Annotated in this window: 39 protein-coding genes and 17 pseudogenes (2 of these 56 only partly in view); 21 read left to right on the forward strand and 35 right to left on the reverse strand. The window is 40.1% G+C overall.

The window, feature by feature from the left end:
- The 5 genes and pseudogenes from BTN49_RS13760 to BTN49_RS20180 form a co-directional block, all read right to left on the reverse strand.
- Positions 1-51, reverse strand: the 5' portion of a protein-coding gene (locus tag BTN49_RS13760) for a hypothetical protein (RefSeq protein ID WP_158523585.1). The gene continues 120 nt to the left of window position 1, outside the view; only the first 51 of its 171 coding nucleotides appear in the window; its start codon is at positions 49-51; the stop codon falls past the left edge of the window.
- Between the two features lie 624 nt (positions 52-675).
- Positions 676-1,587, reverse strand: coding sequence for a recombination-associated protein RdgC (rdgC, locus tag BTN49_RS02970; RefSeq protein WP_190319192.1), 912 nt, complete (start codon positions 1,585-1,587; stop codon positions 676-678).
- A gap of 416 nt (positions 1,588-2,003) precedes the next feature.
- Positions 2,004-2,099, reverse strand: a pseudogene (locus BTN49_RS12720) (IS5/IS1182 family transposase); the annotation flags it as partial.
- Between the two features lie 4 nt (positions 2,100-2,103).
- Positions 2,104-2,987, reverse strand: a pseudogene (locus tag BTN49_RS21800) (IS982 family transposase).
- Positions 2,988-3,111: 124 nt separating this feature from the next.
- A pseudogene (locus BTN49_RS20180) lies at positions 3,112-3,210 on the reverse strand (hypothetical protein); the annotation flags it as partial.
- A gap of 878 nt (positions 3,211-4,088) precedes the next feature.
- Between BTN49_RS20180 and phoB the strand changes: the two are divergent.
- Positions 4,089-4,778 carry a phosphate regulon transcriptional regulator PhoB gene (gene phoB / locus BTN49_RS02985; RefSeq protein WP_097355941.1) on the forward strand — a complete coding sequence of 230 codons (690 nt, stop codon included), beginning with the start codon at positions 4,089-4,091 and terminating at the stop codon, positions 4,776-4,778.
- A gap of 63 nt (positions 4,779-4,841) precedes the next feature.
- Positions 4,842-6,137: a phosphate regulon sensor histidine kinase PhoR gene (gene phoR, locus BTN49_RS02990; protein WP_097355942.1), complete on the forward strand. Its 1,296-nt coding sequence runs from the start codon at positions 4,842-4,844 to the stop codon at positions 6,135-6,137.
- Between the two features lie 268 nt (positions 6,138-6,405).
- Here the strand turns inward: phoR and BTN49_RS21805 are convergent.
- The 4 genes and pseudogenes from BTN49_RS21805 to BTN49_RS03010 form a co-directional block, all read right to left on the reverse strand.
- Positions 6,406-7,208 (reverse strand): annotated as a pseudogene (locus BTN49_RS21805) (IS982 family transposase).
- 628 nt (positions 7,209-7,836) lie between these two features.
- On the reverse strand, positions 7,837-8,193 hold the full coding sequence (gene bamE / locus BTN49_RS03000) for an outer membrane protein assembly factor BamE (protein ID WP_097355943.1): 357 nt from the start codon (positions 8,191-8,193) through the stop codon (positions 7,837-7,839).
- 344 nt (positions 8,194-8,537) lie between these two features.
- Positions 8,538-9,113: pseudogene (locus BTN49_RS20190) on the reverse strand (transposase); the annotation flags it as partial.
- Positions 9,114-9,276: 163 nt separating this feature from the next.
- A pseudogene (locus tag BTN49_RS03010) lies at positions 9,277-10,176 on the reverse strand (IS5 family transposase).
- 388 nt (positions 10,177-10,564) lie between these two features.
- Between BTN49_RS03010 and metK the strand changes: the two are divergent.
- Positions 10,565-11,710 carry a methionine adenosyltransferase gene (gene metK / locus BTN49_RS03015; RefSeq protein WP_097355944.1) on the forward strand — a complete coding sequence of 382 codons (1,146 nt, stop codon included), beginning with the start codon at positions 10,565-10,567 and terminating at the stop codon, positions 11,708-11,710.
- 92 nt (positions 11,711-11,802) lie between these two features.
- Positions 11,803-12,592 (forward strand): annotated as a pseudogene (locus BTN49_RS03020) (IS982 family transposase).
- 12 nt (positions 12,593-12,604) lie between these two features.
- Here BTN49_RS03020 and tolC read toward each other — a convergent pair.
- Complete coding sequence (gene tolC, locus BTN49_RS03025; protein WP_097355945.1) at positions 12,605-13,933, reverse strand: outer membrane channel protein TolC; 1,329 nt, start codon at positions 13,931-13,933, stop codon at positions 12,605-12,607.
- 255 nt (positions 13,934-14,188) lie between these two features.
- Between tolC and nudF the strand changes: the two genes are divergently transcribed.
- A complete protein-coding gene (gene nudF / locus BTN49_RS03030) occupies positions 14,189-14,800 on the forward strand; it encodes an ADP-ribose diphosphatase (protein ID WP_394336625.1) in 612 nt (203 codons plus the stop codon).
- Between the two features lie 123 nt (positions 14,801-14,923).
- Here the strand turns inward: nudF and BTN49_RS17165 are convergent.
- Together BTN49_RS17165 and BTN49_RS21810 are read right to left on the reverse strand one after the other, a co-directional pair.
- Positions 14,924-15,513: pseudogene (locus BTN49_RS17165) on the reverse strand (IS982 family transposase); the annotation flags it as partial.
- Between the two features lie 3 nt (positions 15,514-15,516).
- Positions 15,517-15,713: pseudogene (locus tag BTN49_RS21810) on the reverse strand (IS982 family transposase); the annotation flags it as partial.
- A 558-nt stretch (positions 15,714-16,271) separates the two neighbouring features.
- On the opposite strand from BTN49_RS21810, the gene cpdA reads away from it, so the two are divergent.
- From cpdA to BTN49_RS03065, 5 genes are all read left to right on the forward strand, one after another.
- The gene (gene cpdA / locus BTN49_RS03040; protein WP_097355947.1) at positions 16,272-17,096 is read left to right on the forward strand and encodes a 3',5'-cyclic-AMP phosphodiesterase; all 825 of its coding nucleotides are present in this window, start codon (positions 16,272-16,274) and stop codon (positions 17,094-17,096) included.
- A gap of 301 nt (positions 17,097-17,397) precedes the next feature.
- Positions 17,398-17,676 (forward strand): YqiA/YcfP family alpha/beta fold hydrolase, encoded by a 279-nt coding sequence (locus BTN49_RS03045; RefSeq protein WP_158523586.1) that lies wholly within the window; start codon positions 17,398-17,400, stop codon positions 17,674-17,676.
- 97 nt (positions 17,677-17,773) lie between these two features.
- Complete coding sequence (gene parE, locus BTN49_RS03050) at positions 17,774-19,666, forward strand: DNA topoisomerase IV subunit B (protein ID WP_097355949.1); 1,893 nt, start codon at positions 17,774-17,776, stop codon at positions 19,664-19,666.
- A 27-nt stretch (positions 19,667-19,693) separates the two neighbouring features.
- Positions 19,694-21,955, forward strand: a complete 2,262-nt coding sequence (gene parC / locus BTN49_RS03055; protein WP_097355950.1) for a DNA topoisomerase IV subunit A — start codon at positions 19,694-19,696, stop codon at positions 21,953-21,955.
- Positions 21,956-23,409: 1,454 nt separating this feature from the next.
- Complete coding sequence (locus BTN49_RS03065) at positions 23,410-24,186, forward strand: 1-acylglycerol-3-phosphate O-acyltransferase (RefSeq protein ID WP_097356064.1); 777 nt, start codon at positions 23,410-23,412, stop codon at positions 24,184-24,186.
- Here the strand turns inward: BTN49_RS03065 and BTN49_RS03070 are convergent.
- The 4 genes and pseudogenes from BTN49_RS03070 to BTN49_RS13765 all read right to left on the reverse strand — a co-directional run bounded on the left by BTN49_RS03070 (position 24,143) and on the right by BTN49_RS13765 (position 28,042).
- Positions 24,143-25,256, reverse strand: a pseudogene (locus BTN49_RS03070) (transposase). The gene BTN49_RS03065 and the pseudogene BTN49_RS03070 overlap by 44 nt on opposite strands.
- A 613-nt stretch (positions 25,257-25,869) precedes the next feature.
- Positions 25,870-26,337 (reverse strand): aspartate carbamoyltransferase regulatory subunit, encoded by a 468-nt coding sequence (pyrI, locus tag BTN49_RS03075; protein ID WP_097355952.1) that lies wholly within the window; start codon positions 26,335-26,337, stop codon positions 25,870-25,872.
- An 18-nt stretch (positions 26,338-26,355) separates the two neighbouring features.
- Positions 26,356-27,285 carry an aspartate carbamoyltransferase gene (pyrB, locus tag BTN49_RS03080; protein ID WP_097355953.1) on the reverse strand — a complete coding sequence of 310 codons (930 nt, stop codon included), beginning with the start codon at positions 27,283-27,285 and terminating at the stop codon, positions 26,356-26,358.
- 607 nt (positions 27,286-27,892) lie between these two features.
- Positions 27,893-28,042, reverse strand: a complete 150-nt coding sequence (locus BTN49_RS13765; protein ID WP_158523587.1) for a hypothetical protein — start codon at positions 28,040-28,042, stop codon at positions 27,893-27,895.
- A 618-nt stretch (positions 28,043-28,660) separates the two neighbouring features.
- Here BTN49_RS13765 and BTN49_RS20195 point away from each other — a divergent pair.
- Positions 28,661-29,338 (forward strand): annotated as a pseudogene (locus tag BTN49_RS20195) (transposase).
- 23 nt (positions 29,339-29,361) lie between these two features.
- Here BTN49_RS20195 and BTN49_RS03090 read toward each other — a convergent pair.
- Positions 29,362-30,192, reverse strand: a complete 831-nt coding sequence (locus BTN49_RS03090) for a CPBP family intramembrane glutamic endopeptidase (protein ID WP_097355954.1) — start codon at positions 30,190-30,192, stop codon at positions 29,362-29,364.
- 798 nt (positions 30,193-30,990) lie between these two features.
- A complete protein-coding gene (locus BTN49_RS03095; RefSeq protein ID WP_241896423.1) occupies positions 30,991-33,183 on the reverse strand; it encodes a methyl-accepting chemotaxis protein in 2,193 nt (730 codons plus the stop codon).
- Positions 33,184-33,742: 559 nt separating this feature from the next.
- Between BTN49_RS03095 and BTN49_RS03100 the strand changes: the two genes are divergently transcribed.
- Both BTN49_RS03100 and BTN49_RS03105 read left to right on the forward strand, forming a co-directional pair.
- The gene (locus BTN49_RS03100; RefSeq protein WP_097355956.1) at positions 33,743-33,982 is read left to right on the forward strand and encodes a hypothetical protein; all 240 of its coding nucleotides are present in this window, start codon (positions 33,743-33,745) and stop codon (positions 33,980-33,982) included.
- Positions 33,983-34,022: 40 nt separating this feature from the next.
- Positions 34,023-34,286: a hypothetical protein gene (locus BTN49_RS03105; RefSeq protein ID WP_241896424.1), complete on the forward strand. Its 264-nt coding sequence runs from the start codon at positions 34,023-34,025 to the stop codon at positions 34,284-34,286.
- A 599-nt stretch (positions 34,287-34,885) separates the two neighbouring features.
- Here the strand turns inward: BTN49_RS03105 and BTN49_RS17175 are convergent.
- Positions 34,886-35,479: pseudogene (locus BTN49_RS17175) on the reverse strand (IS256 family transposase); the annotation flags it as partial.
- A gap of 370 nt (positions 35,480-35,849) precedes the next feature.
- Between BTN49_RS17175 and epd the strand changes: the two are divergent.
- From epd to BTN49_RS17180, 4 genes and pseudogenes are all read left to right on the forward strand, one after another.
- Complete coding sequence (epd, locus tag BTN49_RS03115) at positions 35,850-36,893, forward strand: erythrose-4-phosphate dehydrogenase (RefSeq protein ID WP_097355959.1); 1,044 nt, start codon at positions 35,850-35,852, stop codon at positions 36,891-36,893.
- A gap of 29 nt (positions 36,894-36,922) precedes the next feature.
- Positions 36,923-38,086, forward strand: a complete 1,164-nt coding sequence (locus tag BTN49_RS03120) for a phosphoglycerate kinase (RefSeq protein WP_097355960.1) — start codon at positions 36,923-36,925, stop codon at positions 38,084-38,086.
- A 207-nt stretch (positions 38,087-38,293) separates the two neighbouring features.
- A complete protein-coding gene (gene fbaA / locus BTN49_RS03125; RefSeq protein ID WP_097355961.1) occupies positions 38,294-39,370 on the forward strand; it encodes a class II fructose-bisphosphate aldolase in 1,077 nt (358 codons plus the stop codon).
- A 243-nt stretch (positions 39,371-39,613) separates the two neighbouring features.
- Positions 39,614-40,209, forward strand: a pseudogene (locus tag BTN49_RS17180) (transposase); the annotation flags it as partial.
- 94 nt (positions 40,210-40,303) lie between these two features.
- On the opposite strand, the gene BTN49_RS03135 reads toward BTN49_RS17180, so the two are convergent.
- Positions 40,304-40,579, reverse strand: coding sequence for a transposase (locus tag BTN49_RS03135; protein ID WP_199399304.1), 276 nt, complete (start codon positions 40,577-40,579; stop codon positions 40,304-40,306).
- Positions 40,580-40,767: 188 nt separating this feature from the next.
- On the opposite strand from BTN49_RS03135, the pseudogene BTN49_RS03140 reads away from it, so the two are divergent.
- Positions 40,768-41,650: pseudogene (locus BTN49_RS03140) on the forward strand (IS982 family transposase).
- A 151-nt stretch (positions 41,651-41,801) separates the two neighbouring features.
- Here BTN49_RS03140 and BTN49_RS20200 read toward each other — a convergent pair.
- The 13 genes and pseudogenes from BTN49_RS20200 to BTN49_RS03200 form a co-directional block, all read right to left on the reverse strand.
- The gene (locus tag BTN49_RS20200; RefSeq protein WP_146679081.1) at positions 41,802-41,981 is read right to left on the reverse strand and encodes a transposase; all 180 of its coding nucleotides are present in this window, start codon (positions 41,979-41,981) and stop codon (positions 41,802-41,804) included.
- A 948-nt stretch (positions 41,982-42,929) separates the two neighbouring features.
- Positions 42,930-43,303, reverse strand: a pseudogene (gene acpS, locus BTN49_RS03145) (holo-ACP synthase).
- The gene (gene pdxJ / locus BTN49_RS03150; protein ID WP_097355963.1) at positions 43,300-44,034 is read right to left on the reverse strand and encodes a pyridoxine 5'-phosphate synthase; all 735 of its coding nucleotides are present in this window, start codon (positions 44,032-44,034) and stop codon (positions 43,300-43,302) included. Before pdxJ ends, acpS begins: the two are co-directional and overlap by 4 nt.
- Positions 44,035-44,425: 391 nt before the next feature.
- A complete protein-coding gene (locus BTN49_RS17185; protein WP_223823844.1) occupies positions 44,426-44,563 on the reverse strand; it encodes a hypothetical protein in 138 nt (45 codons plus the stop codon).
- A 229-nt stretch (positions 44,564-44,792) separates the two neighbouring features.
- Positions 44,793-45,707, reverse strand: coding sequence for a GTPase Era (era, locus tag BTN49_RS03160; protein ID WP_097355964.1), 915 nt, complete (start codon positions 45,705-45,707; stop codon positions 44,793-44,795).
- Positions 45,704-46,378 (reverse strand): ribonuclease III, encoded by a 675-nt coding sequence (gene rnc / locus BTN49_RS03165; RefSeq protein ID WP_097355965.1) that lies wholly within the window; start codon positions 46,376-46,378, stop codon positions 45,704-45,706. The genes era and rnc overlap by 4 nt, the downstream gene beginning before the upstream one ends.
- A gap of 11 nt (positions 46,379-46,389) precedes the next feature.
- The gene (gene lepB, locus BTN49_RS03170; protein ID WP_097355966.1) at positions 46,390-47,277 is read right to left on the reverse strand and encodes a signal peptidase I; all 888 of its coding nucleotides are present in this window, start codon (positions 47,275-47,277) and stop codon (positions 46,390-46,392) included.
- Between the two features lie 31 nt (positions 47,278-47,308).
- A complete protein-coding gene (gene lepA, locus BTN49_RS03175) occupies positions 47,309-49,111 on the reverse strand; it encodes a translation elongation factor 4 (protein WP_097355967.1) in 1,803 nt (600 codons plus the stop codon).
- 76 nt (positions 49,112-49,187) lie between these two features.
- Positions 49,188-49,676, reverse strand: a complete 489-nt coding sequence (locus tag BTN49_RS03180) for a SoxR reducing system RseC family protein (protein ID WP_097355968.1) — start codon at positions 49,674-49,676, stop codon at positions 49,188-49,190.
- Positions 49,676-50,662, reverse strand: a complete 987-nt coding sequence (gene rseB, locus BTN49_RS03185) for a sigma-E factor regulatory protein RseB (protein WP_097355969.1) — start codon at positions 50,660-50,662, stop codon at positions 49,676-49,678. Before rseB ends, BTN49_RS03180 begins: the two co-directional genes overlap by 1 nt.
- Positions 50,662-51,288: an RseA family anti-sigma factor gene (locus tag BTN49_RS03190; RefSeq protein WP_097355970.1), complete on the reverse strand. Its 627-nt coding sequence runs from the start codon at positions 51,286-51,288 to the stop codon at positions 50,662-50,664. Before BTN49_RS03190 ends, rseB begins: the two co-directional genes overlap by 1 nt.
- Before the next feature lie 30 nt (positions 51,289-51,318).
- On the reverse strand, positions 51,319-51,897 hold the full coding sequence (gene rpoE, locus BTN49_RS03195; RefSeq protein WP_097355971.1) for an RNA polymerase sigma factor RpoE: 579 nt from the start codon (positions 51,895-51,897) through the stop codon (positions 51,319-51,321).
- A gap of 1,202 nt (positions 51,898-53,099) precedes the next feature.
- Positions 53,100-53,447 carry an IS66 family transposase gene (locus BTN49_RS03200; protein ID WP_146679056.1) on the reverse strand — a complete coding sequence of 116 codons (348 nt, stop codon included), beginning with the start codon at positions 53,445-53,447 and terminating at the stop codon, positions 53,100-53,102.
- Between the two features lie 462 nt (positions 53,448-53,909).
- On the opposite strand from BTN49_RS03200, the pseudogene BTN49_RS21815 reads away from it, so the two are divergent.
- Positions 53,910-54,790, forward strand: a pseudogene (locus BTN49_RS21815) (IS982 family transposase).
- Between the two features lie 94 nt (positions 54,791-54,884).
- Here the strand turns inward: BTN49_RS21815 and ygfZ are convergent.
- On the reverse strand, positions 54,885-55,856 hold the full coding sequence (gene ygfZ, locus BTN49_RS03210) for a tRNA-modifying protein YgfZ (RefSeq protein ID WP_097355973.1): 972 nt from the start codon (positions 55,854-55,856) through the stop codon (positions 54,885-54,887).
- Positions 55,857-56,053: 197 nt separating this feature from the next.
- On the opposite strand from ygfZ, the gene BTN49_RS03215 reads away from it, so the two are divergent.
- Entirely contained in the window at positions 56,054-56,314 is a 261-nt protein-coding gene (locus tag BTN49_RS03215; RefSeq protein ID WP_097356065.1) for an FAD assembly factor SdhE, read from the forward strand.
- 219 nt (positions 56,315-56,533) lie between these two features.
- Positions 56,534-56,680, forward strand: a complete 147-nt coding sequence (locus BTN49_RS13775; protein WP_158523591.1) for a hypothetical protein — start codon at positions 56,534-56,536, stop codon at positions 56,678-56,680.
- Positions 56,681-56,860: 180 nt separating this feature from the next.
- Here BTN49_RS13775 and BTN49_RS03220 read toward each other — a convergent pair.
- Positions 56,861-57,671: pseudogene (locus BTN49_RS03220) on the reverse strand (IS5 family transposase); it runs 40 nt beyond the window's last position.

A 57,671-nucleotide genomic window follows, 5' to 3' on the forward strand; every position in this document is an offset into this window, starting at 1 on the left:
TGTAAAATTATCGAGCAAGGATTGAACCTCTTCTTTTATAGCTTGAACCAACAACTGCTGTGCGCCTTATTTCAGCAGTTAATTAAGCGGGTTTTCTAGTTTATGAAGCTCGGTAACGTTATGATTATTGTCCATGCGGTTATTCCTTGTTGGTTGTTGATCTGGCGAGATTAATCAACAGGTTATACCGCACTATTTCCTACCCATACACCAGAAATTACTATAGCTCTAAACATCCGAGTATAGCCAACCAAATTAGGAAATGTACCTGTTAAGTAACGGCAAATAAATTGCGTGTGATATATTTTAAAATCACAAAACTAAGATTTCTGAAAAGATACAATAATCATTATTACTTCACTGATTGAAAGGTGAGAAGGTTGATTTTTATTTCGGAATCTGGTCCACTTTACAAGTGGAAAGGAAAACCTGACAAAAATCGGCGATATCGGTAAAAACAGAGTCTGAATTATTCACGCCAAAGTCCTTATGCATCTGATGATTTGATTCAAACGATCTGGTCGTGACCTTGAGCACTTAGTTCATTGTTTATAAGTAGTTCAGGTTATATTAGTATATCATCAGAAAACAGGTGCCTTACACGAGTACGTGTATATATTTATTACATAACATAGATTATCGCGAAAAACAGAAAAACATTAGTTGCCAAAAACATTAGTTGCCCGTGTCGATACCACCTAGCTCTTCATACAGATTTGACAGGAAAACAGCCAGTTCACCACACATGAGTGATAAATCAGCATCCAAACGTTTGACGATGTCCTCACAAACGATATCAGCATTCTGATCTATCAATTCTTCAGAAAATTTTATGCGTTTAACAGACATGTCATCGCAAAGCGTTAGGTCAATGCGGTTTTGCCAATTTAACGTCAACTTCGTAACCAACTTATTTGCTTTGATATGTGCGCGGATTTCGTTACTAGACAAATCTTGTTGTGTACAACGGATAACTCCTCCTTGATCCAAGGAGTCTTTTAGCTCTGCTTCCTCACCAATAGTGAAGCCCTTAGGTGCTTGGTTTAAACGAACCCACTTTGTCATCGCTAGTTCTATCGAATTTCTGGTTTTTATTGGTTCAACGAGAAGGCTACCGAGTGATTTTCTTAATAATGAGAGAATATCTATTACTCTCTTCACACTGCTTGCATCGATAATGAGAAGTCCCGTTTTTGGGATGAACAAGGCACGGGTTTTACTATGACGGCTAAAGGCGTGCGGTAGTAAGTCCAGAATGATGTTGGTTTTCAAACTGTCTTTTTCTTTCTTCCTAAGCATCCGACCTTGCTCTTGTTCCATCGCATCAACTTTTACGTCTAAAGAGTCTTTAATCACCGATGCAGGTAATATTTTTTCTTCTTTGCATGCACATAGTAGAATGTTATTCTCGCACACATGCGTCAACGTGTCGCCATGTTTGCCAAACGCCGTCGTCCACCCAAATTTATGGAAGTCTCGACTTCCACAAGGAGTGAAGAGGAACTCAGATAATTGTTTTTCAATGAGTTTAGGATCGAGGTCAATATCACGCGTAAGACGGTAGACAAAAATATTCTTAAACCAAATCATAAAAAGGTTTTATCTCTCCAGTAATGACGAAGCCCGTAATAGTATTGTATTCAATGAATAATGTCGCTACAATTGGGGCTAAATGTGGCACAGCTCTAAAACAATAGTCATGCATCGTGCGATGAAAAAATTTCATATACCTACCTAGTATCCTAGTATCCTAGTATTTAGATGAAATTTTTTTAACTCTGCATTCAGATAATAACTGCAACACTTATGGTCCAGTGTAGAAAATGAGGACAATTACCAAAATAGATCCGTTATTCTCTCCAAGTAAACAGGGAGTACTTACGATGAATTATAAGCAACTGGTTATAAAAAGAAGATACTAAATCACAGCCATTTTGGAATTGGAAATGGCGTTGTTGATTAAATCAGGCTTACAACGCACTGCTCCCAATCTTTTTACAGTCTTAATTTGTCTGCTGTCGCACAGGCATATCTAGTCTTACAACTTTGTTCATCTCTTTCACATTTGCCAGCACTTCACCAACTTGAGCATTGTAATTAACCTCAGATCTGCATAAGTGATTGCTTATCAAGCCGAGTCATCTTGATATTTAGCTTTTTTAGTTGAAATGAATACGCGATGAGCCCTGCCATAAAGTTGATACAATTACGGTGCCGAAAATGCTCGAGTTAGGGTATGTTTTTAGTTGGCAAAAACGGTTTCGATAATACATCGTTTCCGGAGCATTAGGCGGTTCCAAAGTCTCATCACTTTGGGTTCCTATTTTTTCATACCCGTTATCAGTGTCACTCCCTTCTCTGCAAATTCCCGCTCTAATAGACCAAAGATATAACCCTTATTTTAGTATAAACACCCTCAAAGATCGTCAGAGATTTCCGACACAGATTTTTTATCATCCACGTTAATTGTCGTCACTTTGACTGAGAAAATACCACCTTGGTCATTGATAATAAGGTGTAATTTGAAGCCGTAGAACCACCCCATCGTTCCTTTTCCTCAGTTCGCGGTACTTTTAAAACCTGATGTCTAAGAATGCGTAGGTTGTGATAAACCTGTAACTGGAACGAATCAACGAAGGAAATCCTTGTTAGCCTTGCCTGACGGCGAATGAGATAAGAGCAAAATGGAACCAAAACACCTTGCATGAGCTTAAGCATTCGCGTGTAGCTGACTAATTCAGGAAATTTATTGGTGAGGTAATAGCAAAAAAAGTGGATATAATAGGTTTTGAAGTCTCTTCACTCCGATTGATGGAAAGCTATCACTATCGTGATTACTTCGCTAACTGAGACATGAGAAGGTTTGTTTCTTTGTTTGACACCGGAAAAAATTAGGGTTTTTCCCATGCAGGGAGGAAAGTTTGGAAGAAGTCGTCGACATCGATGAAAATAGCGTCTAAGTTATTCTTGCCAAAGTCCTTACGCAGTCAATAGTTTATTTCAACCGATCAAATCGCGATTTTGGCATTTAGTTCATTTCTTATCCGCAGCTCAGGTTATAGTTATTATCTGAATTTAGGCCTTTGAATCATGATCTACTCATTGGATACATTACTTAAAATAGCGTTTGTTATTAAAGTAAACGTTATTCCTAAATCTTTCATTCATCACCTTCCAAAGCTGTTTTATTGGGTTCTGATTCGGACTGTACGTCGGTAGATAGTCAAATTAGATATTGGAGGATGAATATGGTATTTTTAAACAAAAACTAGATCACCTCGGTGATCTCCTGATCCGTCTAAGATTATATGTTACTATATGAGTCCATGGATAGTCGTCCTTTAACTTGCAGAAAAGTGAACAACTATCTCACTATCCATGGTATCATATTCGTTGATAACTGCACCTGCAATATCAGGAAGATTGAGCGTACCAATAATATTCAGGCGGCTGTGGCGACCTGTGGTTTCAAGTGCTTTATCTTGTCCCGAGGATATCCATCCATACTGGATTTTTATCGCTTGCGTTTGATAGACGGGCTTAATGAATAAAATAGTTCCATCTGAGGTGCAACAGGCTTTGTGCGCCTAATTAGTGACGGATGAAATCCCGTTATTTTTCTACGTCGTACTTACGATACGATACCTTTAGTCATCTTATGACTTAAACCATTGTGATGGAGCCATTTAATCACGCAAATAATGGCATCTTTAATACAAAATTACTGTTCATAGTCTTTGAAGTGGCGAATGGACGGTTGTTTCATGGATACACCCCGCTTGAGTATACCTCACAGTACTACAACCTTCTGATGTAAACAGTCCCAATTTTATACAGTCGAAGACTCGAGTATCATGTATTATATCATGCAGATTTTTGAATGTTTGTTTTTATTTCTTGGTGAAAGTCCCTTTCATAGCGCGTAACTTGATCCTAATTTTATTAAAAGTCAAACATTTTCAATGATAACTAATATATATTTGATGATAGAACGCATATATTTTTTTGCATAAGATGAGCTATAGAACTGCTATAATACTCTCAAATAATAAGAGTCAATAAGTCACAAATTAACTGGGTCTGGAAGAATGGTAAGAAGGATTCTTGTTATAGAAGACGAAGCACCGATCCGAGAAATGCTTTGCTTTGTTCTGGAACAAAAAGGTTTTCAGACGCTTGAAGCAGAAAACTATGACAGTGCATTAACACAGATCTGTGAACCTTATCCTGAGTTAATTTTGATGGATTGGATGTTGCCAGGTGGTTCAGGGATCAACCTAATCAAGCACCTAAAGCGCGATACATTGACACGTCAGATTCCAGTTGTTATGTTAACTGCGCGGGGAGAGGAAGAAGATAAAGTGCACGGTTTGGAGGTAGGCGCAGATGATTACATCACGAAACCGTTTTCACCGAAAGAGCTAATGGCTCGACTAAAAGCCGTAATGCGTCGTGGTTCTCCGACATCGCTGGATGATGTGATTAATGCTCAGGGGTTAAAACTCGATCCTGCATCACATCGTGTAACTGTTCATGAAAAACCGTTAGATATGGGTCCAACTGAATTTAAGATGTTACACTTTTTCATGACGCATCAAGAACGTGTGTATAGCCGAGAGCAACTTCTTAACAATATATGGGGAACCAACGTTTATGTTGAAGATCGTACAGTTGATGTGCATATTCGTCGATTAAGAAAAGCACTAGAACCAGATGGTCATGATAAGCTAATACAGACCGTTCGTTGTGCAGGATACCGTTTTTCTACACGTATTTAATTGAATTAATTATCTATTCATGTTAATTCTCAAAGACTAATGGTTGATACGATGGAGCCATAAATGGTTGAACGACTTACTTGGAAAAAGCTGGCTCTTGAGCTGGCTTTTTTTTATTTACCTTGGTTAATCATCGGCTGGTTCTTTGGTGGACTGACTTGGCTTTTATTGCTGGCAACCGTACTTGTGTTGCTATGGAATTTTTATCACCAGCTCAAGCTGTCTGATTGGCTTTGGAAAGAACGTAGTCTTACTTATCCTTCTAGATTAGGTAATTGGACGCCGTTGTTCAATGACATTCATCGATTACAAAAACGAAACCGCCGTCACCGTAAAGAGCTGGCCAACTTTATTCGTCGTTTCAGAAATGGTGCTGAATCCCTACCTGATGCCGTGGTGGTTTTCGAATATGAGGGCTCAATTGTTTGGTGCAATAAACTGGCACAAGAACTCCTTGGTTTTCGTATGCCAGATGATGCAGGACAATATATCGCTAATCTAATCCGGACCCCAGAATTTATTGAATACCTTGCCAGAGCGGAATTTTGTGATGCTTTTGAAATGCGTTCACCACTCCACGCATCTAACACTCTTGAATTCCGAACCATGCATTATGCTGTGGGTGAATATCTGATGGTAGTGCGTGACATAACTCAATTGAAACAACTTGAAGGAATGCGCCGGAATTTCTTTGCCAACGTGTCTCACGAATTACGTACACCTATGACGGTATTGCGCGGCTACTTAGAAATGTCAGAAGATCCTGGAATACTAGTAGGATCCATGTGGGTGAAAGCTCATGAGGTGATGATAGAACAGTTATCTCGTATGGAAGGGTTAGTTGAACAGTTACTAACACTGTCTAAAATTGAGGCCAGTATCAAAATCGCGCTTGATCAGCAAGTAGATGTTCCCACTATGCTTGACGCTCTCGAGAAAGAAGCACGGACTCTTAGCGGTAATCGAGCTCATGTGTTTAAGTTTGATATTGACTACTCATTGAAAGTGCTAGGTGATGAAGATCAACTTCGTAGTGCCATTTCCAACCTTGTTTATAATGCAGTGAAACACACGCCATCAGGAGCTGATATTAAAGTACTATGGTTCCTTTCACCTAAAGGACCAAGATTGGAGGTAATCGACACGGGTGAGGGTATCGAATCTCGACATATAGATAGACTCACTGAACGTTTTTATCGTGTTGACAAAGCACGTTCCCGTCAAACTGGGGGAAGCGGTTTAGGCTTAGCTATAGTGAAACATTCGTTGAATCACCATGAGTCAGAACTCGAAATAAAAAGTAAAGTGGGCAAAGGAAGTGTCTTCTCGTTCACACTGCCTGAGTCGCTGATATGTTAAAATGTTTTATCTATCATTTTTTTCATTTGTGTGTGTTGGTAACAAGAACTTTGCCGTAGATGGGTAGTAGATTACCGTTTGATCACCAATAAGACAATGCCGCTGGCAACTTACTCACGGTTGATTCAGATAGACTCACGCACTGCAACCGTTCGCTAAGCTCCTATTAACAGCTAAGATTATCCAGAGGTCTTACAGAAAGCAATGAACCTAAGATCTGCATAAGCGCTTGCTTATCAAGCCAAGTTATCTTGATGCTCGGCTTTTTTTAGTTGAAATAAATACGCGATGAGCCCGCCAGCAACTTGACCATAAAGCTGATACAACTACGGTGCTAAAAATGCTTGATTTAGGGTATGTTTTCTAATTTATCAAAAACGGTTTCAATAATAAATCATCTCCGTAACATCAAGCGATCCTAAAGTTTCACCACTTTGGGTTTCATATTTTTTACACACGTTATCAGTGTCACTCCCTTGTCTGCAAGTTCCCGCTACAATGAAACAGAGATATAACCTTTATCTCCGTATAAAAAACCCCAAAGCTCGTCAACCATTTCAAATACAGGCTTTCTATCATCCACATTAGCCGTCGTCACTTTAATCGAGATAATGCACCTTGGTCATTGATAATAAAGTGTAACTTTAAGCCGTAGAACCACCCTATCGTTCCTTTTCCTAGCTTCGAGGTACCTTTAAAAACCTGATGTCTAAAAATGCGTAGGTTGTAACAAACCTATAGTTTGGATGAATCAACGAAGGCAATCAATGATTGGTGAGTGAGGTAAATGCAAAGAGGATCCAGAACAACCTGTATGAGCTTGAGCATTTACGTGTAGCTAACTAATTCTGGAAATTCGTTGGTGAGATAGTGGCAAACAAAGTGGATGTAATAGGTTTTGAAGTCTCGATACCCAGATTAATAGAAAGCCATCACTATCGTCATCACTTCGCTAACTGAGAAGCGAGAAGGCTTGTTTCTTTGTTTGATACTGGAAGAAATTAGGTATTTTTCCCATGCAGGGAGGAAAGTCTGGCAGATGTCGACGACATCAGCGTCTAAATTATTCATGCCCAAGTCCTTATGCAGTTAATAGTTTTTTTAAACGATCAGATCTCGACTTAGGCATTTAGTTCATTTCTTATGCGCAGTTCAGGTTGATTTACTGATGACATGCAAAAAGTATGTCTGTACGATTACGGCAGATAATGGTCAAGAGTTTACTCATCATGAGATGATAGCAAAGGCTTTGGATATTAAAATTCACCTTTCTACACTTTACTCTTCATGGAAACAAGGGATAAATAAAAATTCTAATGGGCTTTTGATATAGTACATAAAAGAGGAAACAAAAATTAAAAATATCTACGGATGAAGAAATTACCTTCGATCAAGTAAGATTAGCTCATAGATCTAAGAAGTTTTTAGGGTTTAAGTGACCTGCCGTTATTTTTAAAGAAATAGTATTAACATCTTGATCGGAAGGCACCACAATTCATACTTGAATTGAAGCTGTGATATTCATGGTCTCTCCTCATTTAAAGAGGAACACAAGACTACAGGATGATCAGGAGTTCAACCTAGTTTATTAATTGGATCAGAAACATTCATGACTTTAAACCGGTGTCCACTCAATTTGAAAGATCCAGAAATAAACATACAACCCTCTCAGTAAGCTAGTTTTATATGTTTGAGTCTATTAGAGAATGGGTTCAAAAAATAAACTCCCTAATTGATAGTCTCCCTTAATATCCATCAATTGATCGTTATCATCAAAAGATAGTATTAATTTTTTATGCTTTGGTGTTGCATGGCTGGGCTTGAACCATTGAACGAAATACCATGTATTATCATAACCGGCTTCTACTAACATTGGCGACCCTAGCAGGAACTTTACTTGTTCCTTGTTCATGCCAAATTTGAGGTTTTTAACTGCGTTTTGGTCGATGTAATTTCCCTGATTAATATCTACATGATAAACCAGCTTATTAACACAAGAGCATCCAGCTAGACTGCCAAGGATAAATAATACCACAGCGAGGGTCTTACAACACATGACTTTTGCTTCTATTCCTTTCTCAATTAGAGTTGATAATAAACAAGCTATTGGAAGAAGTAAAACCTCTTACCAAAATTCAGCACTATACTACTTATTGAGAACTTGCTTTTTTAACATCAATGCCCCTAAATTAAAGTCTGAAGTGCGGTGCCTTCCGATCAAGATGTTAATACTATTTCTTTAAAAATAACGGCAGGTCACTTAAACCCTAAAAACTTCTTAGATCTATGATTAAATCTTCTCTTGACTGAAGATAATCATCATTGTTGATTAAATCAACCTCAAATCTGTATGAGCGCTTGCTTATCAAACCGAGTTATCTTAATGCTCGGCTTCTTTAGTTAAAATAAATACGCAATGAGCTCTACCCGAAAATTGACCATAAAGTTGATACAACTACGGCGCCAAAAATGCTCGATTTGGGATATGTTTTTTAATTGATCAAAACTGGTTTCAATAATAAATCATTTTCGGAGCATCAGGCAGTTCCACCGTTTCATCACTTTGGATTTCATATCTTTTTTCATACCCGTTATCAGTGTTACTCCCTTATCTGTAAGTTCCCGCCCAATGGACTAGAGATATAACCTTTGTCTCCGTAGAACCACCCCATCGTTTTTTTTCCTCGCTTCGCGGTACATTTAAAAACCTGATGTCTGAGAATGCCTAGGTTGTAACAAACCTGTAGCTTGGACGAATCAACGAAGGTAATCCCTGACGGTGAGGTAAAGGCAAACAAAGTGAATGTAATAGATTTTGAAATCTCGATACCCCGAGTGATGGCAAGCTATCACTATCGTCATCACTTCGCGAACTGAGAGGCGAGAAGGCTTATTTCTTTGTTTGATACCGGAAGAAATTAGGTGTTTTTCCTATGCATGGGGAAAATTCTGGTAGAAGTCGTCAACATCGACAAAATAGCGTCTAAGTTAATTCATGCTCAAGCCCTTATGTAGTCAATAGTTTTTTTCAAACGATCAGATCGTAACTTTGGCATTTAGTTCATTTCTTATGCGCAACTCAGATTAAAACAGGCCTATAACGCACTGATCACAATCTTCTTTGACAATCTTAATTTGTCTACTGGTAAACAGGCATACTGCGTCTTATAACTTTATTCATCGCTTTCATATTTTCCAGCGTTCTACCAACTTGAGTATTATAATCACGAAGAGTAAGTTTAGGGCTAGGTAACTATTTATAGCGAAATATTGCTGTCTCTGCTAATGAGATTTTGTAATAACCTCTTCCTTTTTTAGCTCCGCCAATTTATCTTTTTCTAACGTCTTTACCTCTTCATTTCTAGGATCCCCTTCCTCCCAGTACCCTGCGTTTCTTCTAGGTGGAATACTGGGCGTTATTCCTTTATTTTTCAATAAGTGGTGACATGCTCTTATGTCAGAGGATCCATCAGCACTGACTTGCTGTATCTTTCGTCGTAATGTGTTAAATCATGTAGGTGAAACCTCATTGTCACCTACAGAAACTAGGCTAACTTCTGCGGCAATAACCTCATAAGTAAAAACATCAACTGCAAGATGAAGTTTGCGACAGATATGCCACTTATCCTTACCGTGTTTACGCGTTTTACATTCGTCTTCGCTGTAGGCTTGTGGTATCAATAACAACTTGGGCGATAGCGCCTCAACTCAGAAAATGGTACTTAACTTCTACGGTTTTGAATGCTTACTAATGCAAGTATATGTAGGGGATCTCAGCGGGACATTCATCAACGGAAGCACCTCATTGAGAACGCCATCTAATGCACAAATTTGGAGCTTGAAAATACCTTTCATCATTAGTGATGTTTCAATCACGGTATCCGAAAATATAAACCTACGTCCACGATGACCCTGATGCTTTAAACAATGCCATGCCTTAATGGCAACATCGTCTATCCAAAAAGTCACTAAGCTCTCGGTTTACTAATTCTTGATTATAGTGTTTCCAGTTGCTAATCTTGTGTTTGGCCTTTCCCATCTTCCTCTCCTGCTTAACTTCATGAGGATCTGATTGTAGGAATTGGAGTTAGTTCAGATAGTTAGGAAACAACGCCATTAAGGGTAATACTTTTACATGAGTTATCTTGATTATAGAATTCGGTATGTGGGCATTCTAGTATTAACTTGCCTCAGATGTAAATATTTTATATAGCTGACTTTAATACGATCTAGTTGTTATCTCCAGAACCACACTGTGTGTATTTGTAATCATTGGCTTACATGCACAAACGCTTACTTTTTCAGGAGAATCGATTGTACGGTTGATTTTTATAACTTGCTGGGTAAAATTGCCGACCATATGGAAGATCATCTAGAGATTTAAACTATTACTCTGATATCAATAACACTCATTATAGGAATGTAGCATGGTCAAACACCTGTTTACTTCAGAATCGGTTTCAGAAGGTCACCCAGACAAAATTGCTGACCAAATTTCAGATGCTATACTTGACGCAATTTTGGAGCAGGATTCTAAAGCCAGAGTTGCCTGTGAAACATATGTCAAAACCGGCATGGTCATGGTGGGTGGTGAAATTACAACTTCTGCATGGGTTGATATCGAAGAACTGACGCGTCAAACCGTTCGTGAGATTGGTTATATTCATTCAGACATGGGTTTTGATGCAGATTCTTGTGCAGTATTGAATACCATCGGTAAACAGTCCCTTGATATCAATCAAGGCGTTGACCGTATAAATCCGAAAGAACAAGGTGCTGGTGATCAAGGCATAATGTTTGGTTACGCCTGTAACGAAACAGAAGTGCTCATGCCTGCTCCGATTACGTACTCACACCGTTTGGTTCAGCGTCAAGCCAAAATGCGTAAGAACGGTACTTTGCCATGGTTACGTCCAGATGCAAAATCACAGGTAACTCTTCAGTACGACCAAGGCAAGATCGTGGCTATCGAGGCGGTTGTTCTGTCGACGCAACATTGTGACACCATTTCTACACCTGATCTTCGTGAAGCAGTTATGGAAGAGATCATAAAACCGGTACTTCCCACTGAATGGCTGACCAAAGAAACGAAATTTTTTATCAATCCAACTGGTCGTTTTGTTATTGGTGGTCCTATGGGTGACTGCGGTCTGACAGGTCGTAAAATTATCGTTGACACCTATGGTGGTATGGCACGTCACGGAGGTGGAGCTTTCTCAGGCAAAGATCCATCTAAAGTCGACCGTTCAGCGGCCTACGCTGCACGTTATGTAGCAAAAAACATAGTTGCGGCAGGAATGGCTGATCGCTGTGAAATACAATTGTCTTACGCTATCGGCATCGCAGATCCGACATCGATCATGGTCGAGACATTCGGTACCGAAAAAGTGACTCACGACACCATTATTGAAGCAATTCGCCAACACTTTGACTTGCGTCCATATGGACTGCAAGAAATGCTTAATTTACTGAAACCTATTTACAAAAAGACCGCAGCTTATGGCCACTTCGGGCGCGAGGAATTTCCTTGGGAAAAGACCGATAAAGTAGAAGCATTGAAAGATTTTCTCTAAATTAACCTGAGCTGCAGATAGGAAATGAACTAAATGTCCAAGTCGCGATCTGAGTAGTTTTAAAAAACTATTGACTGCATAAGGACTTGGGCATGAATAACTTAAATGCTATTTTTGTCGACTTCTGCCAAACTGTCCTCCCTGCATGGGAAAACACTTAATTTCTTCCGGTGTCAAACAACAAAACAAGCCTTTTCGTCTCTCAATTAGCGAAGTGATGACGATAGTGATAGCTTGCCATCAAGCGAGATATCGAGACTTCAAAACCTATTACATTCACTTTGTTTGCCGTTACCTCACCGTCAAGCAAGGCCGACAGGGATTACCTTCGTTGATTCGTCCAAGCTACAGGTTAGTCACAACCTACGCATTCTCAGACAGTAGGTTTTTAAATGTACCTCGAAGCGAAGAAAAGGGACGATGGGGTGGTTTTACCGAGGTAAATTACACCTTATTATCAATGACCAAGGTGGCATTATCTCAGTCAAATTAATGACGGATACCGTGGTTGATAGAAAGCTTGTATCGGAAATGACTGACGAGCTTTTTGGGTGTTTATACGGAGATAAAGGTTATATCTCTAGTTCATTGTAGCGGGAACTTGCAGACAAGGGAGTGACACTGATAACGGGTATAACAAACATGAAACCCAAAGTGATGAAAATTTGGAACCACCTGATGCTCCGGAAACGATTTATTATTGAAACCGTTTTTGACCAACTAAAAAACATATCCCAAATCGAGCATTCTCGGCACAGTAGTTGTATCAGCTTTATGGTCAACTTGCTGGCGTGGATTATCGTGTATTCATTTCAACCAAAGAAGCCGAGCATCAAAATAACTCGGTTTGATAAGCAAGCGCTTATGCAGATCTTAGCTTAACTGAAACTAATTTTATTTTTTAGGTAGAATTAGTCCTTGGTTTATGTCAATTAGATCTTGCTCACTCAACGTACCTACTGCTTCACGCAGTTTCAGGATATTCAGGATATAGTCGTAACGTGCATTAGATAAGTTGCGGTTCGCATCGTACAGGCGCCTAGTCGCGACCAGTACATCCACGATGGTACAGGTACCAACTGCGAAGCCTGCTTTTGTTACTTCCAGCGCGGAATTTTGGGAAACCACTGTCTGACCATACGCACGTAACGTACCAATACTGGCGTTGATGTTGTTATAAGACGCACGAACATTTTTCATTGTGCTCCGATAAATGCTTTGAAGAGACTCAGATATCGCAACGTAATTGAATTGAGCTTTTTTCACGCTCGCATCAATACGACCACCAGAATAGAGAGGAACAACGAGTTTTATACCTACAGAGAGCTGATTATAGTCAATATCTCGTGTGGAATTGCTTCTGTTTTTCTGATCAAGCAAGTCGTAACCTGTGCTTAAAGTGAGCAATGGCAGGTGGCTAGACTTTGCTAAACTGATTCGTTCTTTTGCGATATCCCGTGAAATTCTCGATACTAGCAAGTTAAGATTTTTTTCTTTTGCTTGTTCAAGAAGGGCGTTAAGGCTCTGTTTTGGTTGGCTTGCTGAAAAGGATTTCGTATTCAGTACATTGAGTTTAGTATGCACTTGTCCAGTAATCTCATGTACCTCTTCATAACTGTTGAGAACTTCATTTTCTGACAAAATCTCTCTCGCCAATACTGAGTCATATTGAGCTTGTGCATTATGAACATCAGTGATCGCGGAAAGACCCACTTTAAAACGTTGCCTCATTTGCACGAGCTGTCGACCAACAGCAACTTTTTCCGCACTGATAAGAGTCAGTCCATCAATAGTTCGCAAAACATGAAAGTATGCTTGAAAAACGCGAAGAATAAGTTTTTGTTGTTGCATGGCATACACGGCATCCTCTTTACGTGCCCTAATCTCAGCAATATCTAGGTTGATCCAGCTATTGCGGTTGAACAGTTCCTGATTCAGGGCAATACCTACGTTCAGACTGTTCGTATTAGATAAATCCGATGTGATACTGGCTTTGCTGTTAAGATTGAGGTTAAAACCCGCATTTAAATTGATTTGTGGAAGAATGACACTGCGTGAGGCGTTGATAGCTGTAAACGCCTCATCACGTTTTGCTATCGCTTGCAACAATAACGGATCACTTCGTTTCGCTTGCTCGTAAATTTGTACTAAATCATCGGCGTTAACTAGAGCACTTGTAGTGCTAAGCATAATTCCGATGAGAAATGGAAGAAATTCCTTCATATAGGTAATCCCTGAATCTGTCGTATTTTAATACATCGCTAGGTGGCATTAACCTATTGTAGGCCATGGATTTTCACCTAGAACTGACAATCCGATGATTTGTTGAGAACAAATTAATGGTTAAATAAGACTAAATTTTAGTGTGATTAAAATAGTTCTGCAATGCGTACCAAAAAAGTAAACGTTCGAGATTGCCGTCAATCAGATGCGATAGTTATTATTCACCTCCTATCTCAAAGTTGATATGGAATGCCCGTGATACAAAAAAAACAACTAAACCAATTTGGACAAAATGATGTTCAAATTGACGCAAGTAACCTTGTCTATAATGGTCACTTTAAAATAATCAAGTATCATTTTCGTCATCGCATGTTCGCTGGTGGCTGGAGTAATACAATTGAAAGAGAATTGTTTGAGCGTGGAAATGCCGTCGCGATGCTCCCTTATGACCCTGTCACAGACAAAGTGGTATTGATTGAGCAAATTCGGGTGGGTGCGATGATATCAAGTGAATCTCCATGGCAGTTAGAAATAGTGGCGGGAGTCATTGACGAAAGTGAAACGACAGAGTTAGTTGCAATACGAGAAGCCCAAGAAGAAGCAGGTTTACCCGTTAAGAGACTAATATTTATGACCAGTTATTTATCAAGTTCTGGAGGCTGTTCTGAACGGATAACACTCTACCTTGGATTGGTGGATTCAACGACTGCCGAAGGTCTCCACGGTTTGCCCGATGAGGGGGAAGATATACGGGTGCACGTTGTTCCTAGAAAAACAGCATATCAGTGGGTGGTTGATGGAAAAATTGAAAATGCAGCATCGGTCATTGCGTTGCAATGGTTAGCTCTTAATCAGAGAAAGTGGTGATAGAATACTCAAAAATGCACTCAACAGCCATATATAAGTCTGTAAAAACGATTAGTTTAATGTGAAATAGTAAAATCAGAGTATAGAGTTCCTCTAGGAACTCTATCTGTGAATGTACATAAACTAACCACAGATCTGCATAAGCGCTTGCTTATCAAACCGAGTTATTTTGATGCTCGGCTTCTTTGGTTGAAATAAATACACGATAATCCCCGCCAGCAAGTTGACCATAAAGCTGATACAACTATGGTGCCAAAAATGCTCGATTTGGGATATGTTTTTTAGTTGGTCAAAAACGGGTTTAATAATAAATCGTTTCCGTAGCATCGGCTGGTTCAAAAGTTTCATTACTTTTGGTTTCCTGTTTTTTACACCCGTTATCAGTGTCACTCCCTTGTCTGCAAGTTCCCGCTCCAATGAACTAGAGATCTAACCTTTATCTCCGTATAAACACCCCCAAAACTCGTCAGTCATTTCCGATACAAGCTTTCTATCAGCTACGGGATCTGTCATTCCTTTGACTGAGATAATGCCACCTTGGTCATTGATAATAAGGTGTGATTTGCCTCCGTAGAACCACCCCATCGTTCCTTTTCCTCGCTTCGAGGTACATTTAAAAACCTAATATCTGAAAATGCGTAGGTTGTGACCAACCTGTAGCTTGGACGAATCAACGAAGGTAATCCCTGTCGGCCTTGCCTGACGGTGAGGTAACGGCAAACAAAGTGAATGTAATAGGTTTTGAAGTCTCGATATCTCGCTTGATGGCAAGCTATCACTATCGTCATCACTTTGCTAATTGAGAGACGAAAAGGCTTGTTTTGTTGTTTGACACCGGAAGAAATTAAGTGTTTTCCCATGCAGGAAGGACAGTTTGTCAGAAGTAGACGAAAATAGCATCTAAGTTATTCATGCCCAAGTCCTTGTGCAGTCAATAGTTTTTTAAACTACTCAGATCGCGACTTGGACATTTAGTTTATTTCTTATGCGCAACTCAGGTTAAACTAATTACGACAAACCGATAAAGTTAATGCTGAATCAGCATGAAGTCGGATAATCCTACCTAGGATGTAGATACAAGGCAACGAGTTACAAGTCAACATTGTCCAGTTAACTTGGTATACCACTATATTAAGCACTTATCAGTATGTAGATTTCCCGAAATTTAACCGGACTATGAACTATGATTATCCCAATCTACATATGCTCCGGTGTGATGTGAAGTATTAGATTAACGTGTTCTTCCTCTACCTACAAAACGATTTTAAGAAACTCAGTACTATTTATTAGGTGACATGTTAGATACATGGATTATGACGGCACATAATAAATCGTGTGCTGAGGTTATGTATTCAATAAATTGAAGAATTCATTCCCTAAACAGAAACTAACTTATTGAACAAAAAACCGTGTGATGAATAGGTGCGAAATAACACAATAACAGTTGCTTACAATCAGGATTCTCAAAACGTTGCGGATTTGTCATTTACTTAGTCAATGCAGCCAAACCGTTCGGTTGTTGCAAATTACGGATACCCATCTTTTCGCAGACCCTTATAGAAGTTTGTTAGGGGTGAATACGGCTGCCAGTTATCAAGCAGTTGTAGACGAGATTCAACGTAAAAATGTTGTGTTTGATGCCATCATTGCCACGGGTGATTTATCTCAGGATCACTCAACGGCCTCTTATCAGCGTTTTGCAGAGGGTATTTCAAACTGGTCACAACCGTGTTACTGGCTACCAGGTAACCACGATTGCCAGCCAAAAATGAGGACTGTATTCGAGCAACCTACCTTGGTAGGTTGTGACCAAGTATTGATGGGTGAATATTGGCAACTAATTATACTAGATAGCCAAGTAAAAGGCTTGCCACATGGACGATTGACGGTGGAACAGCTTACTATGTTGGAAATAGCGTTAATATCCCATCCTAAAAGATACGGGTTGGTGTTGATGCATCATCATCCTTTAGCAGCAGGCAGTTCATGGCTTGATCAACATCAACTTAATAATCAGGACGCATTTTGGTCGAGTGTGGAAAAGTATGATAATGTTAAAGGTGTGGTCTGTGGCCACATTCATCAAGCGTTGGACATTCATCATGAGGGTCGTCGTGTGATGGCGGCACCGTCCACATGTATACAGTTTTTACCTGATTCAAGTAATTTTGCATTGGATTCTACCAATCCTGGCTGGCGTGAAATTCTATTACATCAAGACGGTAAGATTTCAAGTGAGATCGGACGTTTAAAAGGCAAAGTCTTCTGTCCTGACATGCATTCAACTGGGTACTGAACATATCAGTGAGGTTGCGCTATATTTACGGATTGTATAATCCACAGTTGTCGTGTAAGTAATGATGAAAATGAGGCAGTAGTGTGATTTCCACCGTCCCGATATAAAAGCTGGAAATTCTGAGACTAGCTTGCTACCCTATCGCTGAATAATCTAAATAACTGGTGATAAAGCTAGCAACGTTATTATCGTATCTGTTTGCTTGTATAGCCCTCTTAGGTGGCTATTTCACCATATAACTCGATGGTAAATACGGGTTTCTTATAGGATTGCTTAATACTTTTGTGAAACAGTATGACTGTTGTCTCGAGTATTTAGGATCGAAAAAATCACCTATGCGGGTGAACAATGGCTGCTAACATCGCATGACATGCATGCATTAGGCAAACTGGATACTGGACCCATTCCTCATCCTGAAACGATTCAGATGTTGCAGCAGCAGGGATATGAAGTTCTGAATTATCGACAAGATGTTGCCAAATATGAGGGATGTAATCAAACAGTTGACAAGCGTGGTATTCACATATTTGTTGGCTTTAAAAAAGCCCACGCTAAAATTATTCAATTCCTAGGTCTGTGAGTATATTTCACAGAAAAAATTCTTCAATCAATGTAATGCTTTGAGAAGCTAGAGAGCTTTCATCACCCATGTGACAAATCTAAAAAGCCATCCATTTATGACAGATCAAGTTTATAACGCAGGATGCATTGAAGTCCTCAATGGTCTTGAACCGGTGCAGCGTCGCCCTAGTATGTATACAGATACGACTCGTCCTAATCACCTCGGTCAGGAAGTCATCGATAACAGTGTTGATGAGGCATTGGCAGGCCATGCACGTAAAATAGAAGTTGTCCTTTATTCCGATCAATCTCTTAAAGTCATCGATGATGGACGAGGGATACCAGTAGATATCCATCCTGAAGAAAGGGTATCTGGTGTTGAACTGATCCTTTGTAAACTACACGCAGGTGGTAAGTTCTCCAACAAAAGCTACCAATTCAGTGGAGGTTTGCATGGTGTGGGTCTTTCTGTGGTGAATGCCCTTTCAAAAAGAGTTGAAGTCACTGTCAAACGTGATGGAAAGATTTACAAAATTTCATTTGAACACGGTAACAAAGTACAAGAACTTTCTGTTGTTGGAACGTGTGGCCGTCGCGCAAAAGGGACTAGTGTCCATTTTTGGCCAGATCCTGTGTACTTTGATTCACCAAAATTATCTGTTTCTCGCATGAAAAACATCCTCAAAGCCAAAGCTGTGTTATGTCCAGGACTTGAGGTCGTGTTTACCGATAAAAACATCAATGAGACAGTTAGATGGTACTATGAAAGTGGCTTGAAAGGTTACCTTTCAGAAGGTGTCAAGGGGTATGAAGTTTTGCCAGATAAGCCGTTTGTAGGTAACTTCACTACGCCATATGAAGTTGTCGATTGGGCTGTAATTTGGTTACCAGAAAGCAGTAAACTTATTACTGAAAGTTATGTTAACCTGATCCCTACCATACAAGGTGGTACTCACGTTAACGGATTTCGCCAAGGTCTACTGGATGCAATGCGAGAGTTTTGTCAATTCCATAACTTGTTACCGCGGGGCGTGAAGCTGGCGCCTGAAGATATTTGGGATTGCTGTGCGTATGTGTTGTCAGTAAAAATCCAGGATCCGCAATTTGTTGGTCAAACCAAAGAACGCCTTTCATCTCGTCAGTGTGCCGCATTCGTATCTGGTGTAGTGAAAGACTCGTTCAGTCTATGGCTGAATGAACGTCCACAAGTGGCGGAAAAATTGTCTGAAAGATGTATTGTCAACGCACATAGGCGAATGCGTGCCGCGAAGAAAGTGGTGCGTAAAAAAGTGTCTTCTGGTCCAGCTCTTCCAGGTAAATTGAGTGATTGTTCGCTGCAGGATTTATCGCGTACCGAACTATTTCTTGTCGAGGGTGACTCGGCTGGTGGTTCGGCAAAACAAGCACGTGACCGTGAGTTTCAAGCCATCATGCCATTGCGCGGAAAAATATTAAACACATGGGAAGTATCCACCGATCAGGTTCTCTCCTCACTGGAAGTACATGATATCTCTGTTGCTCTAGGAATTGATCCTGCCAGCGATGATTTGAGTGGTTTACGTTATGGAAAAGTGTGCATCCTAGCCGATGCAGATTCGGATGGACTGCACATTGCAACTCTTCTGTGCGCATTGTTCTTCAAACATTTCCGTGCTCTGGTGGCGGCAAATCACGTGTATGTGGCCATGCCACCACTATACCGTATCGACTGTGGTAAAGAAGTGTTCTATGCACTAGATGATTCCGAAAAAAACGGCATTTTGGAAAGCCTTAGCCAAAAACGTGTTAAAACCGATGTGCAGCGATTTAAAGGTTTGGGTGAAATGAACCCATTACAGCTTCGAGAAACCACCATGGATCCAAACACCCGTCGTTTGGTGCAACTCACCATTGATGATAATCATGCCACGGATTGTATGATGAATATGCTACTTGGAAAAAAGCGTGCTGAAGACCGCCGATATTGGCTGCAAGAAAAAGGTGACATGGCTGAGTTGTGCGAAATTTAACTGAATCCTTAGGATTGGATGTTTTAAATGAGTGAAATCACTTATGATGGAATTGAGCGACTTCCGCTTAGGAAGTTCACTGAGGATGCATATCTTAACTATTCGATGTACGTCATCATGGATCGTGCTCTGCCGTTTATCGGAGATGGGCTGAAACCGGTACAGCGCCGTATTATTTTTGCTATGTCTGAACTAGGTCTGTCAGCTACCGAAAAGTACAAAAAATCAGCCCGTACAGTGGGTGACGTATTGGGCAAATATCACCCACACAGTGACTCCGCCTGCTATGAAGCTATGGTGTTGATGGCACAGGCATTTTCTTATCGGCACCCTTTGGTGGATGGTCAGGGTAACTGGGGTGCACAGGATGATCCTAAATCCTTCGCTGCGATGCGTTATACCGAATCTCGTCTGTCCAACTTCTCCGAAGTCTTACTAAGTGAGATTAATCAGGGAACCGTTGATTGGAAACCAAACTTTGATGGCTCCTTAAAGGAACCTAAAACACTTCCTGCTCGTTTGCCACACATTCTGTTGAATGGAGTGACAGGTATTGCCGTTGGCATGGCAACTGATATTCCACCGCACAATGTACATGAAATTGCTAATGTTTTGGTCGCATTAATTGACTCACCAAACATGGATTTAGATAACGTCCTTGAATATGTAAAAGGCCCAGATTATCCAACTAAAGCGGAAATTATCACTCTTAAAGTGGATCTTAAGAGGCTGTACTGTAGTGGTAAAGGCTCTATTAGAATGCGTGCTTGCTGGCATATGGAAAATGGTGAGATTGTCATTACAGCATTGCCACATCAAGTATCTGGTGCTAAATTACTTGAACAGATTGCTAGTAAAATACGCATGAAAAAACTGCCGATGGTGGAAGATCTTCGTGATGAGTCTGATCATGAAAACCCGACTCGTATTGTGATCATGCTACGTTCAAGTCGTGTTGATTTTGACCAGTTGATGAACCACCTGTTTGCCTCGACCGATCTTGAGCGTAGCTATCGTGCAAACCTGAATATGATAGGACTAAATGGTCGACCTCAAGTAAAAGGCTTACTTCAAATTCTGACCGAATGGTTGGAATTCCGTCGTATTACTTTGCATCGACGTTTGCAGTATAGTTTGGATAAAGTACTGGTGCGCCTACACACTCTTGAAGGTTTGTTGGTGGCATATTTCAACATTGATGAAGTAATTGAGATCACTCGCATAAAAGACAATCCAAAAGCGACGTTGATGCAGCGTTTTAAGTTGAGTGTAAAGCAATCTGAAATGATTCTAGAAATCAAACTTAGGCAGTTAGCCAAACTGGAAGAGTTAAATATACGTGTCGAAAAAGATAAATTATGCAGAGAACGCGATCATCTTGAGGAATTACTAAGATCTGAAGATCGTTTTAACATACTAATGAAGAACGAAATTAAGGCTGATGCTGAGAAATACGGGGATGAACGTCGTTCTCCTCTTGTCGTGCGTGAAGAAGCTAAAGCTATGACAGAGCGCGATCTAATGCCTAGTGAACAAATCACTGTGGTTTTATCAGAAAAAGGTTGGATACGTCATGCGAAAGGACACGATGTTGATCCAAACATACTAAGTTACAAATCAGGTGATAACTTCCTTGCCGCAGCATGTGGTAAAAGTAATAATCAGATCGTATTAATTGGCTCTGATGGTCGAAGCTATGCACTAGAATCACACCATCTTCCGTCATCTCGCAGTCAAGGTGAGCCTATTACAGGTCGATTGAATATCACAGCAGGCACATCAATTCGCCATGTTATGATGGGTGAAAATGATAATATGGTGTTAATGGCGTCAGATGTAGGATATGGTTTTGTGTGTAAGTATGATGATCTCCTGTCAAAAAATCGCAGCGGAAAGGCATTATTAAGTTTGCCACAAGCTGCAAAAGTAATGCCACCTCTGAAAGTCGGTGACATTGTAAATGATGATATCCTCGTAATCACCAATGAAGGCCGCATGTTAGTTTTCCCAGTGAAAGAGTTACCTCAATTAGGTAAAGGAAAAGGTAATAAGATCATTAATATTCCTACTGTTAATGCCAAAGCACGTAGGGGATGTCTAGTACAACTGTTCATTGTTCCAAAAGGGGCAAGAGTTACCTTGCATGCAGGTAAGCGTAAATTGTCTCTTAAGCAAACTGATATGGATAGATTCCGAGATAAACATGGTCAACCAGGCTGGTTGTTACCACGTGGCTTACAGCGTGTCACTTCGATTACCATTTCGACACTAGACAAAGTGTCTAGTTGAGATACGTGATTACTGAAAATACAATATCCGAATGCATCCATAGGAATGAAGATGTCCCTGCATCTAGTTCATTTAATTGAAGTGATTAAAGAGATGGACTTTGACGATAGCTACGTATTCTCCTCACAATTTAATACAGCCAAAACCTGTACTCTTCACTTCTATAGAGGAACATTCACCTAAATTTAGATAATAACTACAACACTTGTACTCTAGCGTAAAATAAGAAGTAAACTACCAAAAGAGGGATGATCTTCTCTCCAAGAGAAAAAAGCAGTACTACCATGAATTATCATCAGTGGATTGTAAAAAAAGATACCAAATTGCAGCTAGTCTGGAACTGGAGATACCAATCTCCGATATTGTAAAAACAATCAAATACCATCGTATCTCAGTTCATCGAGAGCCAAAAAGATACTGTGATAACGGTTTTTATTACCCTAAACTTTTTAAGTTCTATCAACGAATAATTGTAATCGAGCAAGCAAATACAAAATACCCACAGATCAAAAATATTTCTTGTATCTGTTAATCAACACGATTGAAGTCAAAGCAAATATCACAGGTACTAACTAATGCAAAAGCACCCGTCAGCCATGAGTGAATTTAGAGTTTTGTCGCAACCTATAAATGGCAAGGAGGCAAGCTCTATTGTTACTAAAGGCAGGGATAAAATCGATATGGAGAAAACCTCCAAGAAAAGGAGACAACCCTTAAAAACGCGTTCTCCATTGATGAGCGATCATCGTTTATAGAGAATCAGAAATGATTTGCTAATTGAGAAATTAATACAGTTTTAGGTTAGGTATTCAATAAGTTAATTTCCGTCTAAAAAATGGATTTCTTCATAGTTACAAATCCTATTTGTAAACATAATATTGGCAGTAATAGACAACTGGTTTACAAGTCATTCTAAACGAACAATTCAACTTATTGAATACATGACGCATCTTTTAGGCAAACATTGTACTGTTGCTATAGTCACGATATTAGAACGTAAAAGCCGTTTTTATTTAACTAAATAAGTGACATCGAAATCAGCATCTGACGTCACCTCAGCAATAATTGATTTACTGATGCCATCAAAAAGCAGGTCTGTCCGATTACGACAGATAATGTAGAAATTTTACTCATTATGAAGAAACAACAAAATCTTTGGATATTGAAAGTCACTTTGCCCACCGTTTTAATCTTCATGGAAACGAGGTAAAAAAATTTTTTATGGGATTTTGAGCCAGTATGTGAAGAAATGGCCAAACTTTAAAATGGTCACGAATAGCGATATTACCTTCGCTTAAGCAAGGAGTAATCATCATCCTAAGGAATGTTTAGGATTTAAGTATCCTCCCGTTATTTTAAAAGAAATGGTATTAGAAGCGTGGTTGGAAAGTATTGTATTTCAAGCTCGAAGGCATGCTTACCCATCTTTCGATTCATCTATTTTAGGAGAAAAAATGTACTTAATACTGAGACTGTTGGTTGTCACGGTGTTTGCGATTATCATGCTTGTTTTCGGTTGTGGTTATTGTTTATTTAGTCCAAAAAATCCCAAACATGTTCACAGATTTGGTCTTTTGTTCGGAAAGCTATCGTATTTATTTGGTATCAAATTGGACTTACGTCAATCTGAGGCGTCCAAAGCAATTGGCACCTTCGTCTACGTTTCCAATCATCAAAGTTCTTGGGATCTGGTTACGGTATCTAATGCCGTGCGCCCTAGAACCGTAACAGTAGGTAAAAGGAGTCTAGCCTTTATTCCGATATTCGGTACCCTCTATTGGTTGACAGGTAATATTTTAATTGATCGCAATAACCGCAATAAAGCCATGAGTACCATTGGTCAGGTAATCAAAAAGATCAGAGAAAATAATGTGTCTGTATGGCTGTTCCCTGAGGGGACACGTTCACGTGGTCGTGGGATACTCCCATTTAAAACAGGTGCATTTCATATAGCGGTTGGGGCGGGCGTTTCAATTGTACCTATCGTGTGTAGTTCTACGGGACATTTGAGTCTGTTACTGGGTGACAACGGCCATATTATTGTCGAAATCATGGATCCTATTTCAATCAAAGGCTATGGCAAAGAACAAGTGCGAAAATTATCGAGGTATTGCCATGATGTTATGGCGATAAAATTGGCAGAGCTGGATGCAGAAGTCGCTAAGCTCAATAAGAAGGGAGCTATGATCAAATCTGGTGTACAGATTCCAGAGCAGTATCCTGATGATTGACATTTGTTTCATGGGTGCTATCTCTAAATTTCACGCCTTTGATGATATCTGCGAGTAATTTAAAGCCTCTCAGGCTACGCCAGTTAACCTCAGCGGTTCGCATCAGTTTACAAACAATTGCAGTGTCGTTTTTTGGCTTTCACAATTCTTGGTGTTATTCATTCTTAGTCTCACTGTTGCAAACATTGATTTAATGGGGTTGGTCGTTCGAATATGTGTCCAGTGCTCGGAGGGAAAATCGTAAAATGCCCGTATTTCCACTTTGTCTTTGGTCAGGCACTCTGCTGCTTTGGGATATTTAGCACCATATCGTGTTTCGAACTGTCCAAAGGCTTTCTGTACCTCTTCTTGTGTCTCCGCCATCCAGATATCATGAAGCGTTTCTTTTATTTTTGGTTGAACAGATTTTGTGGCTGTGTTTAATGCATTGACTGTTTTGTGTACCCAGCAGCGCTGATGACACGACGTTGGCCAATACTTTGCCACTGCATTCCAGAAACCGAAAGCACCATCAACAACGGAGAACACTTCCTTGCGGCCGGCATCATCGACACCGATGACAACAAGCAGGAAAAGCTTATCATCCATCCTAACTTTGCAGTAAAAACCATCGGCTAAAATGTAGACATATCACTGTTTACTTAGATCGCGCTTACGCTACTGGTTGTATTTTACTTCCCACTGCTGTGTGAATCGAGAAATAATATTTACTGACAACCCCTTGGCTTACTTACCTAAGAGCGATTCCAAGTCTGACTGCATAGCGCCCGTTGATATCCCCCGCAGATAAAGCCAAGGAATAGCTCTTCTATGGTTTTGATTCACTTGAAATAGGGTAGAACTAGTGTCTTGTTGAACTTGATCTCGCTCCCTGTTCTATCTCGAACCGTTGTAACGTTGATGACAATGTCGCCGAGCCCAGTTTGTGGATGCAGCTCACCATTGCGAACCACTCCCTAATTTCCATTAGCTTGGAGTGATGTAAAATTATCAAGCAAGGATTGAACCTCTGCTTCTATAGCTTGAGATAACAACTGCTGTATACCTTGTTTTAGCAGTTCATTAAGCAGGTTTTATAGTTTATAAAACTCGGTAACGTTATGATTATTGTCCATGCGTGTATTCCTTGTTGGTTATTGATCTAACAATATCAATCAATAGGTTACACCACATTATTTCCTACCCATACACCAGAAATCACGATAGCTCCATAAGAAGAAATAAAATACATTATTTGTTGAACAAAAGTATATATACACAAACAATTGAAGATATTTTTTTAGAAATCATCAGGGTATTCAATTCGAAATAAATCCTCATAGGAATAATTAATCGATTTCACATGGATGAAACAACGAAATATGCGAAAAAAAATATCTTCCACTAGGACTGGATTTCTCATACCACGCGCGGTGCGGTCAGTATTGAAAATATATCATTACACTTTTAAAAGGATGCCTTGATCACGAAATCAATAAATCTCGATAAAACCTGTATCTTCAAGTTATTTTGGTAGATATCACGGTAGGAAAGAGCGTAGGATGTAGTCTGTATCTTACCAGTTTATAGGTAAACAAGTGTGCTTACAAAATTGTAGGTATTCATCACGTTTGATGTGGCTATCAGACCAGAAAAAAGAGATACTGGATGCTGAATTAAATAGAGTAGGGAAATGTCACAGGCTTAATTTCTTTCGGTCATAATTTCGCGAGAAAACACTTTCTCACAATATCTACATTTCAAATATACATCATCCGATTTCAATACCACTTTGAAACTGCTTTCTATGGCTTCTTCATCATGAGTAATACAGTTAGTGTTCGGGCAATAGAACACTCCATTGATGGTGCTTGGTAAGGTCAGTGGTAGCTTGGCAACCACTGCATAATTTTCAATTTGATTAACGGTGGCTTTCGGTGCATACAGTGCCAATTGCTTAGCTTGCTCTTCGTTGATGAAGATGTTTTCAATCTTGATTATATCTTTCGCATTTAATACAGAAGAATGCAAGTTAAGACCTATTGTTACCCGTTCACAGGTATTATATAGTTTAAAGAGTTTCATAACCTTAAAACCAATATTTGCTGGAATATGGTCAATTACAGTACCATCTTTAATTGCTTCAACCTGCAGTTTTGTTTCTTTGACCATTTACGTGCACTCCCTGCTTCATAGTTCTTTGTTAATGACCAACGCCAGTAATGCTTGTCGCGCATATACTCCATTTTCGGCCTGTTGGAAATAGTAGGCATATGGGGTTTTATCAACCGCGACGGTAATTTCATCGACCCTTGGAAGGGGGTGGAGTACTTTAAGGTTGCTACGTGCATGCTCAAGTACGGGTGTATCAAGAATAAATGATTCTTTGATGTGGGCATATTCTGATTCATCGAACCGTTCTTTCTGTACACGAGTCATATAGATAATATCAAGCTCTGATACTACTTCTTCGATAGTTTCATGAGGCCGATATGTAATGCATGCTTCGTTGAGCTCTTCTAATATATACTCCGGCATCGCAAGTGCTTCAGGGGAAATGAAGTAGAAGTGATTGTTGTTGAATTTCGATAGCGCCTGAGCCAATGAGTGTACGGTACGTCCGTATTTGAGATCACCAACCATAGTGATGTTGAGATTGTCGAGACGTCCTTGGGTTTCATAAATACTGAAGAGATCTAGCAACGTTTGTGTAGGGTGCTGGTTTGCACCATCACCACCATTAATCACTGGCACACCATTGGAAAATTCGGATGCTAAACGTGCTGAACCTTCTTTTGGATGACGAATCACAAAGGCATCGACGTACGAGGAGATCACTTGAACAGAGTCAGACAAAGTCTCGCCTTTTTTACCAAAAGAGGTATGACTGCCATCTGGAAAACCTATCACACTCCCGCCAAGACGCTGTACCGCAGTTTCGAATGACAAACGGGTACGGGTAGAAGCTTCAAAGAAGCAACTTGCAACGACTTTATTTTGCAGCAACATTGGGTGTGGGAGAGCTTTCAACTTACCAGCTGTGTCGACGATCAACTCCAATTCTTCACGAGACAATTCTGGAATCGAGATGATATGTTTGCTGTACAGCGAGGTCACCATGTCTTCTCTTTTACTGTGGATAGTATATTCTGATCAAAAAAACCTCCTTGATCAGGAGGTTTTTTCTCAAAGTACAGTGATTATAAAATACATTATCTATACCATAAGTATGGCACGTTCCATGCCTTCTACGAGCTATCGTTAATTATACACCTATTCTCTATCAGGTACAAGGGTTCATCTGTTTTACCGTTGGCAACTAAGAAATATGTCTATATCCAGAGAACTTAAAGATATAGGTTTCAGCGAGCTCTACTGGTGTCATGATCAAGCCCTCCATTTGTAAGTGGAATAATCTCAATCAAAAATGGATAACACTAAACATGACGTTAGTAACGTTCTCCCTACGGGAGACTCTTAGGGCACCCATTCGTCATTAAATCCCCGTGAGATAGGTTGATTATTTTATGAGCCCTTGCCTAGAACTAAACGCACGGGTGACCTTTGAAATCAAGCATATTTAAGTTGTTTGAGTATATTGTGTGAGTATTCTTATTTTGTGGTAATAGGTAGGTGTCTCTCAATAATAACATTCAAGCTCATATAAAAAGTGTAGTTTAGTGTCGGTTGTACCGCTAGTATACCGAGGGTACAGCACTGTTCAAAGCTAAGCACAGATATGCCAATTTACCAACTCGACGGTGAACTCAATACCATCTTGTTTCAACATACCTGTCAACGGAGCAATAAAACTACTTTTAAGGTAGAAATTAAAGTGCATATCCCAGATAATTTTTACAGTGTATACTCTCATCATCTTGCATTGAAGATGGCTAAATAAACCTGCTCCAACACCAAGCACACGCTGACTTTTCGTTGTATTTCAGAGAAAAGAAAGACGTTCATTCATGAGCCTCTCAGCACGCATACGTCACCCGATGTAATTGGCGGCGAACTGGTTCTAAAGTACGATGTGTTACTCAGTAAAAACACTATTTACCGTATATATGGAATGACAAGAGTAATGGCGGGGCGCTATACAAGGATCTTCCCCACCATAGCAAACCCTACAAAATCAAAATGAGAAGAGGCGATAAAAAAGAATCGTGTTGACATTAAGAAACGGCCTAAGATCACAAACAAAAAGACAGTGTCTGGTCATTTCGAAATTACCACTGTCGCTGAGACTAGGCACAAGTCTTTCCTGCTTACCGTGGTAGATAAAACTAATAAACTCTGCTGCATCATAAAAATGCCCAATAAGCAGGTGAATACAGTGGTGGAGACATTTATTAATATTATAAATTCCATCTTCCCTGACTTCAACAGGCGTTGTTGATTAAATCAACCTGAGCTCCGCATAAGAAATGAACTAAATGCCAAAGTCCCGATCTGATCGTTTGAAATAAACTATTGACTCCATCAGGACTTGGGCATGAATAACTTAGACGCTGTTTTCGTCGATGTTGACGACTTCTGCCAGACTTTCCTCTCTGTATGATAAAAACACCTAATTTCTTCCGGTATCAAACAAAGAAACAAGCCTTCTCGCCTCTTACGTTAGCAAAGTGATAACGATAGTGATAGCTTTCCATCAATCTGGGTATCGAGACTTCAAAACCTATTACATCTATTTTGTTTATCGCTACTTACACCAACGAGTTTCCTGAATTAGTTAATTACACGAGGATGTTCAAGCTTATGCAAGGTATTTTAGTTCCACTTTGCTCTTACCTCAGATATCAGGTTTTTGAAGGTACCGAGAAGCGAGGAAAAGGAACTATGGGGTGGTTATACAGAGATAAAGGTTATATATCTGATCCATTGGAGCAGGAACTTGCAGACAAGGGAGTGATACTGATAACGGGTGTAAAAAGAATATGAAATCCGAAGTGATGAAACTGTTAAACCGCCTGATGCTCCGGAAACAATTTATTATTAAAACCATTTTTGACCAACTAAAAAATATATCCCAAATCGAGCATTTTAGCACCGTAGTTGTATTCATTTTATGCTTAACTTACTGTCGGGACTTATCGCATATTCATTTCAGCCAAAAAAGCTGAGCATCCAGATGATTAGGTTTGATAAGCAAGTGCTTATGCAGATCTGAGGTTATTTATACCCTGTGCAAATTTAACCCGAAGAAAGAGGGTAGGTAAAGAAAATTAGATGAGAAAAATTGAAGAAAAAGTGAACCAACACTGCAGCCCAGAGGCGACCGGAAAAGTGGAAAATCAATCCGTACCCTAGACCTGCAAGTGAAGCAAAAACGACCAGAAGTAACCCGCCTGATAAATGTGCCAAACCAAAGAGAGTACTAGCAATGAGCAAACCAAAAACCAATCCAAACCGCTGACTTAATGACCGTTGTAAAAATCCCCTAAAAAAGGCTTCTTCAACCACACATGTAAATAGAAGGTTTTTGATTAAAAAGAGCCACCACCAGTTTGGTATTGAGAATTCCAGTTCTAGTTTACCAAAGGTAGATGCAATCGGCAGCAGAGCAAACAAGGGAATAGTTGTAGCAACAATTGCTTGGAGGTTTTGTTTATGAATTTTACTGAGTAAGTCAGGATACGATAGTAATAACGCGAAGAATATCATTGGCTTGTCAAGATCAAGGTACATGTTGAAGGGAATACTTTGTGGCCCTGAAAATACATTATCTAGCACTCTGACATTATTAAATCCTGGGATAAGATGAAACCATAAGGAGAGCGACCAGAGAAACAAAAAACTATATCCGACGTAGCAAAGGGGAGGTTTTTGTTTTGATGTGTGATGTGCCACACCAAAACCTACTAAGACACTGAGGAGAGCGACAGCAGAGAGACGATCATTAACAAATGCAATTAAGAGTCCTATTACAGCCATGCTGATTGACATTCTTTTTTGCTTAGAAAAAGCAGCTATGATTCCAAACGCAAGTAATATCCAGACAAAATATATTCCAATAACTTCCATAGTCACCTCAAGTGATACTGCTCCGATAGTACGGAGATATAGCTGAGCAGGCGTAGCTATATACTAAAGGTGCATCCTTAGAAATGTCAGTCAGATCCGTATAGTTGTAGTATCAAGCATCGAACAACCGTGTCTATCTCTTTCAGCCTGATCAGCAGTCTGCAGTGCCCCTCTTAGCCTGTCTTATTTCAGCTAAGAGCCTAGAGCTTTTTTCTCGCTGCCGTTGTCGGAGGATTTAATGAGGGGGAGCGTGACGCGTTTCATGAACTGACGATCACTCGTCTTTAATACTCACGTCACTTACACCAAAACTTTTGTATCAGAGTATTTGTTTCATCAATATTAGTTCAAGTGACTCTGTAGTAATATAGCTTTCTCTTCTTCATTCCACCAATTTAATCAACGGGTGGGATCGTTCAACAGCCTGAAACCGATCAAAAGATCGGTCGTCACTTTCTGATGCTCTATGGTTGATTCCGGTAGTCAACAGGAAACTAGTTAACAATTACTTTTAATGGAACCACTATACCTACAAAGGAATACTTTGATCATAACATCAATAAAGCTTGCTAAAACCTACATCTTTAAGTCCTTTGAGTATACAGTTAACTAGGTTTGAATAACTAGTACTAATACAAGCCTGAGGGTAATCAGTCCGCTAACATAAGAGCCTCTTCAAGAAAACACACGGAGGTATCATCTACCATTAACAGAACAATTTAGCTGCTTAATTGCATAACAAAGTAGGTTTAAGCGTGCGCTCTTTCTTCTAATGACTATTTGATAGTCCCAACTCCATTATACAATTTTAAACATACCAATCTGGTTGGTCAACTGTAGTGTCTGCTCATTGATCGTGTTGGCAGTTGCATCAGTGTTGTGTGTCTTTTCTGACACAGATTCGGCGGAATGTGCAATATTATTAACGTTTTCAGTGATTTCCTCTGTTACGGAAGATTGTTCACTGGCTGCAGTAGCAATTTGCATATTCATGTCGTTTATTTCCTGCATCATACCTGCTATTCCTTCCAACATTTCATTGTTTTTATCGCAGTTTTCAACGCTACTCGCGACAAATTGGTTCGCAGTATTGATACCGTTGACCGCTGCTCCAGTTTCGGCTTGAAGTGACTCGACTTTAGATCGAATCTCTTCCGTCGATGTCTGTGTACGAATAGCTAATGAACGGACCTCATCAGCAACCACACTAAAACCGCGACCTTGCTCACCCGCTCTGGCGGCCTCAATCGCTGCATTCAACGCCAACAGGTTGGTTTGTTCAGCGATACCCTGAATGACATCAAGAACTGAGCCGATTGAAGCACTCTCAGTGGATAGTTGCTGCATTGATGCTGTGGCTTCTCCCATTTTATCTGACAGTGCTGATATCTCACTCACCAAACGATTACCCACACTTGTGCTTTCTATGACCGACTGAACGACATGTTCGGACGATTTTGAAGCATTCTTAGCAAAACTTGCTACTTCATTTACAGATGCACTCATTTGAGTAACCGCAGTGGCCACTTGACTGGAGTTCGTAGCTTGATTATCTATTTCAGTTCGCATTGTACTAATGTTGTTTTGAATCTCATTTGAGGCCGAATTAAGAGTTTTAATTGTGTTATCAGCGCCTTCAATAACATTGAGGAAATCATCAAGCATTAGATTCATAGATTGAGACAATTCAGATAACTCGTCTTTCCCTCGAACATGCAGGCGAAGTGTGAGATCATGGGTTTTAGCAATATGGATTATACGTGAGGTCAAACGGGAAATTGGATGACTAATACTGGTGGCTACAATCCACGCAATAAGAGCTGAAGTGATCACGAGGATCGTTCCTACAATAGCAGCAACCTTGATCAGTTTATTATTGAGAACTGTGACCTCATGGAGTGCTTCTTCACGTTCAATCTCAGACACTAATGCCCATTGTTTTCCCAAAATATCGATTGGTGTAAATGCTGATAAAACTTCCTTACTTGCATAATTAGTGGTGGTGGAGAAACTTCTTAACCCGTTCAATGCCTTACTAATATAGTCTGAAGTTATTAATTGTTGACCCGCAGAGGAGTTTGTTTTACTTATACGAGAGACCACTGACTCTGCTAAACCTTCGGCACGTAAAGCCTCTAAGTACGCTTCTTTATGTTCAACCAACATCCGACTTTGTGAACGAATTAATTTATCAGGACCGACAAGAAAAGACTCACCTGTCTTTCCCAATCCGTCTTCTTGCCATTTTTTATTATAAGTCATGATGGCATTAATATTGTTGATAGGCATTTGGAAAATAAGAACACCTAGGGTTTTTCCATTTTTTACTATGGGGGAACTGATGAAAGATGCAGGGCTATCATAAGACGGGTAATAGGGTGCAAAGTCAATGAAACTGTACTCGCCCTTACTCAGGTTCACAGAAGCATTGAATGCGTCGGCTAGACCGCTTTGTGCATAGGGACCAATAGCGAGATTAGTAGCGTAATCTAGTTCTTTAAAAACGGAGTACACGACATTTCCTTTTAGATCGACGAGAAAAATATCGTAATAGCCAAAAGACTCGAGAAATGTTCGATAGTTTGGATGGTAAACTTCGTGGACTTCGCTATAGGTAGTACCATCACTGCCTTTATCCATAATATGCTTGTTACCTAGAGAATTTGGATTATTACCAATATAGGTTTGCTGAAGCAATTTACCAGTTAAATCAATCTTATCCAAATTGGAAAGTGCGTCGGTATCGCTTGTATTAGTTTCAATATAAGTTTTGCCAAACGCATCAACGTAATAGTCTTTAAGAACTTGTGCTTGGTTGGGGAGTGCTTTTGTTTCAAACTGTATAGATTGAAAACTTTCAACAAACTGTGACATAGCATCTTCAGTCATTGTCGAATTAGCAAGATTAATTAGTTGCTTTTGCATATTGCTAAAGTAGCTTTCAATCTCTGATCTTTTTGCTTCTCGAACGGAAATAAGTTGGTTTTTCACCTGTTGCTCAAGTGCACTACTCGATGTTTTGCTAGCAGTTACAGTGAGCAAAAATGCAGTTGCTATGACAGCGAAAATACTGGTCAAGATTATTGCAGTTTTTATCTTTATGGCTATTCTCATGATATTTCGCTCCACCCAAGTTGGTCGTATTATAAAAATAACACTCTAATTGTAGGCAAACTTTACTAAAAAACAGGCGAAAATAGGTGTTTTTTATCTGGGATGTCGAATGCGGCAAAATGAAAGTAAAAGACTTGATTTCAGGGACGTGATCTCCAAAATATCTAAACTAATCGTAATTCCTACGATTAGTTCATATATTTTGGAAACAATGCCAGATTGCTAGAACACTTAGCTGTATTTACTCCACTATCATCTGGAAAATGAAGCGCTATATCACAAACACTCTTTACGGTGTGTACTGTCATCATCTTACATTAAAACAGGCCAAATAAAACCACTAAAACACTACGAATAGGCTGGCTTTGGCAGCATTCAAGAAAGAGCTAGGACATTCATTCATGAATGTCTCAGCACACCTACATCACCCGATGTGATGAGTGGAGAACTGGCTCTCAAATACAATGTAGTGCTCAATGAAAGCACTATTTATCAGTATATATGGCATAATAGAGATAATGTCGGGGCGCTCTACAAGGATCTTCTCCATAAAGATAAGCCCTACAAAATTAAGATAAGCATCGATGATAAGATCAAAACGAAAACCCGTGTAGGCATTAAACAACACTCTGATATTTATGACGAAAAGATCGAGTTTGATCATTACGATCATTGACGCTGTCGTCGGGACTTTGCACAAATCTTTTATGATTAACGTGGTTAATAAAACCAGTCAGTTCTGCTCCAGCAATAAGATAACCAATAAGCAGGCGGATACTGTAGTGGAAACGTTTATTGAAATTATGAATCCCACCTTTTACGTCTTCAGAACCTTCACGTCAAACAACAATACAGAATTTACCGGTCATGAGGAGATTGCTAAAATCACCGCCACTGATTTCTATTTTGCCAAACCTTATCGGTCAAGTGATTGGGGGTTGAATGAACATACCAATGGTTTAATAAAAAATTTCACCTAAAGAAACTGACTTCAACTATGTCAGTAATAAGAAAATTGCAAAGATAGAACAGAGCTATTGTAATTAAATCTGGTATACAGCTTCCAAAGCAGTATCCCGATGATTGATATTTATTTCATGAATGCCATCTCTAAATTTCACGCCGTTAGTAATATCTGAGGTTAATTTAGGAAATTTGGTGGTGAGGTAGCGGCGAACAAAGTAGATGGCATAGGTTTTGAAGTTTTGATACCTAAATTAATGGAAAGCTATCACTATCATCATCACTTCGCTAACGGAGAGATGAGAAGGTTTGTTTCTTTGTTTGACACCGGAAGAAATTAGCTCTTTTCCCATCTAGGGAGGAAAGTCTGGCAGAAATTGTCGACATCGACGATAACAGTGTCTAAGTTATTCATGCCCAAGTCCTTATGCAGTCAATGGTTCTTTTTCAAATGATCAGATCGCAACTTTGGCATTTAATTTATTTCTTATGCGCAAATGAGGTTCATTTAAAGCCTCGCTGGCTACGCCATTTAACTTCATCGGTTCACAGCAGTTTGCAGGCCATTGCAGTGTTGTTTTTCGGCTTCCCCAATTCTTGGGTGAACAGATTTTTAAACTTTGCTTAATACATTGGCCCTTTTGTGTACCCAGCAGCGCTGATGACGCGTTATTGGCCAATGCTTTGCCACTGCATTCCAAAAACCGAAATCACCAATGGCGAAGGCAGTAGCTATACTGATAACTTGGTATGTTAGCCGTGACAGAACTTCAAGCCAACTGACCTCTGACTCCCTGTACCCATCGACAACATCTAGCACTTCCTTACGGTCGGCATCCTCGACGCCAATGACAACAAGCAGGCAAAGCTTGTCATCCCTCCGAACTTTGCAGTAAATACCATCGGCTACAATGTAGACATACCACCGTTTACTTAGGTCGTGCTTACGCCATTGGTCATATTCTGCTTCCTACTGCTGATTGAGTCGAGAAACACTGTTTGTTGACAACCCCTTGATTGGCTTACCTAAGAGCTATTCTAGGGCTGGCTGCATATTGCCCGTGGAGATCCCCCGCAGATAGAGCCAAGGGATAAGCTCTTCTATGTTTTTAGTTAACTTGAGATAGGGCAGAACCAGTGTGCTATTAAACAGGATCTCGCTCCCTGTTCTATCACGAACCTTGGGGACTTTGACGCTAATGTCGCCGAGGCGACCATAGCTCGATAGAACATCTCCTCAACACACGTGGTAGAGCCAGTCTGAGGTAGCATTTACCTAACGATGTCTTTTTAGAGTATTTGATGGAAGTTTAGGATATAATAGTTGTGCATTTCACTGACGTAGGAGAAATAATCAAAATTAACCGAAATGCACGATAAAATGATCGGTACATTCATTGAATCTGAGTATTACCTTTAAAGCATAATCAACTTATTGAATACATGACCCAGCACTTGGTCATCTTTGGCCTAGCTTACTAGTGTATAATTAAGAGGTTAGTCATATCCAACGTGCGAAATTCATGTGCTTGAGATAAACTAAAGTTTGCATTTCTCTAACAACATAGATTATCAGAAACATGGCATTACGCGTCGCAATTAATGGGTTCGGCCGAATTGGCCGAAATGTGCTTAGAGCACTTTATGAAAGTGGTAAGTGTGATCAGATAGATGTGGTGGCGGTCAACGAATTAGCGGAACCTGAGGCAATGGCACATTTGCTGCAATATGACTCTAGTCATGGGCGTTTCTTTAAGAAAGTAAGCCATAGCCAAGAGTTTATGTTTATTGATAACGCCAGTATCCGTATTCTTCACCTTCCTGATATTCATCTGCTTCCGTGGCGCGACCTCGATATCGATCTAGTCCTTGACTGTACTGGTGTTTTTGGTGACCGAGAGCATGGGCAAGCACACCTTGATGCAGGTGCAACAAAAGTGCTTTTTTCTCATCCTGGCGGTAACGATCTCGACAATACCATTATTTATGGGGTGAATGAGAAAACCTTAAAGGTGACGGATCTCATCGTATCTAACGGATCTTGTACCACCAACTGTATCGTGCCTGTCATCAAAGTACTAGATGATCTGTTTGGTATTGAATCCGGTACTATCACCACCATTCACTCCTCAATGAATGATCAGCAAGTCATCGATGCTTATCACTCAGATTTACGTCGAACTCGTGCTGTGAGTCAATCAATTATTCCTGTAAACACTAAACTCCATCTTGGAATTGGAAGGATATTTCCAAAATTCTCTGACAAATTTGAAGCAATTTCAGTTAGAGTACCCACAATTAACGTCACAGCAATGGATCTAAGTGTCACAATTAACACAAAAGTAAAAGTTACTGATATAAATCAAGGAGTAGAGGAAGCCGCTCGGTGTCATTTAAAAGGCATCGTAGACTATACTGAAGTACCTCTTGTCTCTATAGACTTCAATCATGATCCTCACAGTGCGATTGTGGATGGCTCACAGACTCGCGTGAGCAACCACAATTTGGTCAAACTGTTAGTGTGGTGCGATAACGAATGGGGATTTTCTAACCGGATGCTTGATACCGCGTTGGCTATGGCAAAAGTTACCTGTAAATCAACAACAATTATAGTCAATTTGTGACGTATATAACTTAAGATAAGAGGACGACAATGTCTATAATTAAAATGATCGATCTAGATCTAGCTGGCAAACGCGTATTTATTCGTGCAGATCTAAATGTACCGGTAAAAAACACAAAAGTAACTTCTGACGCGCGTATCCTAGCATCTCTTCCGACCATCAAAATATGCTTAGAAGCTGGCGCAAAAGTGATGATTGCCTCTCACTTGGGTCGCCCAACTGAAGGCCAGTACAAAGACGAGTTTTCCTTACTACCCGTTGTTAACTATTTGAATAAGGCGTTGGAATGTGAAGTTAAACTGGTAAAAGATTATCTAGATGGACTAGAGCTAAACGAAGGGGAATTAGTCATTCTTGAGAACGTTCGCTTCAATAAAGGAGAAAAAAGGAATGAAGAAGGACTGTCTAAGAAGTACGCAGCACTATGTGACATCTTCGTGATGGACGCATTCGGTACTGCGCACCGTGCTCAAGCTTCTACTCACGGAATTGGTATGCACGCAGCGGTTGCATGTGCAGGTCCACTACTATCTGGTGAATTAGAAGCACTTACTAAAGCAATGGACAATCCTGCCCGTCCCTTGGTTGCCATCGTTGGTGGGTCAAAAGTATCAACTAAACTAACTGTTCTTGAGTCCCTATCTAAAATTTCAGACCAACTGATTGTTGGTGGCGGTATCGCTAATACCTTCATTGCAGCCGCAGGGCACAATGTCGGCAAATCTTTATACGAACCTAACTTTATACACACTGCGACAAAGCTGATGGCAGAGTGTATGATTCCTCTTGCTACTGACGTTGCATGTGCAAAAGTATTTGATGAAAATGCTGAAGCTGAAATAAAGCACATTTCAGAAGTCCAAGATGATGACATGATTTTCGATTTAGGTCCAGAATCAATAGCAACAATTGCTAAAATTATCAGTAATGCAAAAACTATTCTTTGGAATGGTCCAGTAGGTATATTTGAATTCAAAAACTTTGCTTCAGGAACTCAAAGGATTGCAGAACTCATCGCCACATCTGAAGGTTTTTCAGTAGCAGGTGGCGGTGATACCCTAGCGGCTATTGATAAATTTGGTATCAAAGAAGATATGTCTTACATCTCTACTGGAGGCGGCGCATTCCTTGAGTTTGTTCAAGGTAAAATACTTCCAGCAATTGAAATGCTACAAGCTCGTGCTAAGACATGATGATAAATGAGGATTAGTATCCCCGTTCTCTGTATATATGAATGTTCTTACATATGACCCAATGTAAAAAGTACTGTATTCAATGAAACATTTGGGTACAATATACGACGCTGTTCCAAAACTTTTGTTTACTTGAGCAAGTTCGTGAGATTATTTTATCTTGGATAAGACTGCACTCAAGACTACAAAGTAAATAGGACTTATATTATGTCTAAAGTTTTTGATTTTGTAAAATTTGGTGTTATCTCTGGTGACGATGTCCAAAAAGTATTTAAAATTGCAAAGGAAAATAAATTCGCTATTCCAGCCGTAAACGTGGTAAACACTGACTCTATTAACGCAGTCTTGGAAGCCGCAGCAAAGGCTAAAGCACCTGTGATTATCCAGTTCTCTAACGGAGGGGCAGGGTTCTTTATTGGGAAATTCCTTAAACTAAAAGATCAGGAAGCTCAAATTAAAGGCGCAGTATTAGGTGCAAAATATGTTCACGGCATCGCTGAATCATATGGCATCCCAGTCATCCTTCACACTGACCATGCAGCGAAGAAACTACTGCCATGGATCGACGGTCTACTAGACGCCGGTGAAGAGTTTTTCGCACAAACTGGTAAACCACTGTTTTCTTCTCACATGATCGATCTGTCAGAACAATCTCTGGAAGAAAACATTGAGATCTGTGCTAGTTACCTCACTCGTATGAAAAAGATGGGTATGACCTTGGAAATAGAACTGGGTTGTACTGGTGGAGAAGAAGACGGTACAGACAACTCGCACATGGATCAGTCTGAGCTGTATACATCTCCAGAAGACGTTGCATATGCATACGAAAAACTAAGTGAAATCAGCCCGCGTTTCACCATCGCAGCATCTTTCGGCAATGTACACGGCGTTTACCAAGCAGGTAACGTTGTACTGACTCCAACTATCCTGCGTGATTCACAAGCTTTCTGTGCAGAAAAGTTCGTTATTGCAACTGATGCCTTAAATTTTGTATTCCACGGAGGATCTGGTTCTTCTGAAGAAGAAATTCAAGAATCTATCAGCTACGGTGTAATCAAGATGAACATCGATACCGATACTCAATGGGCAACATGGAACGGTATCCGTGAATACGAAGCTACACACCATGATTATTTACAAGGACAAATTGGTAACCCAACTGGTGAAACAGCACCTAACAAAAAATATTATGATCCACGCGTATGGCTGCGAGCTGGTCAAAAGTCTATGGTCTCTCGCCTAGAGAAAGCGTTTTCTGATCTGAACGCAATCAACGTACTGTAATTTAGATTTTATAAAGATTTATTACAGCGATAGGGATCATACTCATAATATGAGTTGTTTTATTGTAATGACAGGATGAAATACAATTGAGACTGTGCAACACACAGATGACTCCGACTTTATGTACCTCTCTTTATCAAGCAATTCTCAAGTCGAATAGTTTGAATGGCGTTGTTTCCCAAAATATATGAACTAATCTTAATGTATACGATCAGATCATTATGGAGTTAAGCGGGAGTGATGATGGAAAAGGAAAAGGTCAAGCACAAGATCAGTAACCGGAAACAATATAATCCAAGCATTAGTAAATTGAGAGTCAGTCACTTGTTGGAGAGACGTCGCTGTCATTAAGGTATTGCATTGTCTAAAGCATCACGGTCATCATGGCCGTGGGTCTGTATTTTCTGATACTGAGATTGCAACGGCACCGATGGTGAAAGGTATTTTCAAGCTCCCACTTCGTAGATTAGAAGGCTTTCCAAATTCAGTTTTTGCGTTGATGAATATCCCGCTTCAATCACCTATATACCCCTGCATTAGTAATGAGTTCGAAGAGCATAGAAATTAAGTACCGTTTGCCGAGTCGTGGGAGTGTAGTACACGTCGTTACTCATGTCACAAGCCTAAAGGTATACGTCGAAGGTTAATAGAAAACACGTAAATACGGTAAGGAAAAGTGGCGTATCTGGCGAAAACTTAATCTTGCTGTTGATGTGTCTACCCATGGTATTATAGCTGTAGAAGTTAGCCTAGTTTCTGTGGAGGACAATGAGGTTTTACCTACATTGCTTAACCCATCACAACGAAAGATACAGCAAGTCAGTACTCTAGTCTCATATAGCTAGATAAAAATAAATTGGCATAATCCACATGCTAATAAAACATCTCGTCAATGGAACAGCCCTCTTCCCTTACTATAAACTTCACCTCTGCTCATTTATGTTTTATTGGGTTAAAATCTAGACTATAAGGAAGAAGCCACTTGAAAGTACAACCACGAGATTTAATTGCTTCCAGTGCATAGCCGCGCTTATGAAAGCTCGCATTATCCATAACAATCACAGCTTGCTCTGGAACTTTAGGAAGTAAATCTTGTTCGATCCCTGCGCAAAACACCTCCGAATTGGCGTTTCCAATTACTAAGCTAAACGTTAGAAACGTATGATTTATGATAGCACCAATGGCGTTAACTCTTCCTTTCGAATCCAATAATGAACTCCATAGCATCAATTTCCTTTTTTAGAGTAACCATGTATTCGAGATATACTCTGGGCAACATACTCTGAGCAAACTAACTTTCATCTAAGTAACCTGAGCTGCGAATAAGAAATGAACTCAATGCTAAAGTCGCGATCTGATCGTTTGAAAAAAACTATTGACTGCATAGGGACTTGAGTATGAATAATTTAAACGCTGTTTTCGGCGATGTCGACGACTTTTGCCAAACTTTCCTCCCTGCATGGGAAAAATACCTAATTTCTTTCGGTATCAAATAAAGAAACAAATCTTCTCGCCTCTTAGTTAGCAAAGTTATGACGATAGTGATAGCTTTCCATCAATCTGGGTATCGAGACTTCAAAACCTATTACATCTACTTTGTTTATCGCTACCTCACCAACTAATTCCCTGAATCAGTTAGCTACACGAGGATGCTGAAACTCATGCAAGGTGTTCTAGTTTCGCTTTGCTCTTACCTCACTAACCGTCAGGCAAGATCGACAGGGATTGCCTTCGTTGATTCGTCCAAGCTACAGGTTTGTCACAACTTACGCATTCTCAGACATTAGGTTTTTAAAGGCATCGCGAAGCGAGAAAAAGGAACGATAGGGTCGTTCTGCGATTTCAAATTACACCTTAGTATCAATGACCAAGGTGGCATTATCTCGATCAAAGTGACGACGGCTAATGTGGCTGATAGAAAGGCTGTGTCTGAAATGGTTGAGGAGATTTGAGGGTGTTTATACGGAGATAAAGGTTATATCTCTGGTCCATTTAAGCGGGAACTTGCAGACAAGGGAGTGACACTGATAACGGGTGTAAAAAAATATAAAACCCAAAGTGATGAAACTTTGGAACCGCTTGATGCTCCTGAAACGATTTATTATCGAAACTGTTTTTGACCAACTAAAAAACATATCCCAAATCGAGTATTATCGGCACGGTAGTTGTATCAGCTTTATGGTCAAGTTGCTGGCGGGGCTTATCGCGTATTCATTTCAACCAAAGAAGCCGAATATCAAGATGACTCAGTTTGATAAGCAAGCGATCATGCAGATCTGAGGTTACATAGCTAATACGTTTGGTGTAGCTCATCATTACATCCACCAAGTCTCCTACTACCCTCGCTATCACTTTATACCACTTCTTATAAAATCTCTGTCGCTTGAAGGTCATAATATCTCACTCATTGAAGTCCTTTAGGAGAAATGTACTAAACTAGCCTAGCTGCAAATACCTGAGCATCCACTGTTTCATACATTTTCAACTTCGTTTTATATGATTGATAGTAATACTTGATTTGAGGACCGTCATACCCCACTATCCTAGATAAACCTATCGGCAAAGATGATAAATATTTGGTTAAGTATCGTATTAACTTAACCCTCGGTATCTTTTGCTGTGGATTTTATTTTTATGACTATAACTAGGATGGGCATAGAAACCATCAGCATAATTATCCCATAAGGTTCTAATCACATATTGGTGCACCGGAAATTCAATCTCCATTAACTTCAGTAAGTATTTTTGCCAAAATAATCGTAGCTGAAATAACGATAAATGCTGGAACTATTTCCAATCTTAATTTGAAGGAAAGAAGGCAATTTCACACTGATCAGTCTTAAAGTGTGCCTGAATCAACTCTGATAAGAAGGCTACTGCCAAGGCCATAAACCCAGAATACAAACACTTCTGATTGGAGTAATTACGGAAAAGAATACGAAGTTTCTCAGGAAATGTTAAGGTAACTTACCGATATCTCACTCTAGGAAATAAACGGATGCCTATTTTAATCATACTCTCCCGTGCATAACGATTTCCACATTGCGGACAAGATTTCCCCTTACAACTAAAGTTAACTTTATATTGCCCTTGATCTCAACCCAAGCATGGGTAAGTAGCGAAGCTATTTTCTGAACTTCCACACTTCAGCATCTTAGCGATTTCTGAATAATAACAATCGGTGTCATAGCGGGGATGACTGGATACAAATATGACCCAATTCGTAGTGAAAATATGTTTAAAGCGAAGCAACTTCAATTTGATATCTTTAAAATTCATTCTTCCCTTTTATCTATTCAAGCGTGCTAAATATATCACAAAAATGGACATGCCTTAAGCCACACTACATATAGTTTCTGGGAGTAAATTTCTAGGTAAAAAATAAAGTTCTAAGACTCGGTATGCCTGTTCACTAGAAGATAAATTAAGACTATAAAGAAGATTAGGATCAGTGCATTATAGACCTAATGTAATCAATAATGACCATTCGAGAGGATAACAATAATGTATGGAAGCACACGTATATTTACGGGTATTTTCATATAGATCAAATCTTTCACTATTTTTGGAACAATACAGTTGCCACCGCATAGCACTTTTCATCTGAGATGCTTAGCATAACATTGGTCACACCTCGTTCAATAATAAGCTTCTCCGCCATGCCATGAAGAGCAAGCATCGGTTTACCCAATTGATGACTTCAAAATCTTGGAAGGTCACACCACAGGATATACCCGTACCTAAAGCCTTTGCTGCTGCCTCTTTCACAGCAAAATACTTAGCAAGATAGCGCGCTGGAAATTTTGAACTTGCATATTTGTGCAATTCGAGCACAGTTAAAACGCGCTTCGCGAACGTATTTTGCATACGAATGATAATTTTTTCCATGCGTGCGATTTCAACAATGTCAGTGCCTAAACCAACAACCACTATTGATTACGCGCCTCTTGCATGATGGCTTTCATATCTAAAACTGCTTTTGATAGACCATCAAACAACGCGCGACACACGATAGCATGTCCGATGTTCAATTCATAAATTTCTGGAATTGCCGCAATTGAAGTCACATTATGATAACTCAAACCATGGCCTGCGTTTACCTTGATATCCAGACCGTTTGCATAGCTAGCCGCTTCCATGATTTTCTTTAGCTCCTCTTTCCTCTCTACGTCGGTTTTTGCATCAGCATATTGTCCAGTATGCAATTCAATGTATGGCGCACCACAAGCTTTCGCTGCATTAATTTGTACACACCCTGCATCAATAAATAACGAAACTTTAATGCCTGCATCCATTAGTGTTTTGGTCGCCATTTTTATTTTATCTAGCTGGGAAACCACATCCAAGCCACCTTCGGTGGTCAACTCTTCACGTTTTTCTGGAACAAAACATACATAATCAGGTCTCACATCAAGTGCGATATTAATCATCTCATCGGTTGCAGCTATTTCTAGGTTCATGCGAGTTTGTAAAATATCTTTCAATACATATACATCACGATCCTTGATATGACGACGATCTTCACGAAGGTGTATCGTGATACCATCCGCACCAGCACACTCCACGATTTTTACAGCCTGAACAGGATCAGGATATATAGTACCACGCAAGTTTCGGAGGGTCGCTACATGATCAATATTGACACCAAGATAAATGCTATTCATTGCATAAATGCCCTTGTTCTTAGTAAGAATAACTCACAGCTCTTTATAGATTTAGAGCCAAGATACGAGCCTGAGAGATAGACATTTATACCTCTTAGCCATTTTAAATGGCTCAACTGTCTTGAATTGTTTCATCAACAGTGCTACGAGATCTCCATCGGTAAAAACTAGAGTGTTGCCCTTCATTAACGAGAACAAGGCTAAAATCCCATTTTAACCTCAAAAGAGATACGTCATGCTCCTGTCCACTGGCTCACCACTACCCGCACACTGTAAAAATCCATGCCATAACCAATAAAATCTAGCAGTGCGATCTCGAATCGACGAAATGCAGGCTCCTGACCTTTCTGGGTGGGCTAATTAAGTCAATGCGGTAACATCTTTAAAAAAGCTAATAATAGGCAGTTTCTTTTTTAACAACAGGGATTAATAGCTTATTGAGATAAAAACTAGAGAATAATGCATTACCAGAGATCTGGATAGCAAGGCCAATAGCTTCAGCATGACACATAAGTGTACATTTCACCATCACCTGTCTATTTCACTAACAAAGGTATAAACGGTTGAAGAATTCCTTTCAACGGTGAGAGTTTACCACTAATGCCTTTGGCTAGGACGCTGATTCACCCATAATTTTTGCTTAAGACCTCTAGGATGAAGTTGTTTTACTATTCACTGCACAGCCGTGAGTGCAGTGCAGAACAAAACAGCGCGCAAGCATTTCGTAATAGATCTTTCTCATTCTGGATGTAAACTGCTCAAAGCTGGTCTATATAACCAAGACTACGCAATGCACGTTCGTCATCCGCCCAACCTGATTTCACTTTCACCCAAAGATCGAGGTAGACCTTGCGTTCAAACAATAATTCCATGCCCAAGCGAGCTTCGCGACCAATAGTTTTAATTTTATCACCACCTTTACCAATCACCATTTTCTTTTGACTATTGCGATTAACCAAGATCAAGCCATTAATCTCAAATCCACCCGTATCTTGGTTATAGTCAAAACGTTCAATTTCTACCGTCACTGCGTATGGCAACTCATCACCGGTAAAACGCATCAATTTTTCAAGGATAATTTCAGACGCCATGAAGCGTTGAGAACGATCAGTTAGATACTCTTTAGGAAAGTTCCATTCGCCTTCAGGTAATGCCTGACGAACCCGTTTCTCAACAACGTCGATGTTGATGCTATTTTTTGCTGAAATTGGTATTATATCAACAAAATACATTTTCTCACTTAGTGCTTGGAGATATGGAAGTAACACACCCTTTTCCCTAATCTTATCAACTTTATTAATAAGTAAAACCGTGGGTAGATCAGCTTTTATGAGCTTTTTAAGGATCATATCATCGACTGTAGTCCAATGTGTACCAGATACAAGAAAAAGAATCAATTCAACATCATTCAATGAACTTAATGCAGCTCGGTTCATCAGCCGATTGATGGCCTGCTTCTCTTCAATGTGTATTCCAGGCGTATCCACGTATACAGCTTGATAACCATCACGGGTATCAACACCCATAATACAATGACGGGTGGTTTGAGGTTTACTCGAGGTAATTGATAACTTTTGACCAAGTAAGCGATTAAGAAGTGTTGACTTTCCAACATTAGGGCGACCTACAATGGATATAAAACCACAGTAGTGAATTTGTGACGTATCTGTCATAAATCCAGCTTCTCTAATGCCATTTCGGCAGCCTCTTGCTCAGCCTTGCGACGACTACTGCCTTTTCCTACCACAGATTGATCCAAACCTATAACTTCACACTCAACTGTAAACTGTTGATTGTGTGCCTCGCCTTGTACCTTAGTAATATTATAGGCAGGTAATTGTTTACGCTGTCCCTGTAAGTATTCTTGTAACCGAGTTTTTGGATCTTTCTGATTCACACCTGGTAAAATAGTATCTAGTCGGAATTTATACCAGCCCAATACAATTCCACGAACCATTTCTAAATTACTGTCAAGATAAACAGCACCGATTATAGCTTCAACAGCATTGGCTAGAATTGAATCTCGGCGTAAACCACCACTTTTTAACTCACCAGGCCCCAGCTGTAATACATTACCCAGTTCAAACTCTCTACCGAATTCAGCCAGAGTATTACCTCGCACGAGAGTTGCACGCATGCGACTCATGTCACCTTCATCAAGGTTCCTAAAACGGTGGTAAAGTTCATCAGCAACAACAAAACTCAAAATAGAATCCCCTAAGAATTCTAAACGTTCATTGTGGATATCACTTGCGCTGCAGTGGGTCAATGAGAGACTAAGTAATGTAATATCGCTAAATTCGTAGCTGATACGACGTTGTAATTTATTCAATGGTGTTATCATGTTGTTCCAAGTTAATTAATGCCACCGATGCGGTTAAACCGCACCCCGACAGGTACCCAAGATGGCAAGAAACCATCGGCCTGTTCATTAAATTCAAAACTGATCCAAATACCTACTGCTTTTCCCACTAGATGCGTTTCAGGTACAAAACCCCAAAAACGACTGTCTTTACTATTGTCTCGGTTATCACCCATCACAAAATACTGTCTATCCGGTACAAGCCATTCACCTAATCCCTGTGTCATATAGTACTGTTCTGTTTGATTTGGCATATATGAATTTATCAAAATTTGGTGTGCCTCTTTACCCAAGTACTCTTGAACTTGGGTAAGGTTCACACCACGCTGTGTGAATAAACTTGGGTGAATATAATCCACGGGAACCAAATCACAGCTAGATTCACCTTGCTTTTGAATACAAAGACGTTTTCCCTCACTGTATTTAACAGTATCCCCAGGAATGCCGACTACACGCTTAATATAATCGATATTTGGCTGTGGTGGATATTTAAATACCACCAGATCTCCACGCTCCGGCTTACTCATTTCAACCAATTTATGACGGAAAACAGGATCTTTCAGACCATAGGAAAACTTATCTACTAGAATGAAGTCACCAACAAGCAAAGTTGGCATCATCGAACCAGAAGGGATTTGGAAGGGCTCATAAATAAACGATCTAAGAACCAAAACAAGCGCAATTACAGGAAACACAGACGCGGTACTTTCAATCCATCTAGGCTGAGGTGAGACTACCTCGCCCTGTGCTCCACTCACCTCACAGTTTTCCTGCGCCGATTGAAGACGCCGATTCGATCCCCACCTTAATTTATCTAATATCCAAATAATCCCCGTAAACAGGGTGACGAGTACCAAAATCAGTGCAAAAGTATTTGCCATTGTGTTTTCCTAACTGTAATAACACTTTTCATTATTTGTCTTTGCCGACGCCTACGTTCAAAATTGCCAAAAACGCTTCTTGTGGCAGTTCAACATTACCGATACGCTTCATGCGTTTTTTACCCTCTTTCTGCTTCTGCAACAGTTTCTTCTTACGGCTAATATCACCACCGTAACATTTCGCAGTTACATTTTTACGCAGTTGTTTTACCGTTGAACGCGCAACAATATGGGTACCTATCGCAGCCTGAATAGAAATATCGAACTGCTGGCGGGGGATTAATTCTTTCATTTTCACAACCAGATTACGGCCACGGTTTTGTGCATAACTTTTATGGGTGATGATGGCCAGTGCATCAACGTTTTCCCCATTTAACAAGACATCAACACGAACCATGTTCGACAGTTCATATCGTTGGAAATTATAATCAAGAGACGCATAGCCACGTGACGTTGATTTCAACCGATCGAAGAAATCTAATACCACTTCTACCATTGGTATATCATAGGTCAACGCCACTTGTTTTTCATGATAAACCATGTCTATTTGTATACCACGTTTTTCGTGGCACAGCGTGATGACATTACCTAAATATTCTAACGGTACCAGAATGTAACAGCGGGCTATTGGCTCTCCTAACACGTCGATATCGTGCACACTTGGCAATTTCGCTGGGCTATCAACATAGACGATATCACCATTTGTTTTGGTGACTTCATACACTACGGTTGGCACTGTAGTAATCAGATCTAAATCATATTCACGCTCCAGACGCTCTTGAATGATTTCCATATGAAGCATTCCAAGAAAACCACAACGGAAACCAAGGCCCAATGCTGCAGAGCCTTCTGGCTCGTAGAATAACGATGCGTCATTCAGGCTTAATTTTCCCAATGCGTCACGAAAGCTCTCATAATCGTCAGAAGACACAGGAAAAAGACCTGCATATACTTGCGGTTTTACTTTCTTAAAACCGGGTAACGCAGATTCTGCACCATTTTTCGATTGAGTCAGTGTATCACCAACTGGTGCACCCAGAATGTCTTTTATTCCACAAGCAACCCAACCTACCTCACCGGTACACAAACCTTGGGTGTCAGTTTGTTTTGGAGTAAATATACCGACACGCTCTACCCCCCACGACTGACCTGTGCTCATGACTTTTATCTTGTCACCTTTGTTCAGCAAACCATGTTTGACGCGGACCAAAGACACAACTCCTAAATAGTTATCAAACCAAGAATCGATGATCAGTGCCTGCAATGGAAAGTCAGGATTTCCGTCTGGTGCAGGGATCCTTTTAACTATGTCTTCCAAAAGCGAATGGATGCCAAAACCAGTCTTCGCTGAACATCGGGTAGCGTCAGACGCATCAATACCAACAATGTTTTCAATTTCTTCGGTTACCCGATCAGGATCAGCTGCTGTCAAGTCGATTTTATTCAAGACTGCCACCACTTCAAGGTTCATCTCAATGGCCATGTAACAATTAGCCAGTGTTTGGGCTTCTACACCTTGACACGCATCAACAACAAGTAAAGCACCTTCACCCGCTGCCAGAGAACGTGAAACTTCATAAGAGAAATCAACGTGTCCTGGGGTATCAATGAAGTTCAGCTGATAAGTATCCCCGTCATCTGCGGTGTAATTCAGCGTCACACTTTGTGCTTTGATAGTAATACCACGCTCACGTTCTAGGTCCATAGAATCCAAGACTTGTTCTTCCATTTCACGGTCTGAGAGACCCCCACAAATCTGGATTAATCGATCTGCTAGTGTCGACTTACCGTGGTCAATGTGAGCAATAACCGAAAAGTTACGAATGTGCTTCATAGGTGGCGTGATTAACTCGTCTGTAAAAATAGGAGGATAAATAGATCAAGTGGCGAGATTCTACCGAAATTAACAGCTACTCGCTATCCTCCGTTACGGAATTTATTAAAAAAGACTCTGCGAGAGGTATATCAAAGACACGAATAAGGGTTGGAGTCACTTCCACCTTTTGTTCCAATCTACGAAAAAAATGACGGGCGATAGCCACTCCCACGCCACTGGCCAATAGTGAAGATAGGATAACGGTGCCCTCACCTCCAGCTACCCTTGTCGTTAAATACTGTCCAAAAAATGCCCCTGCTATCATAAACAGCAATGGCACAATATAAACAATCATTATAGATTTCAATATGGTTTGTTCTTCAAAGCCGATTTCGACTAGGCTTCCTGCACGTACAGGTGTCAATGCCAAAACACGGATATCCAGTACTTTTTCAAGAAACTTTTGACCAACAATACCGCAGTGATTTACCGATAGACAATCTTCACAATTAGGTTTTTGATGACAAATCACCGTAATGTAACCTTCGCCACTGCCTGTGACTTCGGCCAATGTAGTCATCATTAGTTCTGTACCTCATCATTCGCCATATTTATTTTCGGTGTTATGACGAGAGGATTAAAGCGGACAGATTCCGCAACTTTCTTTGCAGTTCTTGGTGGAATATCTCCGACCACCATAATTTCTGCATTTCCCTCAACGTGACTATGCAATATTATGCTTCCTTTGCGAACCAAGTGCTCACGTACAGAAAGTTCATCGGCTTCAGCAAAGTAAACAGAGAATCTGAATAAGCCGTCGCTAAACATCTGGCTTTCCACCGTACGTTCGGTAATTAGCCCACGATTACTATAGATAGGCTCGAATCCGTTCGGTAGCACCGTGACTTGCCACTGTAGGTCTGTCTTCGATTGTTTCGGTAAATATACTACTTGCGGTAATTCAAAACTTGCGAGCTGGCTCATAGCTTTGCTTATCTGTGACGAAACAATCAGGGATAACACGCGATACTGTTCTATTGGGTCACCATCACGATCTAGTATATCAGCCCGCAAGAGTAAATAGTTTTGTTGGTTAATCCAAAGCAAATAAGAGTAACGTTCTCCGTCTTTGGGTGATACTCGCACGATATCACACGGAACACCAGTCTCTCGAGCACTCCCCAACGGTACAAAATCATACAACATCGCAAGACGATCAATATTAGTTTGCATAATAGCTGGTAAAGGTGCCACCATTTGGGTGTGTGCAACCATAAACGGGTCTATATTCGGCTCAAAATAACTTACTTCATCACCACGACGGATAACTTCACGAAGTGGTCCACTAAGATAGGCAATGTGTCCGAAAGACTTGCCATCAACTAAGGCATGACGATAGCGAAGAGGTTCGATACTATTTTTTCTAACTAATATATAAGATAACTCGTAGTTTAGGTGAACAATAGCATGATTCATTTGACGCAATAATACTTCAGCGGGGTTATTTTCTACCGTGGCATGTGTAACTAGGCTGATCAGTGCAACAAAACCGATCAAGATGAGTTTCATCAATCTTGTGTTCCCACTGTTAATGTTAGTAAATCGTCTTTTTCTACTATTTTATCAGTATTCAAACGGAGCCGAAACTCGTAGTCTTGGAATATCGCGTTGATACGACGACGTTGTCCCCTTGCTTGCTCTTCACTGAACGGGCTTTGCTGCGATTCTCTACTCAAACTTACTGGTTCAGCGGAACTGGAAAGAGGGATTGTTAACAACACGGGGGGTTGTATTCCCTCCAGCATAGAATCAGTGACAGTATCAGCATTGTATTTCTGCACACAAATAATCACAGCTAAAGATATCGTTGCAGCCATACTGATCTTGGTTAGTTGTTCGAGCCAAAATTGGATGCCATGACGTGCAATATTTTGTATCGTTTTAGGTACTTGAATGAACGTCAAACCCTCAACCTGTTGCATACTGTATGTTTGTTCTTTTTCTAACGCCACAGCCACATCGTAGGAAATATTCCAGTTCATGTCTTTAGGCATATCTCCCCGCATCACATCTCGTGTAATGCTAAAGCTTTTCCATGCCTCTTGCGCAGACACATCGTTTCCTAGCTCTTCAATCGGACTGAGAACTGTAATATCACCATCAAATAATGCAGAGAGGTTCTTTTTTCCAGCCATTTATTTCACCGTTATAAACAGGTCATTCTGTTAGTGGTTCACTATCGGACGAACACATTTATCTACCGCTTCCCTAGCTCGAAAAATACGTGAACGCACTGTTCCTACCGGACAGTCCATCACTACCGCAATATCTTCGTAGCTTAAACCATCGATTTCACGCAGAGTAATTGCTGTTTTCAGATCGTCGGGCAATCCATCTATAGTGCTAAAAACGACCTGCTTTAGTTGCTCTGACAGCATAAGATTCTCAGGGTTCGATATTTCTTTTAATGCACCACCATTTTCGTAGTTTTCAGCCTCTTCGGCATTAATATCACTGGATGGTGGGCGTCGACTCTGAGCAACCAAATAATTCTTTGCTGTATTGACTGCAATACGATATAACCACGTATAAAAAGCACTTTCTCCACGAAAACTCGGCAAAGAACGATATGCTTTAATAAAGGCCTCTTGAGCAACATCTGGTACATCTCCACTATTATTTACATAGCGTGAAATAAGGCTACATACCTTACTTTGATATTTGATGACCAAAAAATTAAACGCCTGCTTATCTCCGTTTCTTACACGTAAGATTAGCGCTTGATCAGTAAACTGCTCGCTCATTCGAGCATCTTCTCCTTGATTATTGGTACCAATACATAGACCACCCCAACACTTAGCCCTAAATTTAAGTCTGAAGTGTGATACTTTCCAATCAAGCTGCTAATGCCATTTCTTTAAAAATAACGGCAGGGTGCTTAACGCCTAAATATTTCTTAAACCAATGATTAATCCTTGCTTGAGCAAAGGTAATATCTTCATTCTTAATCCTTTTTAAGTCTGTCCCTTTCTTTACGTACTGTCTCAAAAGCCCATTAGCATTTTTATTTTCTACTCATTCCAATGAATGAGTTAAGGATGGACAAAGTAAATCAATTATCACTACGGTGATATCAGTTGCCGATTTCGATGCCCCTTTTTAGTTTTAAAAACGATCTTTACATTCTGATAGCATCACGATATCACCAATACCATTTTTACCTAAAACTGTATCAATTTCCCAATTACAAATTATTCCCGACTATCTACAACGATGACCACTCATTCATGAAGACCTCATTTTAAATGGTTGCACCTTTTTTTGGAGACCTTTCCGATATCATTTCTGTCCCTGCCTTGAATTACGATAACGCTTACCTCCTAACCGTTTATAGACTTCGACAAAACAATAAATCTCCTCATGGCTGACGGGCGTTCCTACATTAGTTGGTACGGGCGATATCTGCTCGGAACTCCAATCGTTTTCGAGCAACAAATGAACGAAAGTTTTTTGATCTGTTGGTCTCCTTGTAAGAAGAGAGCGTACCTCTTTCGGTAATTGCTTTCTTTTCCTAGGATAAACCTTAATTGTCGCAGTTTTTATTTAAATTCAGGACCTTTCGGTTTAATGTCTGTTTTTGGTATTTTTTAACGCCTTGAAACTACCATAAACGCTCATGCCTAAAACAAAGAGTTATTGAAAGAATGAACACAGCACAGTGTGTGCGTTTGCAGGTAATAAAAAGTTCCCACCAAACAGCCACCATTCAAGTTCTTTCACAAACTAGAATACTAAGTTATGATCTTATCAGCATTCATTATCTTTAGCATTCTGACTCTCAATTTTTCTGGGCGACACTTTCCTTCCGACATCATCTTCTGTCAGCGTTCACCAAAGGTGGCTTGACTAGGTCTTTGTGAGATTAAACACGTCGAGATAGGATTGCTTGCGAATCACTGATGACACTACATCGCTAATGACATCCAATGCAGACAGCCCATGTTTCTTACATGGTTTCTACCACGAACAGAACGCGTGAACGAAACTGTTCTCCTCGATAAGAGCTGGTACCGAAGCAGATTTTCCGCATGATTCTGCTGCCCCGAATACACCGCTCAGCTTCATTATTAGTCAAAGGTACACGTTTATGATGAAGGAAAACCCAGAGTCCCTGTTCGTGCTTCAAGATATAGACAAACTTTCCAGCAAACCAAGATGTTAGGATATGTTCGCCTTTTCTTAACCAATCCAAAAGGTTTTTACTAATACGAAACATTCGGCGCCGCCACTCGATATCGGGAATTTCTCCTTGCTCATAGCAGTGCTGAATTTGAAATACCGGATGGCAGAACAAGACGTTTGCTAATATGAGACGTTAAACCTCCACCGCTATGCTCCGCCATTTGTTGTAAATTGCAGGTGACATGTGCCCAACAGAACTGGTGGCACATAGGATCTAGCTAGTTATAACTACCACATTGATCGGTTATTACTATCGCATGGCACTATTCATCCAGCATTTCTTTTGCTGTTTCCGCATTGATGACGATAACGAATAGTCTGATATACCACATCACTGCCACTGAGGAGAAAAACCCATCGGGTAGCCGCGTCCACATTTTATTTGTGCGTTGTTTCATCTATATGAATAACAGCGGATTTTTTACATGGTAAGGCAACGCCTGATGCAACGACGTTAACGTACTACTGACTTGTCCTTGGGTTTAACTAACCTGATCGGCTCATAAGAAATGAACTAAATGCCAAAGTTGCGATCTGATCGTTAAAAAACTACTGACTGCATAAGGACTTGAGCATGAATAACTTAGACGCTATTTTCGTCGATGCCGACAATTTCTGCTAGACCTTCCTTCCTGCATGAAAAAATACCTAATTCCTTCCGGTATCAAACAAAGAAACAAGCCTTCTCGCCTCTCAGTTAGCGAAGTGATGACGATAGTGATAGCGTTCCATCAATCGAAGTATCAAAACTTAAAAATCCATTACATCCACTTTGTTTGGTACTATCTCACCAACGAATTTCCTAAATTAGTTAGCTACACGAAGATGCTTAAGCTCATGCAAGGTATTCTGGTTTTGCTTTGCTCTTACCTCACTCACCGTCAGGCAAGACCGATAGAGATTGCCTTTGTTGATTCGTCCAAGCTATAGGTTTGTCACAACCTACGCATTTTTAGACATCAGGTCTTCAAAGGTACCGCGAAGCGAGGAAAAGGAACGATGGGGTGTTTCTACCATTTCAGATTACACTTTATTATCAATGATTAAGGTACATTATTTCAGTCAAAGTGACACGGCTAACGTGGATGATAAAAAGCCTGTGTAGGAAACGGCTGACGAGCTTCAGGGTGTGTATACGGAGATAAATGTCATATCTCTTGTCCATTGGAGCGGGAACTTGCAGACAAGGGAGTGACACTAATCATGGGTATGAAAAAGAATATGAAACCAAAAGTGATGAGACTTTGGAACCTCCTGATGCTCCGGAAACAATTTATTATTGAAATGGTTTTTAACCAATGAAAACACATATCCCGAATCGAACAGTCTCGGCACCGTAGTTGTATCAGTTTTATAGTCAACCTGCTGGTGGGGCTCATCACGCATTCATTTCAACCAAGGAAGCTGAGCATCAGGATAACTCGGCTTGATAAGCAAGCACTTATGCAGATCTGAGGTTAAGTTATTCATGCTCAAATCCTTATGCAGTCAGTAGTTTTTTAACGATCAGATCACGACTTTGGCATTTAGTTCATTTCTTATGTGTAGCTCAGGTTAAGCTATAAGGCAATGGTAACTTGTTCCAAATCGCAGTAGTATCCACTAGTCGAAACTGTGTATCCTCATTTAGATTGTTTGGCAATACCACCAACGCCAATGCTTGCCCATCGTCAAATCTGTATCCGGATAAAATAGTACCACCTGAACGCCAGTTACCTCGAACACTTCGCTCCATTACTCCACCTGCTTTTGGTGAGAAATTAGCTTCACCTTGCAGCAAGTATGTAGTGCGTTTATTAATGCCGCGATATTTGGCACGTGCAATCATTTCTTGTCCAGTATAACACCCTTTCTTAAAGCTGATAGCACCCAATATTTGCAAGTTAAGCGATTGAGGTATGAATTTGTTAGTGGTGACATCGGTTAACGATGGAATCGCAGCACGTAGTTCCAGAAGATCCCAAAAGGCTGCATCACTCAATATTGCATGTTTTTCCAGTTTATCCAGTAGGTGGCCTGCTTCGGATGCTCCTATAGCCAATAGCCAGCGGTTTCGTTCAATCCGTACTACAGTACCCGTTTGAGTAGCACGTACATTGCCGTTACCCATGTAGAGAGAAAACATCGTTTGATCTGCTTTATTACCAACTACGCCAAGTAGTACTTGATCACTAATTTCAAAGCTGACTTTTGAAAAGATGGCGTATTTCTTCAATTCAGTTAATTGCCTTTCAGCGATTAATGTAGGTTGAGTGAAGGCAATACCACCTTCGTGATGAAATAGACGAAGAGTCGACCATACCATACCTTTTGCATCGCAGTGAGCTGAAAGGGTTGAATTGATTTTATCCATCGATACCAAATCACAGGTTAACTGTCCTTGAAGGTAATCAATGGTATCTTCCCCTTTAGCAATAACAAGGGTGATGGTATCAAGAGCAATTACTGACAGCGGTGGCAGTTCACTGTCAGAAGAAAGGGCTAGTCGGGGAAAAGAATGCATGTCGTACCAGTTGGTCATGGTGTTTCTCACTTAAATGTTAGGATCATTATCTTAATGCTGTGATTAAAAAAAGTCAGCAAGAGACATGAAATAGGATTGCAGTAGTTGAGGTCCTTAGATCACAAGGTAAGAATACGTTTAGCTATGTAAATAGCACGGCAGGTAACGTACTGATACTATTCATTCTAATTATTATTGAAATGTATGAGGTAATAATCTTGTCCATAGAAGCCAAATCAAAAATTAGGTGGACGTGTCGTCGTGGTATGTTAGAGTTAGATCTGATCATCATGCCGTTTTTTGAAGAGTGTTTTGATGATCTGACCGAGTTAGAACAGCAGAGTTTTATTGCGTTGCTTGAGTGTGATGATCCAGACTTGTTTACTTGGTTGATAGGACGATCCGGAAATGATGTACATGCTCTTGGCGCAATAATAAAAAATATTATCGCACATAACCGAAGTAAACTACGCTGACGTGATCTGCGCATAAGAAATGAACTAAATGCCAAAGTTGCGATCTGATCGTTTAAAAAACTATTGCCTGCATAAGGACTTGGGCATGAATAACTTAGACACTGTTTTGTTGATATCGACGACTTTTGCCAAACTTTTATCCCTGCATGGGAAAAACACCTAATTTCTTCCGAAGTCAAACAAAAAAACAAGCCTTCTCACCTCTTAGTTAGCGCAGTGATGCTAATAGTGATAGTGATAGCTTTCCATCAATCTGGGTATCGAGAATTCAAAACCTATTACATCCACTTTGTTTGCCTCTACCTCACCAACAAATTTCCTGAATTAACCTCAGATCTGCATAAGCGCTTGCTTATGCAGATCTGAGGTTATTCACCGCCTAGCCAAACTTACGGGATCGCGTTCGTTGACTCAACCAAGCTACCTAGATTTTATCGAAAAGTTCTCTCAGTGATCTAATGCCAGTTCGGAAAGTCTACCAGATTGAACTGGCGTTGTTGATTAGATCAGGTCTATAACGCACTGATCTCATTTTTTTCTACAGTCTTAATTTGTTTGCTGGCAAATAGGCATACCTAGTCTTAGAACCTTGTAGATCACTTTCATATTTGCCAGCATTTCACCAACTTGAGCATTGTAATCACGAAGAATAAGTTTAGGGCTTAGCAACTGTTTATAGCGAAATATAGCTATTTCTGCTAATGAGTGTTTGTGATAATCCCTGTTCTTTTTCCACTATGCCAGTTTGTCATCTTTTAACGCCTTTAGAGCTTAATTTCTAGGATGGATTTTCTCCCAGTATCCCACGTTGCTTCGAGGTGGAATACTGGAGGTTATTCCTTTGTTTTTCAGTACGTGGTGACATGCTCGTATATCATAGGCTCCATCAGCACTGATTTATTGTATCTTTCATCGTAATGGATTAAGCGATATAGGTAAAACCTCATTGTCACCCACAGAAACTAGGCTAACTTCTGCAGCCATAATACCATGCGTAGACAAATCAACGGCAAGATGAAGTTTTCGCCAGATACGCCACTTGTCCTTATCGTATTTACGTGTTTTCTATTAACCTTCGACGTATACCTTTAGGCCTGTGACATGAATAACGACGTGGGTGATAGCTCCTTGACTCGGTAAACTGTACTTAACTTATAAGGTCTTCGAACGCATTACTAATGCAGGTGTATGTTAGGGATTGAAGCGGGACATTCATCAACATAAAAACAGAATTAAGAAAACCTTCTAATCCACAAAGTGGGCGCTTGAAAATACCTTTTACCATCAGTGCCGTTGCAATCTCGGTATCCGAAAATATAAACCCACAGCCGTGATGATTTAGACAATGCCATGCGTT

Source organism: Candidatus Enterovibrio escicola (assembly GCF_002464935.1).
GTDB classification, from domain to species: Bacteria; Pseudomonadota; Gammaproteobacteria; order Enterobacterales; family Vibrionaceae; genus Enterovibrio; species Enterovibrio escicola.

Bases quoted from the DNA above. Each gene is read 5' to 3' on its own strand.
- bamE (WP_097355943.1), bottom strand. From the start codon at position 8,193: ATGTGTTGTAAGACCCTCGCTGTGGTATTATTTATCCTTGGCAGTCTA.
- rnc (WP_097355965.1), bottom strand. From the start codon at position 46,378: ATGATAACACCATTGAATAAATTACAACGTCGTATCAGCTACGAATTT.
- pyrB (WP_097355953.1), bottom strand. From the start codon at position 27,285: ATGGTGACCTCGCTGTACAGCAAACATATCATCTCGATTCCAGAATTG.
- pyrI (WP_097355952.1), bottom strand. From the start codon at position 26,337: ATGGTCAAAGAAACAAAACTGCAGGTTGAAGCAATTAAAGATGGTACT.
- BTN49_RS03180 (WP_097355968.1), bottom strand. From the start codon at position 49,676: ATGATGACTACATTGGCCGAAGTCACAGGCAGTGGCGAAGGTTACATT.
- parC (WP_097355950.1), top strand. From the start codon at position 19,694: ATGAGTGAAATCACTTATGATGGAATTGAGCGACTTCCGCTTAGGAAG.
- lepA (WP_097355967.1), bottom strand. From the start codon at position 49,111: ATGAAGCACATTCGTAACTTTTCGGTTATTGCTCACATTGACCACGGT.
- BTN49_RS03100 (WP_097355956.1), top strand. From the start codon at position 33,743: ATGAGTGGAGAACTGGCTCTCAAATACAATGTAGTGCTCAATGAAAGC.
- BTN49_RS03190 (WP_097355970.1), bottom strand. From the start codon at position 51,288: ATGGCTGGAAAAAAGAACCTCTCTGCATTATTTGATGGTGATATTACA.
- BTN49_RS03090 (WP_097355954.1), bottom strand. From the start codon at position 30,192: ATGGAAGTTATTGGAATATATTTTGTCTGGATATTACTTGCGTTTGGA.
- phoB (WP_097355941.1), top strand. From the start codon at position 4,089: ATGGTAAGAAGGATTCTTGTTATAGAAGACGAAGCACCGATCCGAGAA.
- epd (WP_097355959.1), top strand. From the start codon at position 35,850: ATGGCATTACGCGTCGCAATTAATGGGTTCGGCCGAATTGGCCGAAAT.
- parE (WP_097355949.1), top strand. From the start codon at position 17,774: ATGACAGATCAAGTTTATAACGCAGGATGCATTGAAGTCCTCAATGGT.
- BTN49_RS03120 (WP_097355960.1), top strand. From the start codon at position 36,923: ATGTCTATAATTAAAATGATCGATCTAGATCTAGCTGGCAAACGCGTA.
- lepB (WP_097355966.1), bottom strand. From the start codon at position 47,277: ATGGCAAATACTTTTGCACTGATTTTGGTACTCGTCACCCTGTTTACG.
- fbaA (WP_097355961.1), top strand. From the start codon at position 38,294: ATGTCTAAAGTTTTTGATTTTGTAAAATTTGGTGTTATCTCTGGTGAC.
- phoR (WP_097355942.1), top strand. From the start codon at position 4,842: ATGGTTGAACGACTTACTTGGAAAAAGCTGGCTCTTGAGCTGGCTTTT.
- pdxJ (WP_097355963.1), bottom strand. From the start codon at position 44,034: ATGAATAGCATTTATCTTGGTGTCAATATTGATCATGTAGCGACCCTC.
- ygfZ (WP_097355973.1), bottom strand. From the start codon at position 55,856: ATGACCAACTGGTACGACATGCATTCTTTTCCCCGACTAGCCCTTTCT.
- BTN49_RS13765 (WP_158523587.1), bottom strand. From the start codon at position 28,042: ATGATGAGAGTATACACTGTAAAAATTATCTGGGATATGCACTTTAAT.
- rpoE (WP_097355971.1), bottom strand. From the start codon at position 51,897: ATGAGCGAGCAGTTTACTGATCAAGCGCTAATCTTACGTGTAAGAAAC.
- rseB (WP_097355969.1), bottom strand. From the start codon at position 50,662: ATGAAACTCATCTTGATCGGTTTTGTTGCACTGATCAGCCTAGTTACA.
- tolC (WP_097355945.1), bottom strand. From the start codon at position 13,933: ATGAAGGAATTTCTTCCATTTCTCATCGGAATTATGCTTAGCACTACA.
- BTN49_RS03065 (WP_097356064.1), top strand. From the start codon at position 23,410: ATGTACTTAATACTGAGACTGTTGGTTGTCACGGTGTTTGCGATTATC.
- metK (WP_097355944.1), top strand. From the start codon at position 10,565: ATGGTCAAACACCTGTTTACTTCAGAATCGGTTTCAGAAGGTCACCCA.
- BTN49_RS13775 (WP_158523591.1), top strand. From the start codon at position 56,534: ATGCTAATAGTGATAGTGATAGCTTTCCATCAATCTGGGTATCGAGAA.
- BTN49_RS17185 (WP_223823844.1), bottom strand. From the start codon at position 44,563: ATGGTGAAATGTACACTTATGTGTCATGCTGAAGCTATTGGCCTTGCT.
- era (WP_097355964.1), bottom strand. From the start codon at position 45,707: ATGACAGATACGTCACAAATTCACTACTGTGGTTTTATATCCATTGTA.